Source organism: Nocardioides sp. Z38_18, assembly GCF_058215695.1.
Genome location: NZ_JBZAJE010000001.1, coordinates 1,964,406 through 2,019,960, shown reverse-complemented (window position 1 = coordinate 2,019,960; position 55,555 = coordinate 1,964,406). Strand labels below are relative to the sequence as shown.

General features: G+C 70.5%; 58 protein-coding genes and 1 riboswitch (2 of these 59 only partly in view). Of the genes, 33 read left to right on the top strand and 25 right to left on the bottom strand.

The genetic code is table 11. From position 1 onward, the window contains the following. Window positions 1-73, bottom strand: the start of a protein-coding gene (locus tag AC4BGC_RS09785; RefSeq protein WP_490555383.1) for an alpha/beta fold hydrolase. Its footprint begins 740 nt before the window's first position; the window shows 73 of its 813 coding nt (coding positions 1-73); the start codon lies at window positions 71-73; the stop codon falls past the left edge of the window. A 130-nt stretch (window positions 74-203) separates the two neighbouring features. Between AC4BGC_RS09785 and AC4BGC_RS09780 the strand changes: the two genes are divergently transcribed. From AC4BGC_RS09780 to AC4BGC_RS09770, 3 genes are read left to right on the top strand one after another with little or no spacing between them, the layout of a single operon-like run. Continuing rightward, a complete protein-coding gene (locus AC4BGC_RS09780) occupies window positions 204-1,058 on the top strand; it encodes a DUF222 domain-containing protein (RefSeq protein WP_490555381.1) in 855 nt (284 codons plus the stop codon). Continuing rightward, complete coding sequence (locus tag AC4BGC_RS09775) at window positions 1,034-1,534, top strand: hypothetical protein (protein WP_490555380.1); 501 nt, start codon at window positions 1,034-1,036, stop codon at window positions 1,532-1,534. The genes AC4BGC_RS09780 and AC4BGC_RS09775 overlap by 25 nt, the downstream gene beginning before the upstream one ends. 14 nt (window positions 1,535-1,548) lie before the next feature. Next, a complete protein-coding gene (locus AC4BGC_RS09770; protein WP_490555379.1) occupies window positions 1,549-2,403 on the top strand; it encodes an NAD(P)-dependent oxidoreductase in 855 nt (284 codons plus the stop codon). On the opposite strand, the gene AC4BGC_RS09765 is transcribed toward AC4BGC_RS09770, so the two are convergent. From AC4BGC_RS09765 to pcaH, 7 genes are read right to left on the bottom strand one after another with little or no spacing between them, the layout of a single operon-like run. Then, window positions 2,400-3,068, bottom strand: coding sequence for a 3-oxoacid CoA-transferase subunit B (locus AC4BGC_RS09765; RefSeq protein ID WP_490555378.1), 669 nt, complete (start codon window positions 3,066-3,068; stop codon window positions 2,400-2,402). The two genes, AC4BGC_RS09770 and AC4BGC_RS09765, sit on opposite strands and share 4 nt — an antisense overlap. Next, window positions 3,065-3,748 carry a 3-oxoacid CoA-transferase subunit A gene (locus tag AC4BGC_RS09760; protein WP_490555376.1) on the bottom strand — a complete coding sequence of 228 codons (684 nt, stop codon included), beginning with the start codon at window positions 3,746-3,748 and terminating at the stop codon, window positions 3,065-3,067. Before AC4BGC_RS09760 ends, AC4BGC_RS09765 begins: the two co-directional genes overlap by 4 nt. Further along, complete coding sequence (locus AC4BGC_RS09755; RefSeq protein ID WP_490555374.1) at window positions 3,745-4,947, bottom strand: thiolase family protein; 1,203 nt, start codon at window positions 4,945-4,947, stop codon at window positions 3,745-3,747. Before AC4BGC_RS09755 ends, AC4BGC_RS09760 begins: the two co-directional genes overlap by 4 nt. Then, window positions 4,947-6,149, bottom strand: a complete 1,203-nt coding sequence (gene pcaDC, locus AC4BGC_RS09750; RefSeq protein WP_490555373.1) for a bifunctional 3-oxoadipate enol-lactonase/4-carboxymuconolactone decarboxylase PcaDC — start codon at window positions 6,147-6,149, stop codon at window positions 4,947-4,949. The genes AC4BGC_RS09755 and pcaDC overlap by 1 nt, the downstream gene beginning before the upstream one ends. Then, the gene (locus tag AC4BGC_RS09745) at window positions 6,146-7,405 is read right to left on the bottom strand and encodes a lyase family protein (protein ID WP_490555372.1); all 1,260 of its coding nucleotides are present in this window, start codon (window positions 7,403-7,405) and stop codon (window positions 6,146-6,148) included. Before AC4BGC_RS09745 ends, pcaDC begins: the two co-directional genes overlap by 4 nt. Further along, on the bottom strand, window positions 7,405-7,959 hold the full coding sequence (gene pcaG / locus AC4BGC_RS09740; protein WP_490555370.1) for a protocatechuate 3,4-dioxygenase subunit alpha: 555 nt from the start codon (window positions 7,957-7,959) through the stop codon (window positions 7,405-7,407). Before pcaG ends, AC4BGC_RS09745 begins: the two co-directional genes overlap by 1 nt. Continuing rightward, a complete protein-coding gene (gene pcaH, locus AC4BGC_RS09735) occupies window positions 7,956-8,765 on the bottom strand; it encodes a protocatechuate 3,4-dioxygenase subunit beta (protein WP_490555369.1) in 810 nt (269 codons plus the stop codon). Before pcaH ends, pcaG begins: the two co-directional genes overlap by 4 nt. A 124-nt stretch (window positions 8,766-8,889) precedes the next feature. On the opposite strand from pcaH, the gene AC4BGC_RS09730 reads away from it, so the two are divergent. The 17 genes from AC4BGC_RS09730 to AC4BGC_RS09650 all read left to right on the top strand — a co-directional run bounded on the left by AC4BGC_RS09730 (window position 8,890) and on the right by AC4BGC_RS09650 (window position 26,534). Next, window positions 8,890-10,122, top strand: a complete 1,233-nt coding sequence (locus tag AC4BGC_RS09730; RefSeq protein WP_490555367.1) for an MFS transporter — start codon at window positions 8,890-8,892, stop codon at window positions 10,120-10,122. A gap of 52 nt (window positions 10,123-10,174) precedes the next feature. Then, window positions 10,175-11,851: a long-chain-fatty-acid--CoA ligase gene (locus AC4BGC_RS09725; protein ID WP_490555366.1), complete on the top strand. Its 1,677-nt coding sequence runs from the start codon at window positions 10,175-10,177 to the stop codon at window positions 11,849-11,851. A gap of 32 nt (window positions 11,852-11,883) precedes the next feature. Further along, window positions 11,884-12,660, top strand: coding sequence for an IclR family transcriptional regulator (locus tag AC4BGC_RS09720; protein WP_490555365.1), 777 nt, complete (start codon window positions 11,884-11,886; stop codon window positions 12,658-12,660). 49 nt (window positions 12,661-12,709) lie between these two features. Beyond that, entirely contained in the window at window positions 12,710-13,900 is a 1,191-nt protein-coding gene (locus AC4BGC_RS09715; protein WP_490555364.1) for a 4-hydroxybenzoate 3-monooxygenase, read from the top strand. Between the two features lie 362 nt (window positions 13,901-14,262). Beyond that, window positions 14,263-14,883 carry a cardiolipin synthase ClsA gene (gene clsA / locus AC4BGC_RS09710; protein WP_490544047.1) on the top strand — a complete coding sequence of 207 codons (621 nt, stop codon included), beginning with the start codon at window positions 14,263-14,265 and terminating at the stop codon, window positions 14,881-14,883. A 1-nt stretch (window position 14,884) separates the two neighbouring features. Further along, window positions 14,885-15,703, top strand: a complete 819-nt coding sequence (locus AC4BGC_RS09705) for a DUF881 domain-containing protein (protein ID WP_490544048.1) — start codon at window positions 14,885-14,887, stop codon at window positions 15,701-15,703. A gap of 9 nt (window positions 15,704-15,712) precedes the next feature. Continuing rightward, complete coding sequence (locus tag AC4BGC_RS09700) at window positions 15,713-16,045, top strand: small basic family protein (protein ID WP_490544049.1); 333 nt, start codon at window positions 15,713-15,715, stop codon at window positions 16,043-16,045. 5 nt (window positions 16,046-16,050) lie between these two features. After that, a complete protein-coding gene (locus AC4BGC_RS09695) occupies window positions 16,051-16,812 on the top strand; it encodes a DUF881 domain-containing protein (protein ID WP_490555739.1) in 762 nt (253 codons plus the stop codon). Window positions 16,813-16,841: 29 nt separating this feature from the next. Continuing rightward, window positions 16,842-17,225, top strand: coding sequence for a glycine cleavage system protein GcvH (gcvH, locus tag AC4BGC_RS09690; RefSeq protein WP_490544050.1), 384 nt, complete (start codon window positions 16,842-16,844; stop codon window positions 17,223-17,225). A gap of 19 nt (window positions 17,226-17,244) precedes the next feature. Next, on the top strand, window positions 17,245-17,838 hold the full coding sequence (locus AC4BGC_RS09685) for a double zinc ribbon and FHA domain-containing protein (protein WP_490544051.1): 594 nt from the start codon (window positions 17,245-17,247) through the stop codon (window positions 17,836-17,838). A gap of 2 nt (window positions 17,839-17,840) precedes the next feature. Beyond that, on the top strand, window positions 17,841-18,575 hold the full coding sequence (gene ftsR, locus AC4BGC_RS09680) for a transcriptional regulator FtsR (RefSeq protein ID WP_490544052.1): 735 nt from the start codon (window positions 17,841-17,843) through the stop codon (window positions 18,573-18,575). Between the two features lie 29 nt (window positions 18,576-18,604). Beyond that, on the top strand, window positions 18,605-19,090 hold the full coding sequence (locus AC4BGC_RS09675; RefSeq protein WP_490544053.1) for a bifunctional nuclease family protein: 486 nt from the start codon (window positions 18,605-18,607) through the stop codon (window positions 19,088-19,090). Between the two features lie 210 nt (window positions 19,091-19,300). Then, on the top strand, window positions 19,301-19,888 hold the full coding sequence (locus AC4BGC_RS09670) for a MerR family transcriptional regulator (protein WP_490546763.1): 588 nt from the start codon (window positions 19,301-19,303) through the stop codon (window positions 19,886-19,888). An 18-nt stretch (window positions 19,889-19,906) separates the two neighbouring features. Beyond that, window positions 19,907-20,012, top strand: a riboswitch (glycine riboswitch). Window positions 20,013-20,093: 81 nt separating this feature from the next. Next, window positions 20,094-22,997, top strand: coding sequence for an aminomethyl-transferring glycine dehydrogenase (gene gcvP / locus AC4BGC_RS09665; protein ID WP_490555363.1), 2,904 nt, complete (start codon window positions 20,094-20,096; stop codon window positions 22,995-22,997). Beyond that, the gene (locus AC4BGC_RS09660; RefSeq protein WP_490555362.1) at window positions 22,994-24,253 is read left to right on the top strand and encodes a serine hydrolase domain-containing protein; all 1,260 of its coding nucleotides are present in this window, start codon (window positions 22,994-22,996) and stop codon (window positions 24,251-24,253) included. The genes gcvP and AC4BGC_RS09660 overlap by 4 nt, the downstream gene beginning before the upstream one ends. Before the next feature lie 5 nt (window positions 24,254-24,258). Beyond that, window positions 24,259-24,714, top strand: coding sequence for a DUF3817 domain-containing protein (locus AC4BGC_RS09655; RefSeq protein ID WP_490555361.1), 456 nt, complete (start codon window positions 24,259-24,261; stop codon window positions 24,712-24,714). 179 nt (window positions 24,715-24,893) lie between these two features. Then, the gene (locus AC4BGC_RS09650) at window positions 24,894-26,534 is read left to right on the top strand and encodes a sensor histidine kinase (RefSeq protein WP_490555359.1); all 1,641 of its coding nucleotides are present in this window, start codon (window positions 24,894-24,896) and stop codon (window positions 26,532-26,534) included. Window positions 26,535-26,557: 23 nt separating this feature from the next. On the opposite strand, the gene AC4BGC_RS09645 is transcribed toward AC4BGC_RS09650, so the two are convergent. The 5 genes from AC4BGC_RS09645 to AC4BGC_RS09625 form a co-directional block, all read right to left on the bottom strand. Next, window positions 26,558-27,949: a metallopeptidase TldD-related protein gene (locus tag AC4BGC_RS09645; RefSeq protein ID WP_490544058.1), complete on the bottom strand. Its 1,392-nt coding sequence runs from the start codon at window positions 27,947-27,949 to the stop codon at window positions 26,558-26,560. Next, on the bottom strand, window positions 27,949-29,472 hold the full coding sequence (locus AC4BGC_RS09640; RefSeq protein WP_490555357.1) for a TldD/PmbA family protein: 1,524 nt from the start codon (window positions 29,470-29,472) through the stop codon (window positions 27,949-27,951). The genes AC4BGC_RS09645 and AC4BGC_RS09640 overlap by 1 nt, the downstream gene beginning before the upstream one ends. A gap of 10 nt (window positions 29,473-29,482) precedes the next feature. Then, the gene (locus tag AC4BGC_RS09635; RefSeq protein WP_490555356.1) at window positions 29,483-32,494 is read right to left on the bottom strand and encodes an AAA family ATPase; all 3,012 of its coding nucleotides are present in this window, start codon (window positions 32,492-32,494) and stop codon (window positions 29,483-29,485) included. Beyond that, window positions 32,494-33,663 carry an exonuclease SbcCD subunit D gene (locus tag AC4BGC_RS09630; protein WP_490555354.1) on the bottom strand — a complete coding sequence of 390 codons (1,170 nt, stop codon included), beginning with the start codon at window positions 33,661-33,663 and terminating at the stop codon, window positions 32,494-32,496. The genes AC4BGC_RS09635 and AC4BGC_RS09630 overlap by 1 nt, the downstream gene beginning before the upstream one ends. Before the next feature lie 76 nt (window positions 33,664-33,739). Then, on the bottom strand, window positions 33,740-33,919 hold the full coding sequence (locus AC4BGC_RS09625; RefSeq protein ID WP_490544062.1) for a hypothetical protein: 180 nt from the start codon (window positions 33,917-33,919) through the stop codon (window positions 33,740-33,742). A 67-nt stretch (window positions 33,920-33,986) separates the two neighbouring features. Here AC4BGC_RS09625 and AC4BGC_RS09620 point away from each other — a divergent pair, with 67 nt between their 5' ends. Next, window positions 33,987-35,498 carry an amidase gene (locus AC4BGC_RS09620; RefSeq protein WP_490555352.1) on the top strand — a complete coding sequence of 504 codons (1,512 nt, stop codon included), beginning with the start codon at window positions 33,987-33,989 and terminating at the stop codon, window positions 35,496-35,498. Between the two features lie 221 nt (window positions 35,499-35,719). Here AC4BGC_RS09620 and AC4BGC_RS09615 read toward each other — a convergent pair whose 3' ends face one another. The 3 genes from AC4BGC_RS09615 to AC4BGC_RS09605 all read right to left on the bottom strand — a co-directional run bounded on the left by AC4BGC_RS09615 (window position 35,720) and on the right by AC4BGC_RS09605 (window position 37,780). After that, window positions 35,720-36,523, bottom strand: coding sequence for an NYN domain-containing protein (locus tag AC4BGC_RS09615; protein WP_490555351.1), 804 nt, complete (start codon window positions 36,521-36,523; stop codon window positions 35,720-35,722). A 262-nt stretch (window positions 36,524-36,785) separates the two neighbouring features. Beyond that, the gene (locus AC4BGC_RS09610) at window positions 36,786-37,103 is read right to left on the bottom strand and encodes an AzlD domain-containing protein (RefSeq protein WP_490544065.1); all 318 of its coding nucleotides are present in this window, start codon (window positions 37,101-37,103) and stop codon (window positions 36,786-36,788) included. Beyond that, window positions 37,100-37,780, bottom strand: a complete 681-nt coding sequence (locus tag AC4BGC_RS09605) for an AzlC family ABC transporter permease (protein WP_490555349.1) — start codon at window positions 37,778-37,780, stop codon at window positions 37,100-37,102. Before AC4BGC_RS09605 ends, AC4BGC_RS09610 begins: the two co-directional genes overlap by 4 nt. Window positions 37,781-37,897: 117 nt before the next feature. Here AC4BGC_RS09605 and AC4BGC_RS09600 point away from each other — a divergent pair, with 117 nt between their 5' ends. Further along, window positions 37,898-38,182, top strand: a complete 285-nt coding sequence (locus AC4BGC_RS09600) for a DUF4287 domain-containing protein (protein ID WP_490544067.1) — start codon at window positions 37,898-37,900, stop codon at window positions 38,180-38,182. Window positions 38,183-38,619: 437 nt separating this feature from the next. Beyond that, a complete protein-coding gene (locus AC4BGC_RS09595) occupies window positions 38,620-39,282 on the top strand; it encodes a tyrosine-type recombinase/integrase (protein ID WP_490555348.1) in 663 nt (220 codons plus the stop codon). 106 nt (window positions 39,283-39,388) lie between these two features. Here the strand turns inward: AC4BGC_RS09595 and AC4BGC_RS09590 are convergent, their stop codons facing one another. Further along, a complete protein-coding gene (locus AC4BGC_RS09590; RefSeq protein ID WP_490555347.1) occupies window positions 39,389-40,486 on the bottom strand; it encodes a hypothetical protein in 1,098 nt (365 codons plus the stop codon). A gap of 957 nt (window positions 40,487-41,443) precedes the next feature. On the opposite strand from AC4BGC_RS09590, the gene AC4BGC_RS09585 reads away from it, so the two are divergent. Further along, a complete protein-coding gene (locus AC4BGC_RS09585) occupies window positions 41,444-42,403 on the top strand; it encodes a DUF4268 domain-containing protein (RefSeq protein ID WP_490555345.1) in 960 nt (319 codons plus the stop codon). Window positions 42,404-42,581: 178 nt separating this feature from the next. Here the strand turns inward: AC4BGC_RS09585 and AC4BGC_RS09580 are convergent, their stop codons facing one another. Continuing rightward, window positions 42,582-43,130: a tRNA (cytidine(34)-2'-O)-methyltransferase gene (locus AC4BGC_RS09580; RefSeq protein WP_490555344.1), complete on the bottom strand. Its 549-nt coding sequence runs from the start codon at window positions 43,128-43,130 to the stop codon at window positions 42,582-42,584. A gap of 105 nt (window positions 43,131-43,235) precedes the next feature. Here AC4BGC_RS09580 and AC4BGC_RS09575 point away from each other — a divergent pair, with 105 nt between their 5' ends. The 4 genes from AC4BGC_RS09575 to AC4BGC_RS09560 all read left to right on the top strand — a co-directional run bounded on the left by AC4BGC_RS09575 (window position 43,236) and on the right by AC4BGC_RS09560 (window position 45,640). Next, window positions 43,236-43,709: a hemerythrin domain-containing protein gene (locus AC4BGC_RS09575; protein WP_490555343.1), complete on the top strand. Its 474-nt coding sequence runs from the start codon at window positions 43,236-43,238 to the stop codon at window positions 43,707-43,709. Window positions 43,710-43,820: 111 nt separating this feature from the next. After that, a complete protein-coding gene (locus AC4BGC_RS09570; RefSeq protein ID WP_490555341.1) occupies window positions 43,821-44,465 on the top strand; it encodes a dihydrofolate reductase family protein in 645 nt (214 codons plus the stop codon). A gap of 60 nt (window positions 44,466-44,525) precedes the next feature. Next, the gene (locus tag AC4BGC_RS09565; protein ID WP_490544073.1) at window positions 44,526-44,999 is read left to right on the top strand and encodes a MarR family winged helix-turn-helix transcriptional regulator; all 474 of its coding nucleotides are present in this window, start codon (window positions 44,526-44,528) and stop codon (window positions 44,997-44,999) included. After that, window positions 44,996-45,640: a maleylpyruvate isomerase family mycothiol-dependent enzyme gene (locus AC4BGC_RS09560; RefSeq protein WP_490555339.1), complete on the top strand. Its 645-nt coding sequence runs from the start codon at window positions 44,996-44,998 to the stop codon at window positions 45,638-45,640. The genes AC4BGC_RS09565 and AC4BGC_RS09560 overlap by 4 nt, the downstream gene beginning before the upstream one ends. 8 nt (window positions 45,641-45,648) lie before the next feature. On the opposite strand, the gene AC4BGC_RS09555 is transcribed toward AC4BGC_RS09560, so the two are convergent. Beyond that, window positions 45,649-46,065, bottom strand: a complete 417-nt coding sequence (locus AC4BGC_RS09555; protein WP_490555337.1) for a VOC family protein — start codon at window positions 46,063-46,065, stop codon at window positions 45,649-45,651. A gap of 122 nt (window positions 46,066-46,187) precedes the next feature. Here AC4BGC_RS09555 and AC4BGC_RS09550 point away from each other — a divergent pair, with 122 nt between their 5' ends. Next, on the top strand, window positions 46,188-46,649 hold the full coding sequence (locus AC4BGC_RS09550) for a DUF8821 family protein (protein WP_490555336.1): 462 nt from the start codon (window positions 46,188-46,190) through the stop codon (window positions 46,647-46,649). Here AC4BGC_RS09550 and AC4BGC_RS09545 read toward each other — a convergent pair. Continuing rightward, window positions 46,646-47,113 (bottom strand): hypothetical protein, encoded by a 468-nt coding sequence (locus tag AC4BGC_RS09545; RefSeq protein WP_490555334.1) that lies wholly within the window; start codon window positions 47,111-47,113, stop codon window positions 46,646-46,648. The two genes, AC4BGC_RS09550 and AC4BGC_RS09545, sit on opposite strands and share 4 nt — an antisense overlap. A 152-nt stretch (window positions 47,114-47,265) precedes the next feature. On the opposite strand from AC4BGC_RS09545, the gene AC4BGC_RS09540 reads away from it, so the two are divergent. Beyond that, window positions 47,266-48,444: a glycosyltransferase gene (locus AC4BGC_RS09540; protein ID WP_490555333.1), complete on the top strand. Its 1,179-nt coding sequence runs from the start codon at window positions 47,266-47,268 to the stop codon at window positions 48,442-48,444. Then, on the top strand, window positions 48,441-49,160 hold the full coding sequence (locus tag AC4BGC_RS09535; protein WP_490555332.1) for a VOC family protein: 720 nt from the start codon (window positions 48,441-48,443) through the stop codon (window positions 49,158-49,160). Before AC4BGC_RS09540 ends, AC4BGC_RS09535 begins: the two co-directional genes overlap by 4 nt. Before the next feature lie 3 nt (window positions 49,161-49,163). Here the strand turns inward: AC4BGC_RS09535 and AC4BGC_RS09530 are convergent, their stop codons facing one another. The 4 genes from AC4BGC_RS09530 to AC4BGC_RS09515 form a co-directional block, all read right to left on the bottom strand. Then, on the bottom strand, window positions 49,164-50,810 hold the full coding sequence (locus AC4BGC_RS09530; RefSeq protein ID WP_490555331.1) for a bifunctional 3'-5' exonuclease/DNA polymerase: 1,647 nt from the start codon (window positions 50,808-50,810) through the stop codon (window positions 49,164-49,166). A gap of 33 nt (window positions 50,811-50,843) precedes the next feature. Then, window positions 50,844-51,317, bottom strand: coding sequence for an XdhC family protein (locus AC4BGC_RS09525; protein ID WP_490555330.1), 474 nt, complete (start codon window positions 51,315-51,317; stop codon window positions 50,844-50,846). 30 nt (window positions 51,318-51,347) lie between these two features. Then, window positions 51,348-52,256, bottom strand: coding sequence for a S1C family serine protease (locus AC4BGC_RS09520; RefSeq protein ID WP_490555329.1), 909 nt, complete (start codon window positions 52,254-52,256; stop codon window positions 51,348-51,350). 116 nt (window positions 52,257-52,372) lie between these two features. Then, window positions 52,373-52,717, bottom strand: a complete 345-nt coding sequence (locus AC4BGC_RS09515; protein WP_490544083.1) for a DUF2200 domain-containing protein — start codon at window positions 52,715-52,717, stop codon at window positions 52,373-52,375. Window positions 52,718-52,781: 64 nt separating this feature from the next. Between AC4BGC_RS09515 and AC4BGC_RS09510 the strand changes: the two genes are divergently transcribed. Further along, entirely contained in the window at window positions 52,782-53,828 is a 1,047-nt protein-coding gene (locus tag AC4BGC_RS09510) for an NAD(P)-dependent alcohol dehydrogenase (protein WP_490555738.1), read from the top strand. 69 nt (window positions 53,829-53,897) lie between these two features. Next, window positions 53,898-54,395, top strand: a complete 498-nt coding sequence (locus tag AC4BGC_RS09505) for a thioesterase family protein (RefSeq protein ID WP_490555327.1) — start codon at window positions 53,898-53,900, stop codon at window positions 54,393-54,395. A 7-nt stretch (window positions 54,396-54,402) separates the two neighbouring features. Here the strand turns inward: AC4BGC_RS09505 and AC4BGC_RS09500 are convergent, their stop codons facing one another. Then, on the bottom strand, window positions 54,403-55,555 hold the 3' portion of the coding sequence (locus AC4BGC_RS09500; RefSeq protein ID WP_490555326.1) for a hypothetical protein. 155 nt of this gene lie beyond the right edge of the window; 1,153 of the gene's 1,308 nt are visible here — the last part of the coding sequence; the start codon falls outside the window, past its right edge; its stop codon occupies window positions 54,403-54,405.

The following is a 55,555-nucleotide window of genomic DNA, read 5'->3' as shown; positions in this document are numbered from 1 at the left end:
CGTGGGCGAACATGATCGGCTGGCCGTCCACCGGGCCGGAGCTGGAGACATTGTGCCGAGAGAGGACATCCATGGCGGGAATTTAGTACAAACCGGACGCCGGAGGAATGGATTGCCGACAAAGGTCTGATTGCCCGCGTGGGGGAGTGGCGGGGCGGCTGGGCTCCCGACAAGAGTTCGTTGCCACAGCCGAGATCCATCGGGTGCTTGCGGGCCTGGAGACGAACCTGGCCGCGCTGCGGAGTGCGGAGTTCGAGCGGCTCACGCTGGCTCGTGAGTGGGCGCTGGCGCACGTGGTCACCGACCCGGACCAGCTGCGGGACTCACGTCGCCGGCCGACGCCGCTGGGGGCGGCCGGGCTGCCGGTGGACGAATACGCAGCCGCGGAGCTGGCGGCCGCGCTGGAGCTGCACCCGCTGGCCGGAAGGGCGCTGATGGCCGACGCCGTGGACCTCGAGGCACGGCTCCCGCAGGTGTGGGCTGCCTGTGGTGCGGGACGGATCGAGGTCTGGGTGGCGCGCAAGATCGCCTCGGCCACCAGCCGGCTGAGTCCCGAGCAGGCGGGCTGGGTCGACCGGTCCATCGCTGAGGTGGTGGGCACGCTCCCGGCCAGCAGGCTGCTGCGGCTCGTCGAGGCCCGCGTGGTCGAGGCGGACCAGGCACTGGCCGACCGGCTCGCCGAGGAACAGGCCTCGGCGCGGACGGTGTGGATGAGCCGGCACGACGAGCACGGCACCCGCACCCTGATGGTCCGCGGCGAGAGCTCCGGCGTACGCCGCTTCCACGGCACCGTGGACCACCTGGCCCATCTGCTGGCCGAGCACGGCACGCCCGAGCAGCGCAGCCTGACGATGGACCAGCTCCGGGCGGAGGCCGTGGCGCTGCTGGCGAACCCGCTGGCGGCGCTCAAGTTGATGGTCGGTGCCGACGACGGAAACGATCACCCGATCCACCACCCGGACGTCCCGAGGTGGTGGCCGAGGCGATCCGCGACGCCGGCGCCGCGAGGCTCCGGCCGAAGGCGGTGCTCTACGTGCACCTCGCCCCTCAGGCGTTGAGGGGCCGGGGCGTCGCCCGGGCGGAGGAGCTCGGCGCCCTGACCCGGCAGCAGCTCATCGGCCTGCTCAGTCACCACCAGGTCAGCCTGCGACCGGTGATCGACCTCAACCAGGGGATGGCCGCGGACTGCTACGAGGTGCCGGCCGCGATCGACGAGCGGTTGCAGCTGAGCAAGCCGGCCGACGTATTCCCGTTCGCGTCCTCGCTGAGCCGCAAGCTCGACCGCGACCACACGGTTCCCTACGACGAGGGCGGGCCGCCCGGGCAGACTGCGGAGCACAACCTGGGCAAGCTGGCCCGACATCACCACCGGATCAAGACCCATGCGGGCTGGAAGGTGACTCAGCAGGAGAACCGGTTCACCTGGACCACGCCCCACGGCCGGGTCTACGTGACCGACGGCCGCGGCACCAGACGACTGCCCGGCCGGCCGACGACACCGAGAGTCGATCTCCGTTGGCCGAGCGCTGCGTGAGTAACGTGACGCCCATGACCGATGACTGCACTGTCGCCCTGCTCGGCACCGGCACCATGGGAGCCGGGATGGCCCGCAACATCGCGGCTGCCGGCCTCACCCTCCGGGTGTGGAACCGGAGCCGGGAGAAGGCCGAGCCCCTCGCCGACGTCGCCCACGTGGCGGACTCGGTGGCCGAGGCAGTCGAGGGAGCCGACGTGGTGCTCACGATGCTGTACGACGTCGACAGCGTCGCCGAGACCATGGAGCAGGCCCGGGGACACCTCGGCGCCGATGCGGTGTGGCTGCAGCAGAGCACCGTCGGGGTCGAGGGCGCCGACCGGCTGGCGAGCCTCGCCGAGGACCTCGACGTGATCTTCGTGGACGCTCCTGTGCTCGGCACCCGCAAGCCCGCCGAGGACGGCACCCTGGTGGTGCTCGCCTCAGGACCGGACAGCGCCCGACCCCGGGTCGCCCCGGTCCTCGACGCCATCGGCAGCCGCACCATGTGGCTGGGCGAGGCCGGCGCGGGCAGCCGGTTGAAGCTCGCGGCGAACGCCTGGGTCGTCACCGTGCTCGAGGGAGTGGCCGACTCGCTGGCGCTCACCCGGGACCTCGGGCTGGACCCGGCGCTGTTCCTCGAGGCGGTCGGGGGCGGGCCGCTGGACTCGCCGTACGTCCAGCTGAAGGGCAAGGCGATGCTCAGCGGGACCTTCACCCCGGCGTTCGCGCTGGCCGGTGCGCTCAAGGACGTCGACCTGATCCTCGCCGCGGCGAAGGGTGCCGGGACGGACCTCGGCCCGTTGCCGGGGATCCGCGACCACCTCGCCAGGGCCGTCGACGCCGGGCACGGCGACCTCGACATGTCCGCGACCTGGCTGGAGCACTAGTCGAGCAGGTCGAGGCCCGTCCGCTCGCGGAGCTCGTCGAGCGTGGCGCCGTACGTCGCCCGGACCCGCACCCCCTCCGGGGTGATCTCGAAGACGCCGTGGTCGGTGTAGGCCCGGCTCACGCAGGCCACCCCGGTCAACGGGTAGGTGCAGTCGGCGACCAGCTTGGAGGTGCCGTCCTTGGCGAACAGCGTCATCATCACGAACACGTCCTTGGCGCCGATCGCGAGATCCATCGCGCCGCCCACGGCCGGGATCGCGTCCGGGGCGCCGGTGTGCCAGTTGGCGAGGTCGCCGCGGACCGAGACCTGGAACGCGCCGAGCACGCACACGTCGAGGTGCCCGCCGCGCATCATCGCGAACGAGTCCGCGTGGTGGAAGTACGACGCACCGGGCGTCTCCACGACGGGGATCTTGCCGGCGTTGATCAGGTCGAGGTCGATCTCGTCGCCGACGGCGGCCCGGCCCATGCCGAGCATGCCGTTCTCGGTGTGCAGCGTGACGCCGCTCTCGAGGTCGAGGTGGTCCGCGACCAGGGTGGGCTGGCCGATGCCGAGGTTCACGTAGGCGCCGGTGGGGATGTCCGCGGCGATCAGCTTCGCGATCCCCTCCTTGGACAGCGGAGTCTTGCCCAGTGGCTCGGATGAGAGCTGCTCGGCGCTCATGCCGCGGCTCCCTGCTCGATGCGGACCACCCGGTCGACGAAGATGCTCGGCGTCACGACGTTCTCCGGGTCCAGCGAGCCGGTGTCGACGACGTTGCTGACCTGGGCGACGGTCGTGGTCGCCGCGGTCGCCATCACCGGCCCGAAGTTGCGCGCGGTCTTGCGGTAGACGAGGTTGCCGGTCCGGTCCGCGGTGTGCGCCTTGATCAGCGCGTAGTCCCCGGGCAGGGGGTACTCCAGCACGTAGTCCCGGCCATTGATCGTGCGCTGCTCCTTGCCCTCGGCCAGCGGCGTGCCCACGCCGGTCGGGCCGAAGAAGGCTCCGATGCCGGCTCCGGCGGCGCGCATCCGCTCGGCGAGGTTGCCCTGGGGCACGACCTCGAGCTCGATCTTCCCCGCGCGGTAGAGGTCGTCGAAGACCCACGAGTCGCTCTGCCGGGGGAAGGAGCAGATGATCTTGCGGACGTTGCCGGTCTTGAGCAGTGCGGCGAGCCCGACGTCCCCGTTGCCGGCGTTGTTGTTCACCACGGTGAGGTCGGTGGCGCCGTGGCGGCGCAGTGCGTCGATCAGCTCCATCGGCTGGCCCGCGGGACCGAAGCCGCCGATCAGGACAGTGGCCCCGTCGGGGATGTCGGCGACGGCCCGGTCGGCCGCGTCGGCCTGCTCCAGCACCTCGGTCACCGGTCGTCCCCCTGGTTCACGTTCTCCAGCACCACGGCGAGGCCCTGGCCGACGCCGATGCAGATGGCGGCGACACCCCAGCGGTGGTTGCCCTCGCGCAGGATCTTCGAGAGCGCGCCGAGGATCCGGCCCCCGGAGGCGCCGAGTGGGTGCCCCAGCGCGATCGCGCCGCCGCTGATGTTGACCAGCTCGGTGTCGAGTCCCTCCTTGGCCCAGGCGTCCATGCACACCAGCGACTGCACCGCGAACGCCTCGTTGAGCTCCACCGCGCTGACGTCGGACCAGCTGATCCCGGCACGCGCGAGCGCCTGGTTCGCGGCCTCGACGGGGGCGTAGCCGAAGTCCTGGGGGGCCACGGCGTGGGCGCCACGTCCGGCGATCCGGGCCACGGGTGCAGCGCCGATCAGGCCGGCCGCCCGCTCCGAGCCCAGCAGTACGGCGGAGGCGCCGTCGGTCAGCGGGGAGGCGTTGCCCGCGGTGATCGTCCCGTCCTTGCGGAACGACGGCCGCAGCTTCGCCAGGGACTCCACGGTGGAACCGGCGCGCACGTTCTCGTCCCGGGTGGCGTCGGTGCCGGGCACCGGCACGACGTGGTCGTCGTAGAAGCCGCGCTCCCAGGCCGCGTGCGCGAGGTTGTGGGAGCGGACGGCGAACTCGTCCTGCCGCTCGCGGGAGACGTCGTACCGCTCGCGCAGCTGCTCGTTGGCCTCACCCAGGGAGACCGTCCACTCGGCCGGCATCTGCGGGTTGACCAGTCGCCAGCCGAGCGTGGTCGAGACGGCCTCGACGTTGCCGGCGGGGAACGCGCGGCTCGGCTTGGGCAGCACCCAGGGCGAGCGGGTCATCGACTCGACGCCGCCGGTGAGCACGATCTCGGCATCGCCGGTCTCGATCATCCGGGAGCTGTTCATGGCCGCGTCCAGGGAGGAGCCACACAGCCGGTTCATCGTGGTGCCGGGCACGCTGACGGGGTAGCCCGCGAGCAGGCTCGCCATCCGGGCGACGTTGCGGTTGTCCTCCCCGGCGCCGTTGGCGTTGCCGAGCACGACCTCGTCGACGGCGGCCGGGTCGAGGCCCGGGTTGCGCTCGCGTACGGCGGTGAGCACGGCCGCGGCCAGGTCGTCGGGGCGTACGCCGGACAGGCCCCCGTTGAACTTGCCGAACGGCGTGCGCACGGCGTCGTAGACATAGGCGGACATCAGGCTTCCTCTCCCTCTTCGTCGAGCTCGGCCAGCACCCGCTGGGCGATCCGGAAGGCGGTGTTCGCGTCCGGGACGCCGCAGTAGATCGCGGTCTGCAAGATGAGCTCCTTGATCTCGTCGTTGGTCAGCCCGTTGGTCCGCGCCGCCCGCAGGTGCATCGCGAGCTCCTCGTGGTGGCCCCGGGCGATCAGCGCGGTCAGCGTGATCAGCGACCGGCTGCGGCGGTCGAGGCCGGGGCGGGTCCACACCCCGCCCCAGGCGTACTCGGTGATGAACTGCTGGAACTCCCGGGTGAGGTCGTTGGCGCCGGCCAGCGCGCGGTCGACGTGAGCGTCACCGAGGACCTCGCGGCGCACCACCAGCCCCGCGTCGTACGCCGAGACGGGACCCGGCTCCTCACCGAGGAAATGCTGTCGCAGCAGGGCGGCGACCGCGTGCGGGCGTTCGGCCGGGGCGAGGTGGGCGACGCCCTCGAGCTCGACGAACCGGCCGTCGCCGACCCCGTCCGCGAGGGCCCTCAGGCTCGCCGGGGGAGTGGCCACGTCGTCGGACCCAGCGACGGCGAGGACCGGCGCCGTGATCTCGCCGAGCCGGGAGCGCACGTCGAACTCGGCGAGGGCCTGGCAGGTCTGCACGTAGCCGCGGTCGTCTGCCTCGGACAGGGCGTGCAGCAGCGCCGAGCCCACGTCGGGGGAGCGGTCCAGGAAGCCGGGGCCGAACCAGCGTTCCGCGGACCCGGCCACCATCACCGGGGTGCCCGAGGCCTCCACCTGCTCGATCCGGCTGGTCCAGGAGTCGTGGTCGCCGACCTTGGCGCCCGTGCACAGCAGCGCGGCCCCGGCCACGCGGTCGGGATGGTCGAGCAGGAGCTGCAGGCCCACGCAGCCACCGACCGAGACGCCGGCGTAGTGGAACCTGCCCCGGAACTCGTCGCGCTGGTCGAGGATCTCCTCCACGACCCGCAGCACGCCCGCGGCGAGCTCGGCCATCGTGAACGGCTCCTCCCCGACGCTGTGGTTGTAGCCGTGACCGGGCAGGTCCCAGGCGACCACGTCGAAGGCGTCGGTGAGGCCGGCCGCGCACTGGGTCCACAAGGTGGCGGCCGAGGTGCCCAGGGAAGGGCCCAGGACGAGCAGCGGCAGCTCGGCACGGTGGGCGGCGCCGGTGAGGCGCACCGCGGTGATGGTCGGGACGGTCACGTCTTCTCCTGGTGCTGCTCGTCACGGGCGCGGTCGAGGATCTCGTCGATGATCCTGCCGGTCGCGCCCAGGTACTGGCTGGGGTCGAAGTCGGGCTGCTGACGTGCGCCGTCGCCGAAAAGGTCGCGGATGCTGCGCTGCTCGGCCAGCAGGGCAGAGCTGCGCTGCCGGACCAGGGACGCCATCTGGCCGGTGTCGACGTGCAGGCTCGCGAGCAGCTCGGCGGTCTGGGAGCCGGCGGTCACGGTGCGCCGCGACAGCGTGGCCAGCGCCGACCACTCCGTGTGCCAGCCGCCGTCGGGTCGTTCGTCGACGCTGGTGGCGGCAGCGAGGTGCACTTGGGCTGCGCTCGCCGGCGCGGCGAGGGCGGCGCGACGGATCAGCACCGAGAGCACGGGGTTCGCCTTCTGCGGCATCGTCGAGGAGCCACCCCGCCCCTCCACCGGGTCCTCGGACAGCTCGCCGAGCTCAGGCCGGGCGAGCAGGAGGACGTCGTTGGCGATCCGGCCCCACGCATCGGTGGCCCCGACCAGCGCGTCGGCGTACGACGTGAACGGGGCGCGGTTGGTGTGCCACGGGACGCCGGGCTCGAGGCCCAGAGCCCGTGCTGCTCCGGCGGCCACGGCCGAGGCGTCGGTGCTCGCCCCGGAGAGCGCGACCAGCTCGTGGGTCGCGGCGAGGGTACCGGCGGCGCCGCCGAACTGGGCCGGGAGCCGAGCTGCTGCCCGGCGTACCTCTGCACGTGCGTCGAGGACGCCGTGCAGCCACTGCGCCGCCTTGAGGCCGAAGGTGACGGGCACGGCGTGCTGGGTCAGGGTGCGCCCGGCCATCAGGTGCTCGCGGTGCCGCTCGGTGAGCAGCACCAGGCTGTCCACCTGGGAGTCGAGGTCCGCGACCACCCGGCGGGCGCAGTCGCGGGCACAGAGCACCAGGGCGGTGTCGAGGACGTCCTGGCTGGTCAGCCCGCGGTGCACCCACGTCGCCGCCGCCGGGTTGCGCTCCTGGAGGCGGCTGCGGAGCAGGGCCAGCATCGGCAGCACCGGGTTGCCGGAAGCCTCCGCGCCCAGCGCGACCGCGTCGGTGTCGCGCGCGGTCACCAGGCCGGCGAGATCGTCGCGGGCCTCGGCCGGTACGACGCCCGAGGTCACCAGCGACTGCAGCCAGGCTGCCTCCACCCGGACCATCGCGGCGAGCACCGAGGCCGGGGTGAACACACGCTGGGCCCGCTCGTCGCCGGGCCAGAGCAGGTCCGGCATCAGGCCCCCGGGAACTGCAGGAAGACGGTCTCGCGCTCGCCCTGGAGGCGGATGTCGAAGCGGTGGCCGTGCTCGTCGGGCTCGGTGACCAGGGTGCTGCGGCGGTCCTCGGGGAGCGAGGCCAGCAGCGGGTCGTCCGCGGTCGCGGGTCCCGGGAGGTAGGCGCGGGTGAACAGCCGGTTCAGCAGGCCGCGGGCGAGGACGGTCACCGCGAAGAACGGCGCCGCCCCGGCCTCGGTGGGTCCCGGCAGCAGGGTGGTGAACGAGTAGTGGCCGTTGTCGTCCACGGCCGCGCGGCCCCAGCCGGTGAACGTCCAGCCGTCACGGCGCAGCGAGCCCTCCACCTGGGGAACGGCGCCGTCGACGTCGGCCTGCCAGATCTCGATCAGCGCGTCGGGGACCGGCTGCCCCGCGCCGTCGGTGACGGTCCCGTGCAGGCGGACCGCGTCCCGGTGCCCCGGTGGGACGAGCTCGCTGTCACCGGGGAAGGGCAGCGCATAGCCGTAGAAGGGGCCGACGGTCTGGCCCGGAGTTGGGGGAAGCGTCTGGGTCATCGCTGGGCCTCGTCTTCCATCGGGGTGCGGTGGGTGCCGGTGAGCACGATGTCCCACCGGTAGCCGGTGGACCACTCGTGGCGGGTCACGTCGTGGTCATAGGTGGCGACCAGGCGGGCCTGGGCGTCGGGGTCGACGATGGACTGGTAGATCGGGTCCAGGGCGAACAGGGGATCACCGGGGAAGTACATCTGGGTGACCATCCGCTGGGTGAACTCGGTGCCGAAGAGCGAGAAGTGCACGTGCGCGGGCCGCCACGCGTTGTGGTGGTTCTTCCACGGGTACGGCCCGGGCTTGATCGTGCTGAAGGTGTAGCGGCCCTCGCCGTCGGTCAGCGTCCGGCCCGCGCCGGTGAAGTTCGGGTCGAGCGGGGCCGGGTGCTGGTCGCGCTTGTGCACGTAGCGGCCCGCGGCGTTGGCCTGCCAGATCTCCACCAGCTGGTGGCGCACCGGGCGACCCTCGCCGTCCACGACCAGGCCGGTGATGGTGATCCGCTCACCGATGGGCTCACCGGTGTGCTGGATGGTGAGGTCGGACTCGGCGCCGGCGACGTCGCGGTGCCCGAAGCACGGCGCCCAGAGCTCGATCGTCTCCGGGTCGGCGTGGTGCAGGTCCTTGGTCGGGTGCCGCAGCAGGCTGCTGCGGTACGGCGCGTAGTCCAGCCGGGGCTGGGTCTCCACTCCGGCTGCCGGGTCGTAGGCGGCGGCGATGCCGGCCATCTCGTGGTTCATCTCGGCCTGCGAGGACACGGCGGAGTCGGAGTCGGTGGCGGGCGCGTGCGGCGCGGTCTCCTGGGGCTGGGTCACCAGACGAACCTACGACGAACGGCCTTCCGCCGTCGTTGCCGGTTTTCGCTGAGTGGAAGACATCGCTGGAGGTCTGCGAACGCCCGCTGCGACGGTGGTGGAACCCCCGACAAGGAGCTCACCCATGGCAGCACCCTCCAGCACACCCGTCCGCTCGGAGACCGGCATCTGGCCGGTCCTGCTCTGCTGGGTCGCGGTGGCCCTCGACGGCTTCGACCTCGTGGTCCTCGGGGCGGTGATCCCGACGCTGTCCAAGAGCGGCGACCTCGGCTTCACCGACTCGACGCTGACGATGACCTCCACCGTCGGTCTCGTCGGGGTCGGCATCGGGGCGGTGGCCGTGGGGCCGCTGACCGACAGGTTCGGCCGCCGTACCACCCTGATCAGCAGCATCGCCGCGTTCTCGGTGCTCACGCTCCTGATCGCGGTGGCCCAGGACGTCACCCAGTTCACGGTCCTGCGGTTCCTCGCCGGGCTCGGCCTCGGTGCCTGCCTGCCCACCGCGCTGGCGTTCATGACCGAGCACGCCCGCGAGGGCCGCGGGGGGAGCGCGGTCACCCGGATGATGACCGGCTACCACGTGGGTGCGGTGCTGACCGCCGTGCTGGCGCTGTGGCTGATCGACGACTACGGCTGGGAGTCGATGTTCGTGGTGGGCGGTGTCGTCGGCCTGCTCACGCTGCCCGTGCTGTGGTTCAAGCTGCCGGAGTCCACGACGTTTCTCGAGGCGGTGGCCGCCCGCGAGCGCGGCGAGGTGACCGTGGCGGTCCGGAGCCGCGACGTCATCAAGGGCCGGTACCTCGCGGTGAGCGCCGGTCTCTGGGTCGCGTCGTTCATGGGCCTGCTGCTCGTCTACGGGCTGAACACCTGGCTGCCGAAGATCATGGGGGAGGCCGGCTACTCCATCAAGGCCGGCACGGGACTGCTGCTCGTGCTGAACGTGGGCGCGGTGATCGGCCTGCTCGTGGCCGGACTGATCTCGGACTCGCGCGGCAACAAGCCGACCGTGCTGCTCTGGTTCGGTCTCGCGGCGGTCTTCCTGGCGGCGCTGTCGATCAAGATCGAGAGCTCTTTCCTCGTCTACGCCGCGGTGCTGCTCACCGGCATCTTCGTGTTCAGTGCGCAGGTGCTCGTCTACGCGTTCGTCGGGCACCTGTACCCGCCGCAGATCCGCGGCACCGCGCTCGGGATGGCGGCGGGGATCGGCCGGGTGGGGGCGATCGTGGGACCGTTCCTCGGGGGCGCGCTGGTCACCGCGGGGATCGCCTACCCGTGGGGCTTCTACGCCTTCGCGGTGGCCGCACTGCTCGCCGTGCTCGCCCTGGCGACGGTGCCGGCGCACGTGCGGGAGAGCTAGCGGCCCCTGAGAGGATTGGGGTGTTCCCCCTCCCCGAGAAGAAGGACCCTCGATGCCGCTTGACCCCGTCTGGCTCAGCTCCTACCCCGAAGGGGTTCCGCACACCCTGGAGTACGCCGACACCACCGTCCTGGACCAGTTCGAGGCGACGGTGCAGCGATTCGGCGACCGGCCGGCGATGGACTTCCTGGGACGCACCACCACCTACGACCAGCTCGACGAGCGCGTACGCCGTACCGCCGAGGGGCTGCGTCGGCTGGGGGTCGAGGCCGGGGACCGGGTGGCGCTGCTGCTGCCCAACTGCCCGCAGAACGTGATCGCCTTCTACGCGGTTCTGCGGCTGGGTGCGGTCGTGGTCGAGCACAACCCGCTCTACACCGCCAGCGAGCTGCGGCACCCGTTCGCCGACCACGGGGCCGAGGTCGCGATCGTCTGGGACAAGGCCGTCCCGGTGGTCGAGCAGCTGCAGGAGGACTCCGCGGTGAAGACCATCGTCGCGGTCGACCTGACCCTCGAGCTGCCGCTGCTCAAGCGACTTGCCCTGCGGATCCCGGTGACCAGGGCGCGGGAGTCACGCGCCCAGCTCACCGGTCCGGCGCCGCACGCGATGCCGTTCGCCGAGCTGGAGTCCGCCCCGCCGATCGCCGACGACCACCCGCGGCCGGTGGCCGAGGACGTCGCGCTCCTGCTCTACACCTCGGGGACCACAGGCGTGCCCAAGGGTGTCCCGCTGCGGCACCGCAACCTGGTGGCGAACGTCGTCCAGGGCCGCGCCTGGGTGCCCGGCCTGGTGGAGGGTCGCGAGAGCTTCCTGTGCGCGCTGCCGATGTTCCACGCCTACGGCATCACCATCAGCGTCCTGTTCGGGGTCAGCCTCGGCGCGAAGCTGGTGCTGTTGCCCAAGCCCGAGATCGGGCTGCTGATGGACGCGTTCAAGCGCGAGGTCCCCACCTTCGTCCCCGCCGTGCCGCCGCTCTACGCGCGGATCGCCGAGGCGGCCGAGGAGCGCGGGATCTCGATCAAGGGCGTGCGCTACGCGCTCTCGGGTGCGATGCCGCTGCCGGCCGACCTCGTGGAGCGCTGGGAGGCGGCCACGGGCGGGCTGCTCGTCGAGGGCTACGGGCTCACCGAGACCTCCCCGGTGATCGTCGGCAACCCGATGAGCTCCGCGCGCCGGCCGGGGTCGATCGGGGTGCCGTTCCCCGACGTCGAGGTCCGCATCGCCGACCCCGAGGACCTCTCGGTGGACGTGCCGCCGGGGGAGCGGGGCGAGCTGCTCGTCCGGGGGCCGCAGGTCTTCGAGGGCTACCGCGGCCTGCCCGAGGAGACCGCCGCCGCGCACCACGAGGGCTGGTTCCGCACCGGGGACGTGGTGGTGATGTCGCCGGACGGGTTCATCACGATCGTGGACCGGATCAAGGAGATCATCATCACCGGCGGCTTCAACGTCTATCCCAGCGAGGTGGAGCGCGTCCTGCGCGAGCACGCCTCGGTGGAGGACGCGGCCGTGGTCGGGATGCCGTCGACCAGTGGCAGCGAGCAGGTCGTCGCGGCCGTGGTCCTGGTGCAGGGTGCCGACCTCGACGTCGAGGAGATCGGCACACACCTGCGCGAGGCGCTCTCGGCGTACAAGGTGCCGCGCCGGATCATCGCCGTGACCGAGCTGCCGGTGAACCAGATGGGCAAGGTGCTGCGCCGCGAGGTCTCCTCGATGCTCCTGGACGAGTGACCTGACCTCCACCCAGTGGAAGGATGGGGTGCATGGCGGGCAACCTGTCCCAACCGGGCACCTCGGTCACCAGCAGGGCTCTGGCCCTGCTGGGCGCCTTCGACGGACGTCACCGCCAGCTCTCGCTGACCGAGCTGGCCGCGCGGGCTCACCTCCCGCTGCCCACCGCGCACCGGCTGGTCGCCGAGCTCGTCGAGTGGGGCGCCCTGGCGCGCACAGCCACGGGTGAGTACGTCGTGGGGCGGCGCCTGTGGAGCGTGGGGCTGCTCGCCCCGGTGAACACCGGCCTGCGTCAGCTCGCCTCGCCGTACCTGCACGACCTGTACGGCGCGACCCTGGCCACCGTCCACCTCGCGGTCCGCGAGGGCAACCACGTGCTCTACCTCGACCGGCTCTCCGGCAACGCCTCGGTGCCGGTGGTGAGCACGGTCGGGTCCCGGCTGCCGATGCACGCCACCGGGGTCGGCAAGGTGCTGTTGGCCCACGCGCCCGCCGAGGTGCAGGCCGAGGTCCTCGCGCACCTGGACCGGGTCACGCCGTACACCGTGAGCCAGCCGGGCGCGCTGCGGCGCCAGCTCGTCCGGGTGCACAAGGACGACTACGCCACGACGCAGGAGGAGATGAGCCTGGGCGCCTGTTCCGTGGCAGTGCCGGTGCGCGCGCGCCGGCAGGTGGTCGCCGCCCTGGGTGTGGTGGTCCCGGACCTGCGGCGCACCCGCGCCCAGCTGGTCTCGGCGTTGCGGGTCGCCTCCGGCGGTATCGGCCGCGCCCTGAACGAGCAGGTGGATCCGGACGAGGGGTTCCACTGAGCGAAAGGCCGGGGTGGGACCTCGCCGCTGCGCGCCGGATGATCGAGGAATGCCGCCTGTCCAGGAACGCACCACGGTCGCCATCGTCGGAGGCGGCCCCGCAGGGCTGATGCTCTCCCACCTGCTCGCCCGCTCCGGGATCGAGTCCGTGGTGGTCGAGCTGCGCTCGCGCGCCGAGATCGAGCAGACCCACCGGGCCGGCATCCTGGAGCAGGACAGCGTCCGGATGCTCGTCGAGACCGGTGTCTCGGACCGGGTGCTCCGGGAGGGGTACCGGCACGAGGGCATCGAGCTGGCGTTCGGAGGCGGCGGTCACCGGATCGACTTCGAGGGTCTCGTCGGCGCCTCGGCGCAGCTCTACCCGCAGACCGATGTGTTCACCGACCTCGCCGATGCCCGCGAGCGCGACGGCGGCGACGTCCGGTTCGGGGTCAGCGAGGTCTCCGTCGCCGACGTCACAGGCGAGGCTCCCGTGGTCCGGTTCACCGACTCCGGTGGCCAGGCGCACGAGCTGCGCTGCGACTACCTCGTCGGGTCCGACGGCTCCCGCAGCGTCTGCCGGCAGGCCTTCCCCGAGGCCAAGCGGCGGCAGTACTTCCGCGAGTACCCCTACGCCTGGTTCGGGATCCTCTGCGAGGCCCCGCCGAGCGCGCCCGAGCTGATCTACAACCACTCCGAGCGCGGCTTCGCGCTGATCAGCCAGCGCACCGAGTCCCTGCAGCGGATGTACTTCCAGTGCGACCCCGCCGAGAACCCCGCCGACTGGTCCGACGACCGCATCTGGGAGGAGCTCCAGGCCCGGGTCGGGGCCAACGGGTACACCCTGCGGGAGGGCCCGATCACGTCGCGGACGGTGCTGCCGTTCCGCAGCTTCGTCCAGGAGCCGATGCGGCACGGGAACCTGCTGCTCGCCGGGGACGCGGCGCACACGGTCCCACCCACCGGCGCCAAGGGGCTCAACCTCGCCCTCGCCGACGTGCGGGTGCTCGCCGAGGTGCTGGAGCAGGTCGTCTCCCGCCGGGATCCGGACCTGCTCGACGACTACACCGAGCGCGCGCTGGACCGGGTGTGGAAGGCCCAGCACTTCTCCTACTGGATGACCACGATGCTGCACCTCGCACCGGAGGCCAGCCCGTTCGACGTACGCCGACAGACCGGCGAGCTCGCGATGCTCACGTCGTCCCGGGCCGGGGCGACCTACCTGGCGGAGGGTTACACCGGCTGGCCGGCGCCACGCTGAGGGAATGCACACTTCGCGAGAAAAGCCCATAAGGGACATAACCGGTCCAGACCGGTGCCGACGAGCCATAGCCATTCTGGGTCAAAACCCATAGTCACTTCGGGCTATTTCCGCGTGTTGCTCTTAATGACAAATCGGACTTGCCGTTCTCTGGAGGGAAGGCAAGGGAGTTCCAAGATGATTGCAACAGAAGCGGCCCTGTACGGGTCGTCGAGTGCCAGCGGATCTGGCGCAACGGTGGTGCTGGTGTGCAGCTGTGGCCAGGAGATCGGCGGGAGCAAGCGGGTGCACTGCCCGCGGTGCGGCTGCTGCCTGAACTGACGATCGCCGTAGGGTGACCTCCGACCAGTCAGGAGGGACCCTTGGCCCAGCAGCCGAACCGTGCAGGCGCTTCCGCGACCTCCGCGGTGTGGACGCTGCCCAACATCGTCTCCATGGTGAGGTTGGCCGGCGTGCCGCTGTTCCTGTGGCTGGTGATGGGCCCCGAGGCCGACGTCTGGGCGCTGGTCGTGCTGATGGTCTCGGGCTTCACCGACTGGCTCGACGGCTACTTGGCGCGACGGCTGAACCAGACCTCGAAGCTGGGGGAGATCCTCGACCCGGTCGCCGACCGGCTCTACATCCTGGCCGCGGTCATCGGACTGCTCTACCGCGACATCATCCCGTGGTGGGTGGCGATCCTGCTGCCCCTGCGCGACGCGTTCCTGTGGTGCCTGGTCCCGTTCCTGCGGACCCGTGGGTACTCCGCGCTGCCGGTGCACTATCTCGGCAAGGCGGCCACCGCTGCCCTGCTCTACTCCTTCCCGATGCTCTTCCTCGGTGACGGCGACGGCCCCGTCGCGGTCCTCGCGGAGGTCTTCGGATGGGCCTTCGCCATCTGGGGGATCGGGCTCTACTGGTGGGCCGGCCTCCTTTACGCTTGGCAGGTGCGCAAGCTGATGGCCGACAGGGATCGGCGCGCCCCGGACTTCTCGGACACCTGAGGTGGCCACCCCCGACCGGCTCCCGCCACAGGCGGCGATGGGCCTGCTCGACTACCTCACCACCCACACGCTCGACGAGGACTACGCCTTCGCCTCCGAGCAGAAGCAGTCGGCGGACACGCGGCCACCGCCGCGTCGTCCGGGCCTGGTTGCCGCCGCGGTGATGGTGGTCTTCGCGTTCCTCGTCGTCACCGCCGCCGTCCAGACGGCGCGCAACTCCTCGCGCGACGAGGGCGAGCGCCGCCAGCTCGCCGAGCAGGTCAGCTCCGCGCGGGCGCAGCTGGAGGACGAGCGTGCCCAGCTGGTGAAGCTCCGGGTGGAGGCCGCGACCCTGGAGTCGCGGCAGCTGCGCAGCGACACCTCGGCGCGCGGGCTCCTGGCGAACATCAACCTGCTGGGGATCAAGGCGGGGACCGTGGCGGTGCGCGGCCCCGGCGTACGGCTGGTGGCCGACAACGCCCCGAACGCGGACAGCCCGCGCAACGAGGTGCTCGACACGGACCTGCAGCGGCTGGTCAACGGGCTCTGGGAGGCCGGCGCGGAGGCGATCGCCGTCAACGGGCAGCGGCTGACCAACCTGAGCACGATCCGGCTCGCCGGCGGGGCGATCACGATCAACGCCCGCTCGCTGCGACGTCCCTACGTCGTCAACGCGATCGGCAACCCGGACACGCTGCCCGCACGTTTCGCAGAAACCTCCAGCGGTCAGGCATGGTTGGACCTGCAACGCGAGGTCGGCCTGCAGCTGAGCATCACGCCGCTGTCCTCTGTGCGACTTCCCGGAACCGAGGTCTCGTTGCGCTATGCCAACAGTAAGTAGGAGAGCGTCATGATCGCGATCATCGGGCTGATCGTCGGCGTCGGGCTCGGGCTGTTCCTGACACCCGACGTGCCGCTGTACCTCGAGCCCTACCTGCCGATCGCTGTCGTGGCCGCGCTCGACGCCGTCCTCGGAGCCTTCCGCGCCTTCCTCGACGGGATCTTCGACGACAAGGTGTTCGTGATCTCGTTCATCAGCAACGTGCTCATCGCCGGCATGATCGTCTTCCTCGGCGACAAGCTCGGCGTCGACGCGCAGCTGTCCACCGGCGTCGTGGTCGTGCTCGGCATCCGGATCTTCTCCAACGTGGCCGCGATCCGGCGCCACATCTTCCACGCGTGAGCCCGATGAGCGAACCCGAGACCCCGGAGCAACAGGAGACCCGTCCGGCCACTGGCATCGACCGGTTGCGCCGCGCCTTCTTCCGGCCCTCGCGCGGGCAGGCCGTGGTCGCGGTCCTGGTGGGGGTGCTGGCCTTCGCGGCGGTCACCCAGGCGCGGCTGACCGGCGACGACGACACCTACGAGGGGCTGCGCCAGGACCAGCTGATCCAGGCGCTCAACGGGCTCCAGTCGGCCTCCCGCAAGGCCGAGCGCGACATCGCCGAGCTCGAGGCGACCCGCGACCAGCTGCGCAGCGGCAGCCAGCGGCGTACCACGGCCCTCGAGCAGGCGCGCCGCGAGCTGCAGACCCTGGGCGTGCTGGCCGGGACGCTGCCGGCGACCGGGCCCGGGGTGCGCGTCACCGTGGAGGACCCCAAGCGGGAGCTCAGCCTGAACAACCTGCTCGACGGCATCGAGGAGCTGCGCAACGCAGGCGTGGAGGCGATCGAGATCAACGACCGCGTCCGCGTGATCGCCCAGACCTCGTTCGAGGACGACCCCGACGGCATCAGGGTCGACCGGGTGGTGCTCCAGGCGCCCTACGTCATCGACGCCATCGGAGACCCCGACACCCTCGCCGGCGCCTTGAAGTTCCAGGGCGGGTTCACCGACGACGTCGAGGCCGAGTCCGGCACGGTCTCGGTCGAGAAATCGGACCGGATCGACGTCAGCGTGACCCGGACCCCGGCGAAACCCCGCTACGCCGAAGCGGTCCCCGGGCAGTAGCCTCGGAGTCCCGACAACCGAGGAGCAGCGTGATTCCCGAAGAGCTGAAGTACACCTCCGAGCACGAGTGGCTGCGCGAGCCCGGTCAGGCCGAGGGATCGGTCCGCGTCGGCATCACCGACTTCGCCCAGGACGCGCTCGGCGACATCGTCTTCGTGCAGCTTCCCGAGGTCGGCGACACGGTCACCTCCGGCGCCGTCGTGGGGGAGCTGGAGTCGACGAAGTCCGTCAGCGAGGTCTACGCGCCCCTGGGTGGCGAGATCGTCGCCCGCAACGAGGCGCTCGACGCCACTCCCGAGCTGGTGAACACTGATCCCTACGGCGACGGGTGGCTATTCGAGATCGTCGCGGACAACTCCGGTTCCGCCGACCTGCTCGACGCCGCGGCGTACCAGGCGACACTCGAAGCCTGAAGCCCACGACGCTGGTAGGTTGACGCCCAGAACCCTGACCCTTCACTGCGGCTTCAAGGTTCAGCGCACGGATTCCGACGAGGACGGGAAGATCGAGATGGCCTATTGCTCGCAGTGCGGGAGCCAGAACCCCGACACCTCCAGGTTCTGCTCGCAGTGCGGCACTCCGCTGGCTCCAGCCGCCAGCGAGACCCCGCCGGTCGACGCCACCACCACGATCACCTTCGGTACGCCGACCAAGGGCGAGACCGACGACCGGACCTCGCTCAACGCCGCGGACGCGGCAGCGGTGGATGCGCTTCCCGCGCACAGCGCCCTGCTCGTGGTGCAGCGAGGGCCCGGCGCCGGCAGCCGCTACCTGCTCGACTCAGACCTCTCCACCGTGGGCCGGCACCCCGAGAGTGACATCTTCCTCGACGACATCACCGTCTCGCGTCGCCACGTGGAGTTCCGCCGTACGGGCGGGATCTTCCGCGTCCACGACGTCGGCAGCCTGAACGGCACCTACCTCAACGGCGATCGCGTCGACGACGCGGAGCTGCAGAACGGTGACGAGGTGCGCATCGGCAAGTTCCGGCTGATCTTCTTCGCCAGCGACGCGAAGGACAGCTGAACGTGCGCCAGACGGCCCAGAAGATAGGCCGGATCACCATCGGGCAGGCAGTCGCCGACCTGAAGGCGGAGTTCCCCGACGTCGACATCAAGGAGTCGAAGATCCGGCACCTCGAGAACGAGGGCCTGGTCGAGCCGGAGCGGACCCCCTCGGGGTACCGGAAGTACTCCGTGGAGGACATGGAGAAGCTGCGCTACATCATCCGGGCGCAGCGGGAGCACTACCTGCCGCTCAAGGTCATCCGCGAGCACCTCGACGCCCTCGACCGCGGCCTCGAGCCGCCGCCCTTGAGCGGCTCGCCCAGCATCCCGGGCGCGCTGATGGCCAACCCGTTCCCCGGGGTGGAATCGCTGCTCTCCGGGCACTCCGAGGTGCGGATCTCGCGGCGCGAGCTGGTCAAGACCGCCGAGATCACCGAGGAGCTGCTGGACGCGCTGGAGAACTACGGCCTGGTGCGCCCGCGGCCCGGTTCCAAGCACTACGACGCCGACGCCTTGGTGATCGCCAAGGTCGCCGGTGAGCTGGCGGCGTACGGCATCGAGCCCCGGCACCTGCGCTCGTTCAAGACCGCAGCCGACCGCGAGGTGGGACTGATGGAGCAGGTCGTCTCCCCGATCCGGCGCAGCCGCGAGGAGGGCGCAGAGGGGCGAGCGGCCCAGACCATGGACGAGATGGCCGTGCTCTCGGTGCGGTTGCACGCCGTACTGGTGAAATCGGGCCTGCGATCCCTGCGCTGACTCCATCGCCGGACCAGTAGGCTGAACTCGTGCGCGAGGTAGAGGTTGTCGGAGTAAGGGTCGAGCTGCCCTCGAACCAGCCGATCGTGCTCCTGCGGGAGCTGGCAGGGGAGCGGTACCTCCCCATCTGGATCGGCGCGGTGGAGGCGACCGCGATCGCCTTCGCCCAGCAGGGCGTGGTGCCACCGAGGCCGCTGACCCACGACCTGCTGCGAGACGTCCTCGAGGCGACCGGCAACGAGGTCACCGAGATCCGGATCACCGAGATGCGCGACAACGTCTTCTACGCCACCGTGGTGCTGTCCTCGGGGGTCGAGGTGAGCGCCCGTCCCTCCGACTCCATCGCCCTGGCGATGCGGACCGGGTCCAAGATCGTCTGCTCCGAGGAGCTGCTCGACGACGCCGGGATCCTGGTGCCCGACGAGCAGGAGGACGAGGTGGAGAAGTTCCGTGAGTTCCTCGACCACGTCTCGCCCGAGGACTTCGAGAAGGATCAGGGGCAGCCGCCCGCCTGAGGGGACCTTCACCCTCAAGTTGAACTTGAAGGTTTGGCCGACACGCCGCGCGCCTCTTTGACCAACCCTCAAGCGAAGGTTTACCTTCACAATGTCTTCGCTGTAACTCCAAGGCTGCGATTCTCCTGACCCAGGTCAGCAGGAACCCTCGTCCGGCCACCCTTTCGGGGGTTACGCTCAGTGAAGTTGACTTCGGAGGTAACAGTGGGCATCAAGTACGAATCGCAGTCGGACAAGGTGGCGCTGGAGGCAGCGCTGCACGCCGACGAGCAGGGTCTGCTCTTCGACGACGACGTCTCGACGCTGCCCCAGGACCTCGGCTACCGCGGCCCCACCGCCTGCGCCGCAGCCGGCATCACCTACCGCCAGCTCGACTACTGGGCCCGCACCGGCCTGGTGGACCCCACCGTGCGCGGCGCCGCCGGCTCCGGCACCCAGCGCCTCTACGGCTTCCGCGACATCTTGCTCCTCAAGGTGATCAAGCGCCTCCTCGACGCCGGCATCTCGCTCCAGCAGATCCGCACCGCAGTGGCCCACCTGCGTGCCCGCGGCACCGACGACCTGACCCGCGTCACCTTGATGAGCGACGGCGCCACCGTCTACGAGTGCACCAGCAACGACGAGGTCATCGACCTGCTCCAGGGTGGGCAGGGCGTCTTCGGCATCGCGATCGGGGGAGTGTGGCGCGAGATCGAGGGGTCCCTGGCCGAGCTGCCCTCCGAGCGCACCGCCGAGTCCGCGGTCGAGTCCGCCGACGACGAGCTCGCGACGCGGCGCAAGGCCCGACTCACAGGCTGATAGATTCGGTCCTGCTGACAAACCCGCATGGGAGAGCTCCCGGACCGGCTCGCAGAGCCACCCGGGGCGCCGAAGGGGCAACTCCTCCCGACAACCTCTCAGGCTCAAGGACCGTGCGGGCTGGCACTCAGGAGCAGCATCTGTTGTGACTGAGGGGAGGCGTACTCACCCGTTGCCGGTAGATCGCCTCACGCTCAGGAGCCACATGTCACAGCGAACCCTCGCCGCAGCCCTGGACCAGCGCCCGTTCAGCGAACGCCACATCGGCCCGGGCGAGCATCAGGTCGCCGAGATGCTCAAGGCGCTGGGGCTCAGCAGCCTCGAGGCGCTGATGGACGACGCGGTCCCGGGGCGGATCCGCTCCTCGGGCCTCGACCTGCCCCCAGCCGCGACCGAACGCGCGACCGCCGCCGAGCTGCGCGAGATCGCCGACCTGAACAACCCGCTGGTGCCGATGATCGGCCTGGGCTACCACGGCACGATCACCCCGCCCGTCGTACGGCGCAACGTGCTGGAGGACCCCTCCTGGTACACCGCGTACACGCCCTACCAGCCCGAGATCAGCCAGGGCCGGCTCGAGGCGCTGATCAACTTCCAGACGATGGTGGCCGACCTCACCGGGCTGGAGACCTCCAACGCGTCCCTGCTCGACGAGGGCACCGCGGCCGCCGAGGCGATGACACTGGTGCGGCGGGCGAACAAGAAGGCCACCGGGCCGTTCGTGGTCGACGCCGACGCGCTCCCTCAGACGATCGAGGTGGTCCGCACCCGCGCCCGGGCGATGGGCATCGAGGTCGTCGTGGCCGACCTCTCCGACGGGGCGCAGGGCCTGCCTGACGGTGAGCTCAGCGGCGTGCTGGTGCAGTACCCCGGCGCCTCGGGACGGGTCCTGGACCCACGGGCGGTGATCGAGGAGACCCATGCCCGCGGCGGCCTCGCCGTGGTCGCGGCCGACCTGCTCGCCCTGACCCTGCTGGAGTCCCCGGGCACCCTGGGTGCGGACGTGGCGGTGGGCTCCTCCCAGCGGTTCGGCGTCCCGCTGTTCTACGGCGGCCCGCACGCCGGCTTCATGTCCGTGCGCAAGGGCCTCGAGCGGCACCTCCCCGGCCGGCTGGTCGGCGTCTCCGTGGACTCGGCCGGACGCCCGGCGTACCGGCTCTCGCTGCAGACCCGCGAGCAGCACATCCGGCGCGACCGGGCCACCTCCAACATCTGCACCGCCCAGGTGCTGCTCGCGGTGGTGGCCTCGATGTACGCCGTCCACCACGGCCCCGACGGCCTCACCCGGATCGCCCGCGGGGTGCATGCCCAGGCGGCGGTGCTGGCCGAGCGGCTGCGCCAGGGAGGCGTCGAGGTGGTGCACGACGCGTTCTTCGACACCGTGCTCGCCCGGGTCCCGGGCCGGGCGTCCGAGGTGGTCGAGGCGGCCCGCGCCGCCGGGGTGCACCTGCGGCTGGCCGACGAGGACCACGTCGGGATGAGCACCTCCGAGGTCACCGACGCCGACGTCCTCGACGTGGTGCTGGGGGCCTTCGGGGTCGGCTCGACCAACGGGGACGGCTCGACCAACGGGGACGGCTCGATCGGTGGGGACACCGTCGTCGAAGCCCTCCCCGCCGCGCTGCGTCGTACCACCGACTTCCTGACCCACGAGGTGTTCAACACCCACCGCAGCGAGACCTCGATGCTGCGCTACCTGCGTCGGCTCTCCGCGCGCGACTACGCGCTGGACCGCGGGATGATCCCGCTGGGCTCGTGCACGATGAAGCTGAACGCGACCACCGAGATGGAGCCGGTCAGCCTGCCCGGGTTCGCCGACCTGCACCCGTTCGCGCCGGCCGAGGACGCGCTGGGCTACCGCCGGCTGATCGACCAGCTGGAGTCGTGGCTGGCCACGGTGACCGGCTACGCCCGTGTCTCGATCCAGCCCAACGCCGGGTCCCAGGGCGAGCTCGCCGGTCTCCTGGCGATCCGCGCCTACCACGACGCCAACGGCGAGGGGGAGCGCCGCGTGTGCCTGATCCCGGCCTCGGCGCACGGCACCAACGCGGCCTCGGCGGTGATGGCCGGGATGAAGGTCGTGGTGGTCAAGTCCGCCGACGACGGGTCGGTCGACATGGACGACCTGCGCAAGCAGTGCGAGGAGCACCGCGACGACCTCGCAGCGATCATGGTCACCTACCCCTCGACCCACGGCGCCTACGAGGACACCATCGTCGACCTGTGCGAGCTGGTGCACGCGGCCGGCGGGCAGGTCTACGTCGACGGCGCGAACCTGAACGCGCTGCTCGGGTATGCGCGTCCCGGCGAGTTCGGTGGCGACGTCTCCCACCTGAATCTGCACAAGACGTTCTGCATCCCGCACGGCGGCGGCGGGCCGGGCGTGGGCCCGGTCGGCGTACGCGAGCACCTGGCGCCGTACCTGCCCTCGCACCCGATGCACCCCGAGCCGGAGAAGCGCACCGGGATCGGGCCGATCAGCGCCGCGCCGTACGGCTCCGCGGGCATCTTGCCGATCTCCTGGGCCTACGTCCGGATGATGGGGGCCGAGGGGCTGACCCAGGCCACGGCGGTCGCCGTGCTCTCCGCGAACTACGTCGCGCACCGCCTCGGCGAGCACTTCCCGGTGCTCTACCGCGGGCACCACGACCGGGTGGCGCACGAGTGCATCCTCGACGTCCGCGGGCTGACCAAGAGCAGCGGCGTCAGCGTGGACGACGTCGCCAAGCGGCTGATCGACTACGGCTTCCACGCCCCGACGATGAGCTTCCCGGTCGCCGGCTCGCTGATGGTGGAGCCGACCGAGAGCGAGGACCTCGGGGAGCTCGACCGGTTCTGCGAGGCCATGATCGCGATCCGGGGCGAGATCGCCCGGGTCGAGGCAGGGGAGTGGACCCCGGAGACCTCGCCGCTGCGCGGTGCCCCGCACACGGCGGCCTCGGTGCTGGTCGGCGAGCAGGAGCGGGCCTACCCCGTCGAGCTCGCGGTGTTCCCCGCCGGCCCGGACCCGGACAAGTACTGGCCGCCGGTGGGCCGGATCGACCAGGCCTACGGCGACCGCAACCTGGTCTGCGCCTGCCCGCCACCCGAGGCGTTCGCCGTCGAATGAGGGAGCACCACTACCAGGCGGTCCTCGACCGCTACCAGGCCGAACGCAGGCTGCCCTCGATCGTCGCGGGCGTGCTCGAAGGTCCCGAGCTTGCGTGGAGCGGTACGGCGGGCGCGGAGACGACCGTGGACACGCAGTACCGGATCGGGTCGATCACCAAGACGATCACCGCCGTGCTCGTGATGCAGTGCCGCGACGACGGGCTGCTCGACCTCGACGACCCGGTCGCTCGCTTCCTGCCCGAGTCGGGCTACGGCGCCGCCACGGTGCGGCAGCTGCTGGCGCACACCTCGGGGATGCAGAGCGAACCGGCCGGCCCGTGGTGGGAGCGCTCGCCGGGCGTCCCCGTCGAGGAGCTGCTCGCGGCCAACGACGGGTCCGACGCGGTCTTCGGGCCAGACGAGCACCACCACTACAGCAACCTGGGCTACGGACTGCTCGGCGAGGTGGTCGCGCGGCTGCGCGGGCGCCCCTGGGCCGAGCTGGTGCAGGAGCGGGTGCTCGATCCGCTCGGCATGACGCGGACGTCGTACCTCCCGCAGGAGCCGTACGCCCGCGGCTTCAGCGTCCACCACCTCGCCTCCACCCTGACCGAGGAGCCGCTGCACGACACCGGCGCGATGGCTCCCGCGGGCCAGCTCTGGAGCACGCTGTCGGACCTCGTCAGCTTCGCCGCGTTCCTGATGGCCGGCGAGCCCGACGTGCTGTCGGTGCGCACGCTGGCGCAGATGCGGCAGCCGGTGCCGCCCGCGATCGACTACGGGCTCGGCGTCCGGCTGGTGCCGTACGCCGCCGGGGTGCTCGCCGGCCACACCGGCTCCATGCCGGGGTTCCAGTCCGCTGTCTTCGCCGACCCGCTGAACCGGGTCGGGGTGGTCGCGCTCACCAACGGCACCACGGGGTTCTCCGGTCCTGAGCTGGCGCTCGCGCTGCTGGGCGACCACACCCCCGCGGCGATGCCGACGTGGCGCCCGGCCGACTCGGTGCCCGAGTGGGCCGCCGAGCTCCTGGGCTACTGGCACTGGGGGAACTCCGCCTACGAGGTCCGCTGGAACCGCGACCGGCTGGAGTGGCGCGATCTCGCCCGCGGCGCCGTGGCCGAGCAGTTCGGCCTCACCGGCGACCGGATCATCGGCCTGGCCGGCTACCACCACGGTGAGACCCTTCACGTCGTACGCCGCGACGACGGATCGGTGGACCACCTCGAGTGCGCCACCTTCGTCTACACCCGCACGCCCTACCCGGAAGGACCCTGACACCTGTGACCCCGAGGAAGCTCTACCGCACGCTCGCCCTGGCCGAGGCGGTGACGTGGACGCTGCTGCTGCTCGGCATGTTCCTGAAGTACGTCACCGAGACCACCGAGGTGCTCGTCCGGATCGGCGGGGGAGTGCACGGTTTCGTGTTCCTGGCCTACTGCGCCACCACGGTCCTGGTCGCGGTCGACCGTCGCTGGAGCGTGGGCCGGCTCGCGACGGGACTCGCCTCGGCGGTCGTGCCCTACCTGACGATCCCGTTCGAGCGCTCGGTCGAGCGGGCCGGGCTCCTCGGCGAGAGCTGGCGGCTGCTCGAGGAGGAGCCGCGTGGGCTCACGGAGCGCCCTGTGGCCGGTGCGCTGCGCAGTCCTGTGCTCGCAGCCGTGGTCACGGTCGCGGTGCTCGCGGTCGTGTTCAGCGGCCTGCTCATGGCGGGTCCGCCCACCGAGTGGGGTCAGTGACCCGCACCTGAACGCGGGGTTCGCCCCGGATCGCTGCGGCCGTTTCCCCGGCCGCGACCCACGCGCGCCGTACGGCGCTAGGGTTTGGGCGAAACGGGGCATATCCCCGGGTTGGTCCCTTGAATTCGCATTGCCAGGGACCACGTCAGACCGGAGGTGACATGCACAAGGGCGACCGTATGCACCCGATCGACGTCGTCCGGGTGCTCGTCCCGACCGGAGAGCCCGACCCCCGGGCGCTCCAGGTCGCCTTCGCGGTCTTCGTGTCGGCGGACTTCGCCATCCGCGGGGCCGGTGGACGAGACATCCAGCTCCTGGACTGGCCCGGCGTCGGCCTGCTGCTGGCCGCGGTGACGACGGTGCTGGCCTTCGCTGTGCCCTGGCGCAGGCTGGGCCGACCGCAGCTGGTGACGGTCCTGCCCGTGCTCGACATCGCAGCGATAGGTGCGGTCCGGATCAGCGAGGACGGCAGCGCTGCCGGCATCCTCATCGTGGTGCCTGCCCTGTGGCTGGGTCGCCAGCTCGGCCGGCGGGGCGCGCTCGTCGCGGTCCTCGCCGTGGCCGCACTGGCCGCCGCCCCGAGCCTGGCCGTGCTCGGCGCCGATCCGGTCGCGGTCGCGCGGGCGGTGCTGATCACGGTCGTCGCCGGATGGAGCGCGCTGGCAATCGCCTACAGCATCGAGCTGATCCGCGACGAGCGCGACCAGGCCGAGCTCCGCGGGACCGAGCTGGCTCGGGCGATGGAGACCATCGAGCAGCACCAGCGGGCCTCCCAGGCCATCTTCGACACGGTGGACGTCGGGCTGTTGCTGCTGGACCGCGACGGGCGCTTTCAGGGACAGAACCAGCGGGTCGCCGACTTCTTCGCTCAGGCCTACCCCGACGGGCACCACGGTCGCGCCGGGCAGGTCGGCTTCGTGTACGGCGAGGACGGCGTGATGCCCCTGGCTAAGGAGGAGACGCCGACCTATCGCGCCGCCCAGGGCGAGGAGTTCGAGGACCGGCGTACGTGGGTGGGACCCGACCCGGCCGACCGGCGGGCGCTGTCTGTCTCCGCCCGCTCGCTGCGTGGCCCGGACGGTGCGTTCGAGGGGGCCGCCCTGTCGTTCAAGGACGTCACCGACCTGATGCGGGCGATGGCGGTCAAGGAGGACTTCGTCGCCATGGTCTCGCACGAGCTGCGTACCCCGCTCACCTCGATATCGGGGTACGTCGAGATCCTCAAGGACCGCCCCGACCTGCCGGCCGGAGTGGTCGAGCAGCTGGAGGTGATCGACCGCAACGCCGAGCGGCTGCTGCGCCTGATCGGCAACCTCCTGCACACTGCCCAACTGACGTCGGGTCGTACGCTGCCGATCGTGCGGCGCAGGTGCGACCTGGTGCAGATCGTGCGCGACTCCGTGGAGGCGATCGCACCTGCCAGCGCTGCCGCGGGGGTCAGGCTGGAGGTGGACCTGCCCGAGCAGCTGTGGCTGCTGCTCGACCGTGTGCGCATCGGTCAGCTCGTCGACAACCTGTTGGCCAACGCCGTGAAGTACACCCCGGCCGGTGGGGACGTGACCGTCTGCCTGCGTGTGGACGGCTCGCGGGCCCGGCTGGGCGTGCGGGACACCGGCATCGGCATCCCCGCTGCCGACCTGGAGCAGCTGTTCACCCGGTTCTTCCGGGGCGAGGCGGCCGAGCAGCTGGCCATCCAGGGCGTGGGACTGGGGCTGAGCATCAGCCGGAGCATCGTGGAGAGCCACGGCGGCGTGATCGAGGTCGACAGCGAGGCCGGGGTGGGCAGCACCTTCTCCGTCTCCCTGCCCCTGGCCGACTGAGCCCCCACTGGGGGCGCGGCAGCCTAGAGAGCCTGGGAGACCGAGCTCATGTTGAAGTCGGGGACCCGGAGCGCCGGCATCGCCGTACGGGAGAAGTAGTCCTCGCCCCACTCGCGGGAGAAGGCGGGGACGGTCCCGGAGGCATGGGTGAACCTGTTCAACAGGTCGATCGGGCTCTCGTTGAAGCGGAAGTTGTTCACCGCCCCGACGACCTCGCCACCCTGCACGCGGTAGACGCCGTCGCGGGTGAGGCCGGTGAGCAGCATCGTCTGCGGCTCCACCTCGCGGATGTACCACAGGCAGGTGAGCAGGAGCCCGTCGTCCATGCTGCCCACGAGGTCTGCCTCGGTGCCCGAGGCGCCCTCGACGTCCAGCACCAGGTTGTCGACCCCGGGGGTGGTGGGCTGCCCGGTCAGCTCGGCGGTGTGCCGGGTCTGGATCAGGGAGGTCAGCCGACCGTCGCGGATCCAGTCGACCGGCTGCAGCGGCAGTCCGTTGTCGTAGACGCTGCTGCGGTCCGAGGACGCGCCGGCGACCACGAAGGGCTCGCACTCCAGCGCCGGGTGTGCGGGATCGCTGTGCAGCCGCACCGAGGCACTGACCAGCTGCTCGCCGATGCGGGTGCCTCCGCCGGGCTTGGAGAAGAGCGTCTGGCCGTCGGCGGCGTTGCGTGCACCGGCGCTCCAGTAGGCGTCGATCATCAGGTCCGCGACTGCCGAGGGCGGCAGGATGGTGTCGTAGCGACCGGCGGCAAGATCCGTGCGCCGTTCTCCCCAGGAGAGCCGGCGCGCGAGGTCGGCCGACATCCGGAGCCCGTCGACGTCGGCGAAGTCGCGGGTGGCGCCCCCGACCCACGCGCTGTTGGTGAGCTCGGCGTTCTTGCCGGTGCAGCCGTAGTGGCCGGTGGGCTGCTCGTGCCGCAGCCGCAGGCCGGTGGAGGAACCGAGGTAGGTGGTGGTGACCTCGTGGAAGACGAAGCCGTAGAGGATCCGGCGCTCGGCCTCGGCCTGGCCGAAGGCCTCGCCCAGCTGCGCGGCGAACTGCTCGAAGACGCCGATCGAGGTCTCACCGGGGGCGTCGTCCCAGTCGCGGGCCGCCGTGCCCGCGACCAGCTCGGCCCGGTCCTCGGCCTGGTCGGCGACGGCCGCGGCCCGGTCGGCGCCGGCCACGAGGGCTGCGACCTGGTCGAGCGACGCGGCGGTGCCGCTCACCGAGGCGTTCCCGGCACCCTGGAAGGCGATCACGGTCACGTCGACCGAGTGCATCACCCCGTTGGTGGTCAGGGTGTTGTTGGCCCACCGGAGGTTGGCGCTGGTGCTGTCGTTGACGATCACGACGCAGTTCTCGGAGGTGGAGGACTCCAGCGCGTGCTCGACGAGGCGCTGCGGGCCGCCTCCATGCCTGGACAGAGCCATCACAGCGTCCCCTCCTCGCTCGTGTTCAGGATGCGGATGTCCCGGAACAGCGCCGAGGGACACCCGTGGCTGACCGCGGCCACCTGGCCCGGCTGGGCCTTGCCACAGTTCGCGGCACCGCCCAGGACGTACGTCGAGGGCCCGCCGACCGCCTCCATCGAACCCCAGAAGTCGGTGGTGGTGGCCTGGTAGGCGACGTCGCGAAGCTGGCCGCGGAGCTGCCCGTCCTCGATCCGGTAGAACCTCTGGCCGGTGAACTGGAAGTTGTAGCGCTGCATGTCGATCGACCACGACTTGTCGCCAACGACGTAGATCCCGCGTTCCACCTTGCTGATCAGCCCGTCGGTGTCGGGACCGTCGGCGGCCGGTTGCAGCGAGACGTTGGCCATCCGCTGGATCGGGACATGGCCGGGGGAGTCGGCGTACGCGCACCCGTTGGAGCGGCCGTTGTTGAGATCGGCGCCGTAGGTGTGCGCCATCTCGCGGTCGAGCTGGTAGCCCACGAAGAGCCCGTCGCGGACGAGGTCCCAGGACTGCCCCTCGACGCCGTCGTCGTCGTAGCCGACGGTGGACAGGCCGTGGTCGGTGACCCGGTCGGCGGTCACGTTCATCACAGGGGACCCGTAGACCAGGTTGCCGAGCTTGTCGGGGGTCGCGAACGAGGTGCCGGCGTAGTTGGCCTCGTAGCCCAGGGCCCGGTCGAGCTCGGTGGCGTGCCCGATCGACTCGTGGATGGTCAGCCACAGGTTGGACGGGTGGATCACCAGGTCGTAGATGCCGGCGTGCACGCTGGGGGCGGCGAGCTTCTCGCGCAGCAGCTCGGGCAGCTGGGCGCGCTCGAAGTCGAAGTCGAAGCCGCCGTCGGTGAGGTACTCCCAGCCGCGGCCCACCGGCGGGGCGATCGTGCGCATCGAGTCGAAGGTGCCCGAGGCCGCGTCGGCGCCGTGCACCTCGATGTCGGGCTCGAGCCGGACCCGCTGCTGGGTGATGGAGGAGCCGGCGAGGTCGGCGTAGTACTTGTTCTCCTGGACCTGCTGCAGACCGCCGGTCGCGTGGTCGACGCCCTCGGCCGCGATCAGCTCACGGGTCCAGCCGGCGAAGAGTGCGGTCTTCTCCGCAAGGGGAACCTCGAGCGGGTTCACGTCGTACGCCGAGACCCAGGTGACGCCCTTGTGCACCGGCTCAGGAGCCAGCTCGACGGGCCTGCGCGTCATCGACGCCGCCACCTTGGCGACGGTGACCGCGGTCTCCGCGACGGTGACGGCCTCCGACTCGGTGAGCGCGACGCCGGAGGCGAAGCCCCAGGCGCCGTCAAGGACTACCCGGACCGCGAAGCCGAGGTCCTCGGCGTCCTGGGCGCCCTCGAGGATGCCGTCGCGCACCGAGAAGTGCTGGTAGCGGTTGCGCTCGAACCGGAAGTCCGCGTGGGTCACGCCGAAGTCCTGGGCCCGGGCGAGAGCAATCTGGCCGAGTCGTTCGTAGGGCAGCGCCAGGAACGTCGGATCGATCTCGTTCGATGCCATGTGATCGACCCTAGCCAGTTGCCAGCGAGAGCCGGAGGGTGGAGCCCCGGCGCGCCTTGAGCACCTCCAGCTGTGCGGGCACCCGGTTGCGCAGCTCGGCGACGTGGCTGACCAGTCCGACGACCCGGCCACCGTCGCGCAGCGAGTCCAGGGTGTCCATCACCGCGTCCAGGGTGGTGGCGTCCAGCGCGCCGAAGCCCTCGTCGATGAACAGGGTGTCCAGCTGGGTGCCGCCGGCCTCGTGGGAGACGGTGTCGGCCAGGCCGAGGGCCAGGGCCAGGGAGACCAGGAACGTCTCCCCGCCGGAGAGCGTGGCCGGGTCGCGACGCTTGCCGCTCCACTCGTCGCGGACCCGCAGGCTCAGGCCGCCGCGCTGCTCACCGGCGCCCTTCTCGTCCACCTGCTCCAGCAGGTAGCGCTCGCCGGTCATGTCGCCGAGGCGCTCGTTGGCCGCGGCGACCACCTGCCGCAGCCGCTCGGAGAGAACGTAGGCGGAGAGCCGCATCTTGAGCTGGTTGTCTGCGCTGCGTCCCTCGACCAGGGAGGCGAGCCCGGCGGTGACGGCGTGCTCCTGCCTGACGGGCAGCCACGCGGTGACCTCGCGGTCGAGCTCGACGCTGAGAGCGGTCAGCCGGGTGCATCGCTGCGTCGCCTGACGGGCAGCCGCGTGCGCGTGGTCGCGGACGTCATCGGCCTCACGGACCGCGTCCGCGAGGACCTCCAGGTCGGGGGCGGGAGCCGCGAGCGCCTCGACGACGACTTCCTCGGCCAGGACGCCCTCGGCGGCGGTGCGGGCGGCACGCCTTGCGTCCAGCCGTGCCGTGCGGGCCGAGGCCTCTCCTCCCGGGAGCACGGCCGCCAGTGCCTGAGCCAGGGAGGCGAAGCCGGCTGCGACGGCCGCGGATTCGGCCGCCTCGGCGGCTCGCTGCAGCTCACGACCGGCCCGGTCGTGAGCGGTCAGCGCCTCGCGGGCCTCCTCCAGGACGCGGGCCGTCCCGGTGTGCTGCTCGACCAGCGCGGTGACGGAGTGGGTCCCGGGGTGCGCGGCGATGAGCTCGCTGAGCTGCTCGGCGAGTGGCTCGCAGCGCTCGGTGGCCTCGAGGTGGCGCGCCCGGGTGGCCTCGAGGGTGGCGCGGGAGGCCGCCAGCGTCGACGTGAGCTCGCGGTCGCGCCGCTCCAGGGCGGTCGCCTCCTGCTCGAGCCGGGCGAGACGCCGCGCCGTCTGACGGCACTCGTGCAGCGCGGTGTTGGCCTCGGACAGCGCCTGCTCCCAGTGAGTGAGGTCGTGCCCCTGGCTGCGGGCCTGGGCCGCAGCCAGCTGGGAGGCCAGCGCGGAGACGGCCTCCTGGCGGGCGAGACGCTCGAAGTCGGCGGTCTCGTGACGCTCCCGGGCCGTTTCCTCGTCGGCGCGGCTCGCCGTCGTGGTGGCGGTGGCGGGGGAGGGGTGTTCCGCGCTGCCGCAGACAGGGCACGAGCACCCGGCCGCCAGCCCCACGGCCAGCTCGGCAGCCATCCCGGAGATGCGGCGTTCGCGGACGTCGAGGTAGTGGTCGCGCAGGTCCTGGGCCCGGTGCACGCTCTCCTCGAGGAGGGTCTTGGCCTCGCCCAGCCGGGCGGATACCTGCAGAACCAGGCCGGCTGCTTCCACGCCTGCCTCGGCGGTGGCCACCGCCTGCTCGTGGTGCGCGGCACCCGATGCTGCCTCGCGGGCCTCCTCGAGCGCGGGCAGGAGGGACTCGCGTCGTACCTCGAGCTCGGAGTGCTCCTGCTCGGCGGTGGCGATCTTCTCCTCGGTGCCCGCGACCTGCGCCGCCAGCATCCGCAGCCGGTTGCGCTCGTCATGGAGCTCGGCCTCCCGCGGCAGCCAGGTCTCGGCCACCGCCCTGGCCTCGTTGGCCAGGGACGCGGCCCTGGCCAGTGCCTCGGAACGGACCTGCTCGGCTGTGGTGCCCAGCAGCGGCGCCACGGCGACGAGGTGACGACCGGCCGCGACGTCGGCGGTGAGGGCGGCCTCCGCGGCGGTCTCGGCCTGGAGCGCGAGGGGCAGCACGGAGCCGGCGCGACGGTGTGCGTCGACGGACTCGGTCAGCTCGGCCTCGACGTCGGCGGTCTCCGCCAGCTCGACGAGGTTGCGCCGGGCGCGCTCGCCACGGGTGCGGCCCTCGTGCACGCGCTGCCCCTGCTCGCAGTCCTGACGTGCCTGCTGGAGACGCAGGTCGGCGCCGCTGAGCAGCAGCTCGGCCTCGCGTGCGTGGTCAGCGGCGTCCCGGGCGAGGTCGTGGGCCCAGCCCACCAGCACCCCGTCGTCGACCAGCGGGTCGAGGTCGTGCAGGTCCCAGCCCTCGGGTACGCCGACCGCGGCCGCCTCCTGCAGCCGGTTGACCACCCCGGCCGTGCGGTCGTGGCAGACCTGGCAGCGGCGCCGCAGTCCGGTGCGCCGGTCGGCCAGCCAGGTCTCGACGTCCGCGAACCGCTTGGTCCGGAACAGTCGCTGGAGGACGGCGTGGCGTTCGGTCGAGCTCGCGCGCAGGAACGACTGGAACCGCCCCTGGGGGAGCATCGCGACCTGGGTGAACTGGGTGCAGGTCATCCCGAGCAGGGAGGAGACCAGCTGGCCGGCCTCGTCGAGCCTGTTGGTGTGGGTCGTCCAACCGTCTGCTTGCTGTTCCTCCACCAGCACCCGGGCCTGTTCCTTCGTGGTGCCGGTGCCGCGCCGCTTGGGCCGGTCCCAGGCGGGGGAGCGGGTGAACCGGAAGGTGCGCTCGCCGATGCTCAGCCGCAGCACGACGCGGGCCTCGGCGGTCGGGTCGGCGTGGTCGCTGCGCAGGTGGCGGGCCTGGTGCCGGTCGCCGGGGACCTCGCCGTACAGCGCGAAGCAGACCGCGTCCAGGACGCTCGTCTTCCCCGCGCCGGTGTCGCCGGTGAGCAGGAACAGGCCTCCGGCAGCGAGCTCGTCGAAGTCGACGTGGACCGTCTCGACGAAGGGACCGAAGGCGGTGATCGACAGGTCGTGCAGGCGCATCAGCTGCTCACCACGCTGTCCAGGTTCGCGACGAGGTCGGGGTCCTCGGAGCAGCACTCCAGGGCGGTGCGCAGCAGGTCGGACTCCTCCTGGGTGGCGGGGGCGCCGCGCACGTGGCGTACGAAGTCCAGGGACACGTCGTGGGCCGACCTGCCCTGGGTGGAGGTCTGTCCCGGAGCCGCCTGACCGCCCGTGGGCGCGAACCGGAGGGAGAGGGTGTGCGGGAACCGGCTGCGGACCCGGTCCATCGTGGCGGTGGGGCGCACGGGATCGGTGAGCGTCGCCTGGACCCAGGACTGCTCGTGCGCGGTGAACCGGGCGTCGGTGAGGAGCTCCTCGAGCGTGCCGGTCAGGCAGGCGAGCGGCCGCGGGACGGGAGCGTCCACGAACGTGGCCTGGACGGAGCCTTCGGCGTCGAGGTCCACCAGCCAGGAGCCCTTGCGGTGGTTGACCTCGGAGAAGGAGTAGGCGATCGGGGAGCCGCTGTAGCGAACCGAGTCGGTGAGCACCGAGCGCCCGTGCAGGTGGCCCAGCGCGGTGTAGTCGATGCCGTCGAAGAGCTCGGTCGGCACCACGGAGATGCCGCCGACCGCGATGTCGCGCTCGCTCTCGCTGGGGACACCGCCGGCGACGAAGGCGTGCGCCAGCACCACCGAGCGCGTGCCCGCGGGGCGGGTGGCGAGGTCCTCACGGATCCGCCGCATCGCCTCGGCGAGCGCCGCGTGGTGGGAGCGCTTGGGCAGCTCCCACGCATGCTTGAGCACGTCGGGCTCCAGGTAGGGGATGCCGTAGACCGCGACGGGTCCGTGCTCGTCGGCGAGCAGCACCGGCTCGGCGACCCGGCCGGCGTCGGTGCGCAGGTGCACCCCCGCGGCGTCGACCAGCCGGGAGCTGAACCCGAGTCGGCGCGCGGAGTCGTGGTTGCCGCTGGTGACCACGACGCGTGCCCGGGAGGCGGCCAGCCGGGTGAAGGCGTCGTCGGCGAGGGCCACCGCGTCCACGGGAGGCAGCGCGCGGTCGTAGACGTCGCCGGCGACGACGACGAGGTCGACCTGCTCGGCCTCGACGGTCTCGATCAGGTGGTCGACGTACGCCGCCTGCGCAGCAAGGAGGTCCTCGCCGTGGAACGACCGGCCCAGGTGCCAGTCGGAGGTGTGCAGGATGCGCATGCGGCAACGCTAGGAGAGGCCACCGACAGAACCGGGTTCCCCACGCCGTAGGTGGGGAACCACACGCTGGCGCGGGTCAGCGCGAGCGGCGCGACTTGGCCTTGGCCTTGCGGCGGGCCCGCGACTCCTTGCTCTTGTCGGTGCCCCGCAGGGCGTCGACGGCGTTCTTGATCCGGACCTGGTTCTCGGGCTTGCGGGCCTGGTCGAACACGGTCTTGGCCACGCCGATGGCGGAGGCTGTGCGCAGAATCTTCATGGATGACGGGGTACCCCGTCTGGCCCGGCGTCACTCCTGATTGTGAGATCGGTCCTAGGCTCCGCGCATGAACATGGACGAGTACCTCACCTCCGACGCCACCACGCTGGCCGAGCACGTCGCCGCCAAGGAGGTCACGCCCGCCGAGCTGCTCGCGCTGGCCCGGGAGCGGCAGCAGGCCGTGAACCCCGCGATCAACGCCGTCGTGGCGCCGCTGGCCGGGGTCGCGGACGCGCAGGCGGCCGACCCCAACCTGTCCGGGACGTTCGCCGGGGTGCCGTTCCTGATCAAGGACCTCGCCCAGGAGTACGCCGGGTTCCCGACCTCGAACGGGTCGCGCTCGCTGCGGGCCGACGTAGCCGACCGGCACGCCCTGGTGACGCAGCGATTCCTGGACGCCGGGTTGGTCGTGTTCGGAAAGACGAACACCCCGGAGTTCGGCGCCAAGGGAGTCACCGAGTCGGAGCTGTTCGGGCCCGCGCGCAATCCGTGGAACCTCGACCACACTCCCGGCGGCTCCTCGGGTGGCTCCGGCGCGGCGGTGGCGGCCGGGATCGTGCCGGCTGCCGGCGCGAACGACGGCGGGGGATCGGTGCGGATCCCCGCCGCGTGCAACGGCCTGGTGGGGCTGAAGACCAGCCGCGGGCTGACGCCGTACGGGCCGCAGAGCGGCGAGGTGATGTTCGGGATGGTGACCCAGGGCGTGGTCTCCCGCACGGTGCGCGACAGCGCCGGGATGCTCGACGCGATCACCGGCCCCGACCCGCGGACCGGCTACGAGGGCAAGCTGCCCGCCATCTCCTTCACCGACGCGATCCGGCAGGCGCCGAGGAAGCTGCGGATCGGCTACTGCGCCACCTCGGCGATCAACGCGAACCCGGACCCCGAGGCCGTCGCCGCCGTGGAGAGCGCCGCCCGGTTGCTCACCGAGCTCGGCCACGAGGTCGAGGAGGTCACGCCGCCGCACGACGACGAGGCGCTGGCCCGGGACTTCCTGACGATCTGGTTCGCCCAGCTCCACGGCCAGGTCGCCGACATCAAGAAGCGCCTCGGCGCCCCCGATTCCGCCTTCGAGGCCGACACCCTGGGGTGCGCCGAGCTGGGCCGCTCAGCAGGAGTCGGCGCGCTGCTGGCCTCGCTGGCGAACGTGAACTCCTACATCCACGCGCTCGCGGCCTTCCACGAGACCTACGACCTGTTCCTCACCCCGACGCTCGCGCAGGCCCCGCTGAAGATCGGCGCCCTGGACACCCCAGACCGCCTGAAGAAGGCAGCCCGCGTCGTGGCCAAGGTGCGCGGAGGCAAGGCACTCGCGGCCTCCGGCATGCTCGACCAGATCGTCCAGGAGAACATCGGCTGGGTCCCCTACACCCAGCTCGCCAACCTCACCGGTCGCCCCGCGATCAGCGTCCCCCTCCACTGGACGGCCGACAACCTCCCCCTCGGCGTACAGCTCGTAGGACGCCTCGGCGCCGACAGCCTCCTCCTCCAGCTCGCCGCACAGATGGAAGAGGCCCAGCCCTGGTTCCACCGGTACGCCGACCTGGACCCGCGGCTGGTGGACGGGGGAGTGGGCTGAGGTTTTCGGGGTGGGGTGGAGGTTCCTGGGTGTAGCTCACTCCACTGCGAAACGCGGCAACATTCCTCCGTTCCCAAATTTCAACGGTCGGGGCAGAGCGAACTCGCGTGCGCATGAGGCGATGTTGCCAACCAACTCTGACGAAGCCCTACGTGGGGCTACGGCATCGAAGTAATTATCGCGGAGTCGAGATGTGTCAAAGGTGCCTTCGGACGAGCCACTCAATCACCAAGGAGTCGCACATGGAGGAACTTGTTGCCGCTGGGGCCCGGAACCTCCTTCACCTCAACAAAGGGCTGGTCGCGCACGAGCAGACCAAGTCGGGGATATCCGTAGTTGCGAGAGTCGAAAGTCGGATGGTTCGCAACGAGTTGGTGTCCGACTGTGGACAACAGCGCCCAGCCGTCATCTTCGAGTCGTGACGACACTGCGGCTCGCAGCATCTCCGCAAGAGTGGGAACGTCGCCAGCTGCAGGTGCCGCAGGTTCCATCGTTGATTCCTCGGCCGCTTCGCTGAGGTGGGTGCCAGGCTGCTCTTCTGCCGTCTGCATCTCCATTTCGATGTCATCGGCGCCGGCGAGCACGTCCAAGAAGGTGAAGCGATCACATGCGCTACTGAACGATGCGGCCGCGCTCTTGGACCCGATCCCCACGACGCGCTTTCCAGCCTCTCGAAGCCGCATGGCCAAGCGCGTGTAGTCGCTGTCGTTCGCGACCAGGCAGAAGGTGTCGACTTGTCCGGCGTGCAGTAAATCCATCGCATCAATTACGAGCGCGATGTCGGTGGCTCCCTTGCCTGGCACGTACGCGATCTGCTGCATCGGTTGGATCGCCAGCCTCACCAGGACTGAGCGCCATCCCTTTAAGTAAGGGCTTCCCCAGTCGCCATATCCGCGCTTGACGCCGACGAGTCCATGTGTGGCGGCCTCAGCCGCGATGGCTGCAGCCTTCTGCCACGAGACGTTGTCGCAATCGACGAGGACCGCCACCCGTGCTTGTGGCACCTGCACGCCGCCTATGCTCATGAGCGCTTCACTTTACGGATGGTGGTTAGAGACAACAACTGTCCCAATGTGCTCCCTACTTGTCGAGGTGCGTTTTACCACCGCCTACGACTGACAACTGTCTTGCCTTCCGACGCTCTGGTCCATTCCATCCCGCAAGCGGAACGTCCTTCGAACGTGGCCGCTCAGCCCCGGACCGCCGGTAACCCAAGAGGATCTGGCGGGCGTTCTCTGCACACGGTTCTTACCCAGGCGTCGCCGGACCTCGCCTAGCGCTGGGACCTCAAATCGCCCGCAGCCCCGCGGTGATGAGGACTGCGACGACGACGCAGAGCACCAGCGAGTGGCGTCGCCAGAGCATCAGCCCGGCCACGGCAACGCCGACCGTGTGGGCACCTACGGACCATGAGCGTCCGCTGGCGAACACCGCGGTCACGACGAGTGCGCACAGAAGAGTCGGCGCCATCAGCACGATCACGCGGGTGAACCATGGCGGCAGCTTTCGGCCGCCGAGGAGTACCGGGCCGAAGGCCTTGATCAGTGCTGTCAGGGCGGCGCACCCGAGGATGAGGACCCAGACCTGGGTGTAGGTCAGCGTCACGCCGGCCTCCGCGCCAGACCGATGAGCGCCGCGGTGCTCGCGGCCAGGATGGGGATGCCCGGGGGACTGATCGGCACCAGGGCAAGGGCGATGAGCCCCCCGCCCATGGCCGCCCAGCGAGATGTCGGATCCCGGAGCTCCGCGATCAGCAGCGAGAGGAAGAAGACGGGGTAGATCGCGTCGAGGCCGAGACGGTGCGTGTCGCCAAGCGCGTCCCCGAAAACCGCGCCCACGACCGAGCCGAGCGCCCAGGTGACGTACTGCGGGACGGTCGTGCCGAAGAGCAGCCACCGGTCGAAGGTGCCGTCGCCGCGATTGGCGAGCGCCCACGAGGAGTCGACGACAGTCTGTCCCTGCGCAGCCCGTTTCAACGGACCACCCGGCAACGATGGCGCCAGTGCAACACCCATGGCCAGGAACCGCGCATTCATCAAGCTCGCCGCGGTCAGTGCGGCGGGAATACCTCCTCCGACAGCGACCACGGACAGCATGGCGAATTGCGCCGAACCGGCGAAGACGATCACCGAGGTGGTGACGGCCTGCGCGACGCTGAATCCTGCCTGTCGGGCCAGAACGCCGAAGGAGAGGCTGAGCAGGAAGCCGACCACCGCGAACGGGACACCCAACTTCATGCCGCGGCGAAACGCTGCACGCGCCCCCTCGTCGCTCGCTGCCACCGCTGCAGTCTAGGAACACTGTTTTCCGATGCGCTTTTCGATGAACCGCGGTGCCGGCGCAGGTCTACCTTTACGAAGATCCGAGCGGGCATGTCGCCCGACGACGAGAGGAGCGGCATGTCATTCCAGGCGTACTTGGACAACGTCGAGGAGAAGACCGGCCTCACGCCGCGTCAGATCATGGACCAGGCACATGACCATGGACTTCGCGAGGACACCAAGGCCGGCGAGATCGCGGCCTGGCTCAAGTCCGAGTATGGGCTTGGCCACGGGCATGCGATGGCGATGGTGCGCGTGATCAAGAGTGGGCCGAAGATCGGCAACAAGCACGTCAATTCATCCGGCAGCCACCGCGATGAGTCCGACACACTCTGGCTTGACGGCCGCGCCACGAAGCCCTGATCGCCTTTCCGGCAGTTGCGAAACTCTTGGCCGACCGCATCCACCCGATCTGGGCATCCGCGAAGGTGCGTCCTTCCACCGCCTACGGCCGTGCTCAGCCCGGGTTAGCGTCGAAGCTTCGAGCGTCTGGTCGTGCCTGCGGCGAGCGCGGCCTGGCCTCGCGCTGAGTCGTTGCATGAGGTGCTCCATGTCCAACCCAACGCGGCTCTTGCCGTTCCAGCCGATGTCGATGACCACCGCGCAGTTGGCTGCGGTGTCATTCCTCGCCAGGTATGCGGGACACACCCACGAGCTCTACTCCTACCAACTGCGCCGCTGGTTCGAGTGGTGCGAAGCCAATGGCCTGGACCCGCTGGTGGGAATCCAACGCGCTCACGTTGAGCTTACATCCGGAGTCTGGGCGAGGCCGGTCTTATGGCGTCCTCGACGAATACCTGATGCACGGCGTCCGCGGGTTCTTCCGGTTCGCCCACATCGACGGCCTGATCCCCGCCGACCCTGCCGTCTACGCCCGGCTACCGAAGATCCACAGCGACGAGTCCCGAACCCAGGGGCTGGACCGACTCGAGCTCATCCGGTTCCTTCAGATCGCCCAGACCATCACCGTTCACCATGGTGCCCTGGCCTATCTGTTGGGCATCAACGCCCTCCGGGCCTCAGAGGCTGCCGCGGTTCAGATTGAGGACTACGCCGAGACCCTCAGAGGCCACCGCGTTCTGCATCTGGTCGGGAAGGGCGACAAGCCCGCCACCATGCCGCTGACCGTCCCAGTCCTGCGGGTTCTGGAAGCCTGTCGCGGCGAACGAACCAACGGGCGACTTGTCCTCCGACCGCTCTCAGGTAGGCCGATCGACCGCCGGGACGTCTACCGGATGGTGCTGCGAGTCGCGAAGGCGGCGGGCATTCCCCGTCACATCAGCCCGCACTCGCAGCGGCATGCAGCGATCACCAACGCCCTGGACGCTGGCGTCCCTCTTCGCGATGCCCAGATCCTCGCTCGACATGCCGACCCGCGAACGACCGAGCACTACGACCGCGCCCGGGGCAACCTCGATCGGCACGGCGTCCACTTCCTCACCGCCTACGTCGCCGGCGTCTAACCAGACAGAGCGCGGGCGCTGCGTCGACTCCACCGCGAAGCGGCGCAAGAGCCGGAGCCCACCACGGCTCGTCTGGCTCATTGCGCCGGCTGCTATGGGGCCGGCCCTAGGCGGGCGGGCTTGCTTGCAGATCGCGGTATAGGCGGAGGGCTTCCAACCACCCGGACTCCGCGGCCTCCACCGCCTTTTCGACAGCCTGCAACTTATCGCGTGCTTGATCCAGTAGCAATGCCGCGTTTAGGGCACGCTCTCGCTTCTGCTTGATCTCCATGGAACTGATGCCCAGCCCTCCCATCGACCCCCATGGATCTTTCGCGAAGGACTCAGCGTCCCAGACCTCGTCTTGGACTTGCTCCTCGGATTCTCGAAGGTCGTCAAGCTTGCGTTCCGCTGCCTGCATCAGCGACTCCGCCTCATCGATGGCCGAGCGGTATTTGACGCGAATCAAGTCAGCCGAACCGACGGCGTTGAGCCTTGTAGCACGGTGCTGTGCCAGCGTTCTCGCGAGTGACGTTCGCGACTTGCTGGTGGCCCATAGTTCTTCGCCTGAAGCCCGACGGTCGACACCAGAAACCTGATCGACGAGGTCGCACCAGGCCTTTGCTTGCGTTCGGGCACCGACCTTCGGCAAGGAGACGTCATTCGCCGTCCAGCCCAGGTAGTAGTTCGACCCCCGAGGGTAGGAGGTCGACGACCTGAACTTGCCTCTCGGCAGCACCGTCACTTCGGCGTCATTGGGGACGGCTCCAAACCGCACCCGACTGTTGATTCCAGCAGGGCTCTCCCACCACTCTGAGCGCTCATTGAACGCCACCACCGCTTGATGCATCGTGATACCCGGGAAGACCCCCTTGAGGTACGACCCGTAGGCACTCTTGACCAACTCCTCCTTGAATCCCGTGAAGTATTTGAAGGGCTCACCCCGGATCCCGTCGATCACAGCGAGCCGCGCACTACTCCCGACGAGTAGCAGCGCAGGCACGTCGTAGACATAGAACACGTTGCCGGGTGCTCGCAGCGGCTCGGCGCCCAGTTGGGCTGAACGATGGTCGGAGAATAGGTGGCTGTTCTGGAACCAGTGTCGAACCCAAGTGCTATGCCACGCGTTGCGACCGCGGATGAGAACGGAGAGACTGCACGCTTCGACGCCGAGAAGAAGGTCTTCCTCTCCCAGGTCCAGCAGATTGACGTCTTCGAACTTCATGCGGTCAGAAAACCTCCATTCTGGGTGAGGACGCCTGGCTTCCCAAGTAGACGAGGATATCGACATCGATCGGGATGCTGTCGACCGTCATCGGTTCGCGCCGCAGAGGAGATGTCGGTGCGCAACCGAGACGCGTCTTCCCGCCGTCAGTGCACGGCGAGCTGTAAGTGGCTGATTCGGAGATCTCAGCCGGACCTGCCATTGGCGAGCTGTCACGCTCCAGGACGGCCCGAGTTCTCTGACGCGGTGCAGGAACAGATGGCGCCGGTGGGTAAGACGCTGCCGCACCGTGTACAACGGCTGACCGTGGGCCCGCGATAGATGGGGCGGGCGCCTTCTATCCTGCGCCGATGGATATCGGTCGCGGCCTGAAGCCATGCGTCGAGATCAAGCGACGAGGTCCTGTCCAGCGTCTTCTGGGCGCTGGTAACAAGTACTTCCCGCGGCAGCCTACAAAGCTCAGTGGGAGCCGAACTCCGCTTGAATCGCCCTACCTCGACCATCAATAGACCTCGCCCTAGGGTCTCCTCCGCGAGGGCTCGGAGATCCTCGGACGCGGTCCGACTGGGCTTGTCTCGCCTCAAACTCACCATGCACTTCCCTTCAGCGAGTGCCAGTTTGTTCGAGAGAGCAGACCTGCGCCGGCGATTACCGCATTCCGATGATTCCTTCTGGGTTCACCAGCACGAGGTCAGAGTCGAAGCACCACCCTTGGCGTGCGTCATACCACCGTCTTCGGGCCCACTTACCGGAGTTTGCTCGTGCGCTCAGCGCAACAATGCCAAGCATGGCAATCGAGACCCCATTTGCACCCAGGTGCCGCACGTCCGAGCTTTGAATCGGCGCGCCATTCGCCGAGAGCCGGCGCGCGTGATGAGCTCTTGGTCGCGATCCGGCTGGGCATGAATCTGGCTGCGCCCCCTTCGTGTGCCAACGACGCATGAGATGGTCTGCACCATGACAGTCGCGTCTTCACTTGGTCGGCTCGAGATCGTCAAACCCAGGGACGTGTGGCCCCACGAAGCACTGGACTTCACACCGTGGCTACTCGCGAACGTCGATGTACTGTCCGACCTCCTCGGGATGGACCTCCTACTTGAACGGGCCGAACACCCGGTGGGCGACTTCAGCCTCGACCTGATCGGCTACGACCAGTCGACGAACGATGTGGTGATTGTCGAGAACCAGCTGGAGGTTTCGGATCACACTCATCTCGGTCAGATTCTGACCTACGCCGCGGGTACGGATCCGACCACGATCGTGTGGATCGCGACGGACTTTCGGCCCGAGCACCGTGCGGCAATCGATTGGCTAAACGAACGGACCGATGACCACACCCGTTTCTTCGGTGTTCAGATCGAAGTCGTCAGGATCGGCAACTCCGAACCCGCGCCTGCATTCCGACTGGTAGCCCAGCCGAACGACTGGGAAAAGACGATTCGAAAGACGACTGCGGCCGCAGGCGAGGTGTCGACTCGTACCACCACCTACCGTCGGTTCTGGGAGTCCATGCTCGACCGCATCCGTGTGGAGTATCCCGGTTGGACCCGGGGTCGAACATCCGACCAGAGCTGGGTCAACACCATCTCGGGTATCCCTGGCGCCTCGCTATCAATGGCATTTCGGCGGGACGGACTCGTTATGCAGCTCTACTTCGAAGACCGAGACGCGTCTGCCAACTCCGAGCGATTCGAGGGACTACGGGCGCGAAGGGCCGATTTCGAAGCTGCTCTCGGGACAACGCCGATCTGGGACCCCATGCCCGGACGGAAGGCCGCCCGTATCGTGGTCGTCTCAGAGGAGTTCAAAGACGTCGCAGATGAGGATCACTGGCCCGCGATGGTCGAGTGGTTGATCGAGTGGCAGCTCTCCTTCCGCGCTGCGATCGATGCCGTCACAAGTGGCCCGCAAGCTTGACGACACGGGCGAACCTGCGAAGCTCCCTTCTCGTGTCTCGCTAACGGCGTTCACGACCTCGATCCCGTCTAAGCGATCTCCAGGTCGGTCCCTGTCGCAGTGGCATCTCGTGGCGAGGGATCGTTGACGTACGTCTTATCACCGCGACGGACGCACCGAGGCGGCCCAGAACGCTTCCCTACTGCGCGCCAGGGAACCCGTGCTGGCGCCAGGCCTCGTAGGTCACCACAGCTGCGGAGTTCGACAGGTTCAGCGATCGGCGGCCAGGGACCATCGGGATCCGGAGGCGGTCCGTGACTCGGGCATGGCTGAGCACCTCGTCGGAGAGGCCGGTCGGTTCCGGGCCGAAGAGCAGCACGTCGCCCGGCTGGAACTCGATGTCGGTGTGCCAGCGGGTCGCGTGGGCGGTGAAGGCGAACACTCGCGAGGAGGCCAGCGCGGGGCTGTTCAGGGCAGCGTCGAGATCGGGGTGCACCACTACTGAAGCGAGGTCGTGGTAGTCCAGGCCGGCGCGCTTCAGCTTGGGTTCCGACAGGTCGAAGCCGAGAGGTTCGACCAGGTGCAGGGTTGCTCCTGTCCCGCTCACCATCCGAATCGCGTTGCCGGTATTGGGCGGGATGCGGGGCTCGAGGAACATCACGTGGAACACGCTGCAAAGTATCCCGACGGCGGGCAGCGGCCCGGGGGCCGGCAGTGCAGCCGCCTTCCACACAGACGCGGGCTGCACTACGCTCCCCGGCAGCGTCGCGTGTCGGTGGCAGGTCGTGTCAGGCATGGAGGCGCCGGATCACAAGGAGCGCGCGCATGGCGTTGCCCCCTTTCCTCTCTCCTCGTGACTGAGGCCGAGAACAGCCGGCTGCTCGCATGGAGCCGCGAGCTGCGCCAGGTCCACGAGCGCCTGCGCTCGGCCCTGCGCGTCGTGCAGGAGTCACTGGACGACGACGAGGCGGTACGACGAGCACCGACGCGTGAGCTGCTGCTCTACTGTCGCGGGTTCTGTACCGCCCTGGACCGACATCACCGGGGGGAGGACAGGCACTTGTTCCCCGCGATCGCCGAGCAGCACCCGGAGCTGCGCGACAGCCTGCGCAACCTGTCCCAGGACCACTCGATGATCTCGCACCTGCTCGGCGGCCTCGAGGACGCCGTGGACCGCGCAGCGGGCACCGCCGAGCTGCACCGGCACCTCGAAGGCCTCGCGGCGGTGATGGAGTCCCACTTCCGCTACGAGGAACGCACGCTCCTGCTCGTCCTGGAGACGCTGCACCTCGAAGCCGATCCCCAGGTCGTATTAGGGCCGCTGTGACCCCGGCGTACAACTCGATGGCCACCCACGCCCGGGTCGGGCACGATGAGTTCAGTGCCGGTCGCTGGTCGGAGAAGTCAGTGAGCCGACGTTCGGCGAGGGGAGACGCAGATGACGCAGATGGTCCGGGTGCACAACCTCACGGTGTCCAGCGACGGGTACGCCGCGGGGGAGGGGCAGAGCCTCGAGCGGCCCTTCGGCCACGCCGATCCGGCCCAGCTGATGAGCTGGGCCGGAGCGACGGCGAGCTGGCCCAACCGGACCGACCCCGGGGGGAGCCGCGGGCTGGACGACTACTTCGTGCGCGAGTTCCACCGCAACATCGGCGCCGAGATCATGGGCCGCAACAAGTTCGGGCCCGTGCGGGGACCGTGGCCCGACCACGAGTGGCAGGGCTGGTGGGGGGAGGAACCGCCGTTCCACACACCGGTCTTCGTGATGACGCACCACGAGCGGCCGTCGTTCTCGCTCGGGGACACCACCTTCCACTTCGTCGGGGGCGAGCCCGAGGCGGTGCTGCAGCTCGCGCTGGACGCCGCTGACGGCAAGGACGTGCGGCTCGGTGGTGGCGCCACCACCGTGCGCCAGTTCCTGGACGCGGGGCTGATCGACACGCTCCACGTCGCGGTCGCCCCGGTCGAGCTCGGCGCCGGCGTCCGGCTGTGGGAGACCCCCGAGGAGCTCCTCGAGCAGTACCACCGTGACGTCGTGCCCAGCAGCAGCGGGATGGTCCACCACCTGTTCTGGCGCGACTGAGCCCTGCCCGGCGTACGACGGCACTTGCCGGAGTCCGGCCAAGATGACAACAATGTTGTCATGTTGGATCGAGGTGTCGCGCTCTACGACGTGCTCCGCGAGGTCCGTCCGCTCGTCCTGAACTCGGCCCGGGTCGTGGAAGCGTCCCTGCGTCCCCAGGGGCTGAGTGTCGGCATGCGGGCCGTGCTCGAGGTGCTGCGCGAGCACGGCCCCGCGACGGTCCCGGCGATCGCGCTCCGGCTGGACCTGGCCCGGCAGGGGGTGCAACGGCACGTCAACGACCTGGTCGCCCTCGGTCTCGTCGAGACCCGGCCCAACCCGGCCCATCGCCGATCGGTGCTGGTGGCCCTCACCAGCCATGGACGCTCGGCGATCGACCGGGTCACCGACGAGGAGCGTCGCCAGCTCGCGGCGATGGCCCCGGAGTGCACCGAGCGTGAGATCGCCACGGCCGCCAAGGTCCTGCACGCACTCGGCCGCGACGTACGCCGTCGCGCGGTCGAGGCGCCCCCTGGAACGGGGGCCGCGTCGTGACCGCTGACCCCGAGATCCACGCGCTGACCACTGCCAACCGGCTGATGATCGCCGACCTGCTCGACTCGCTCGACGAGCACCAGTGGCGGGCTCCAACGCTGTGCCCGGGCTGGACGGTGCACGTGATGGCTGCCCACCTCCTCCAGCCGATGCTGGTCGGCTTCGGTCGCTTCGTCCTGACCTCGCTGCGCCACCGCGGCGACACCGACAGGACGGTCGACCACGTCACCCGCCGGCTGGCGCGGCGCGACCGCGGCGAGATCCTCACCCTGCTCCGGCAGCACGCGGGCGACGAGGTCTCGCCGGCCCGGGTCGGGCCGATGGGGCCGTTCGCCGAGACCTGCATCCATCTGCGCGACATCGCCCGCCCCCTGGGGCTGGAGGCGGACGTGCCCGTGGACCAGTGGGTGCGGATGCTCGACTACCTCACCTCCACGGGGGCGGCCCCGGCGCTGGCCGGCACCGGCCGGGCGGAGGGGGTGAGCCTGGTCGCGACCGAGGTGGACCGCGCCTGGGGCGAGGGCCCGGCCGTCCGAGGCAGCGCCGAGGCGCTGGGGATGGCGCTCGCCGGCAGGCCGGCCGCGCTCGAGGACCTTGCCGGTCCCGGCCTGGACCGACTGGCCCGGCAGGTCCTCGCCTAGACAGGAGGTCAGTCCGACGGCCCGGAGAACCCGATCAGGACGCCGCCCGGTGCCCGGACCAGCGCGATCCGCACTCCCGGCATGATCGTCTCCGGCGGTGCCACCGGCTCGGCACCGGCCGCGAGGGCCGCGGCGTACGACGCATCGGTGTCCTCCACATGGACCGACGGGGTCGCGCCGGGGGCCTCGCCCTCCGTCGTACGGCGGATGCCGCCCCCGCCGCTGTCGGAGTAGGCGAACAGGGAGTAGTCGCCCGCCGGCGTGGGGAACGAGGGCTGGAAGACCCAGCCCAGCACGTCCGCGGCCCAGGCGCGGGTCGCCTCGGGGTCGTCGCTGGCGAACTCGGTGTGGGTGATCCACCCGTAGAGGCCGCGGGTGAACTCGTGGCCGGGGGAGCCGGGCGAGGTGTCGTCTTCAGTAGTCACGCGATGTGGACCGTCCGCAACGTGGAGATTCATCGGTCACAACGGTCACACTCCCGCGTTCCCGATCGTCAACTCCACAACGGTGCAGCGCACCTCCACCCACGAGATCCTCAGGAGTGCTCATGTCGTCACTGGTCGACTTCCAACACGTCTCGACGGCCGGCCTGGAGCCGTCGCCCGTCGCCGACTCCCTCGCGGGGCTCAGGGCCAACGAGGCGAGGTACTTCAAGAACAAGTACTCCCACGACTTCGCCGTCACGCCCGCAGCCGAGGCCGCCGACGTCGTCGACTGGGTGCACACCGTCCTGGACAAGGAGCGCGGCCTAGTGATCGCGTCGAAGCCGCTCGAGGCGACCGCCTTCGAGGTCGACGGGACCCGGATGGCCTACGTGTTCTACGAGTCCGGCCTCTCGATCAACGTGATGTACGCGATCGAGGACGGCGGCAAGCGTGCTGTCGGGTTCAAGCTGGCCGAGGAGATGGAGGTGCCCGAGGAGCTGAGCGGGTTCAAGTTCGCCCGGCAGAAGTCCAAGCTCGCCGGCACGATCCGCGGCTCCTACTTCGTGATCAAGGGGACCCACTAGGTCGTGGGCACGCCCCGCTCGGTGCGCACCGCCGCCACGGTCAGCGCGACGGCCACCAGGAAGAGCCCCGTCGCGACCAGGACGTCGGTCGCGGTGGAGAAGTCCGCGGACACCGAGTTCTCGTCCTTGTGCATCGCGCTGACGATGCTGCCCGCGCCGACCACGGCCGCGTTCAGGGCCAGGGAGGCCAGTACGCCGAACGCGGCCCTCCTCCCGAACGGTCGCCCGGGCCGTGCCGCCGTCACGGCCGCGGCGATCAGCCCCGTCACCGTCGCGAAGATCGCGATCTGCACGATGAACATCATGTGCTCCGCGGCACCCACCTGGTCGCGGAAGCCGTAGGCGAACAGGAACGCGATGAAGTACGCCGGCAGGCCGAGAACGAGGTTGGCCAGTACGACGGGCACCAGCCCGGCGACGTACTTCCTCGGACGACTCGCCACCGGCGGGACTTGCTGGGTCATGGGATCTCCTGGGGAATGAGGGGCCGCGTCGTCGCGGCGTACCGTCAGGTTGCCCGGTGCGCCGGCGCACCACCATCGCGCAGGTACTCAGGTCACTGCGCGCCGGTACTCAGCTCTGGGCTGGGACGCAGGTCGCGTGGGATGATCGCGGGGTGCGCGTGCTGGTCTCCACGACGGCGGGGGCGGGTCACTTCGGCCCGCTGGTCCCGGTCGCCCGGGCCTGCGTCGAGGCCGGGCACGAGGTGGTGGTGGCGGCGCCGGAATCCTTCGCCGGCGCGGTGGGCGCCGCAGGGTTCGAGCACCGCGCATTCGCCGACGCCCCCGCCGACCTGATGGGGGCGACCTTCGCGCGGGTGCCCTCGATGTCGTTCGAGGAGGCCAACGACCTGGTGGTCAGCGAGGTGTTCGGCCGGCTCGACGCCCAGTCCGCGCTGCCCGGTCTCGTCGAGCTCACCGGCTCGTGGCGTCCCGACGCGGTGCTCCGCGAGCCGTGCGAGTTCGGGTCCCTCGCCGCCGCGACCGCAGCGGGGGTCCCCCAGGTGACGGTGGCGATCGGGATGGCCGAGACGACCGAGTTCATGCTGAGCGCGGTGGGGGAGTCCCTCGCCGAGCTCGACGCCCTGGCCGGGCTGCCCGCCGGAGCGGGCGCCGGTGCGATGCTCGCGGCGCCGACACTCACCAACGTCCCCGCATCCCTCGACGAGGCGCACGGCACCGGCAGCACGCCGGGGCCGCCGGTGCTGCGGTTCCACGATGCGTCACTGAGCTCCGCCCACGCCTCGTTGCCCGAGTCCTGGGGCGATCCGTCGGCCCCGCTGGTCTACGTCACCTTCGGCTCCGTCACTGCCACGCTCGGACCCTTCGCCACGGTGTACGCCGACGTGCTGGACGCCCTCGCCGGCAGCGCGGTGCGGGTGCTGCTCACCACGGGTGCGGGGATCGATCCCGGAGACCTCGACCCGCTGCCTGCGAACGCCAGGGTGGAGCGCTGGTGGAGCCAGCCCGAGGTGATGCACGACTGCGCTGCGGTCGTGGGGCACGGCGGGTTCGGCACCACCATGGCCGCGCTGGCCGCGGGTGTTCCCCAGGCTGTGGTGCCGCTGTTCGCCAGCGACCAGGTGATCAACGCCCAGCACGTGCAGGCCGCCCGCGCCGGGCTCCACGTCGCGGGCGGGCCGCAGGGGATCGGCGCGGTGGCCGAGGCCGTGGCGAGTCTCGTGTCCGAGCCCTCCTATGGGCAGGCGGCGGCCGCGATCGCGCAGGAGATGGCCGCGCTCCCACCCGTCGCCGAGGCGGTCGCCCTCGTGGAACGTGTCGCGGCCGGCCAGTGACGTCCCGGATCGAGGCGCTCTGCATCGACGCCCAGGATCCCGTCGCTGTCTGCGGGTTCTGGTCGGGGCTGCTGGGGTGGGAGCTGCGCGAGGATCCCCGAGTCGGGCTCACGCTGCTGCCGGCCGACGACACCGGCTTCCAGATCAGGTTCGTGCCCACCGATGAGCCGAAGTCCGTCCCGAACCAGATGCACTTCGACCTGACCAGCATCTCGCTCGCGGACCAGCAGCGCACCGTGGACAGGGCGATCGCCCTGGGAGCGCGGCACATCGACATCGGTCAGCGGCCCGAGGAGGGACACGTGGTGCTCGCAGACCCCGAGGGCAACGAGTTCTGCGTGATCGGGCCCGGCAACCAGTTCCTGGCCGACTGTGGGTTCCTCGGCGCACTCGCCTGCGACGGGTCGCAGGCCACTGGGTACTTCTGGAGCGCGGCGCTGGGGTGGCCGCTGGTGTGGGACCAGGACCAGGAGACCGCGATCCGCTCCCCGCACGGCGGCCCCAAGCTCACCTGGGGCGGCCCGCCGCTGCCACCGAAGACCGGTAAGTACCGGCTCCACCTCGACCTCGTCCCGGCGGACGACGCGGACCAGCAGGACGAGGTCGCGCGACTACTCGCCCTCGGCGCGACCCGCGTCGAGATCGGTCAGGTCGACGCCCCTTGGGTGGTGCTGGCCGACCCCGACGGTCACGAGTTCTGCGTGTCGGCGTCCTGAGGATCAGGTGGGAGTCGCGCCCGGCTTGCCGGCCTCGGCGTACGACCGCACGATCGAGACGTTGAGCGGGAAGTCGACGGCGACGTCGCGGAACAGCAGGCTCGCGGCCGTCGCCGCCGCCTGGTGGGTCTGCTCGGCCACCGCGTCCGCGAGCGCTGCCGGGGTGTGTACGACGACCTCGTCGTGCAGGAAGAACACCAGGTGCGGCCGCGACACCAGGGAGCCGTCCGCGCCCAGGCGCCAGAGCCGGTTGCGCAGGTCGGCGATCCAGCACAGCGCCCACTCCGCGCCGGTGCCCTGCACCACGAAGTTGCGGGTGAACCGCCCGTGCGTGCGTCGCCGGTTGGCTCTCAGGTCCGGGTCGACCGAGGGGTCCTCGACGAGGTGCGCCCACGCCTCGCCCGGGCTCGGCGACCCCCGGCCCAGCAGCGTGCGCACCACCTCGCCCCGCTCGCCGTCGCGGGCCGCCTCCTCGACCAGGCCGAAGGCGTCGGGGTACCGCTTGGTCAGCCCGGCGACCAGGCGCCCGCTCTCGCCGCGGGTGGCGCCGTACATCGCCCCGAGCAGGCCCAGCTTGGCGGCGTTCCGGCTGGCCACGGCGCCGTCCTCGACCATGCCCTCGTAGAGGTCGGTGCCCCGGGCCGAGCGGAGCAGCGCCCGGTCGCCGCTCATCCCGGCCAGCACGCGCGGCTCCAGCTGAGCGACGTCGGCGACCACGAAAACCCACCCGTCGTCGGCCACGGCAGCGGGCCGGACCTGCACCGGGATGGAGAGCGCGCCGCCGCCGTTCGAGGACCAGCGACCCGTGGCCGAGCCGGCGGGCTGGTACGACGGACGGAACCGGCCGTCGCTGACCCACTCGTCGATCCAGGCCCACCCGTTGGTCGAGAACAGGTGCGCCAGCTGCTTGTAACGCAGCAGCGCGGTGATGCCCGGGTGCTCCAGGTGGCGCAGCGACGAGGCGCGGGTGTCCGCGACGTCCAGCCCGGCCCGACGCAGCGCCGCCAGCAGCTCCGGCCTGGAGTCGGGGTTGAGCCTCGGCGCCTCGAACGCGGCACGCACCTCCACGGCCAGCGCCTCCAGCCCCGCCGGCCGGGCGCCGCGCGGCGGTCGCGACCCGAGCAGGTCGGTGAGCAGCTGCTCGTGGACCTCCACCCGCCACGGCACACCCGCGTGGGTCATCTCGGCCGCTGCGAGGGCACCCGAGGACTCCGCCGCCAGCAGCAGGCCGAGCCGAGCGGGCTCGCTCGACACCGCCACCGCTGCGAGCTGACGGGCGTCCTCGAGGTCGGCCCGCAGGTGCTCGGTGACGTCGTCAGAGGCGAACAGGGCCGGATCGGAAGGCGTCGCCGGCCCGAGCCGGTCCCAGTGCTCAGACTGCGGGCCCTCCAGCAACCCCGCGTCCACGGCGGGTGCCCCCAGCAGCAGCTGGTGACACAGCCGCAGGTCGTGGCAGCGCTCGACCCGCACCCCGGCCGCCAGCAGGGGCGGGTACCACCGGGCGGTGTCGTCCCAGACCCAGCGCGGCCGGTCCGCCTCGTGCTCGCGCACGTACGCCGGCAGCTCGGCCGTCGTCAGCTCGCGCTCAACCCCGTCGGCGACGACGAGGACCCTGTCTCCCGGGAGTCGCGAGAGGGAGATCCGGGCCATGGGGACACCCTGACACCGGCGGCGGACACGGGGTCAGCCGGCCATCGGCCCGCCGCTGCGGCCGTAGGAGCACGCCACGATCTCCGCGACCACCGACAGCGCGATCTCGCCGGGGGCCTTGCCCCCGGTGTCGAGACCGGCGGGGACGTGCAGCTTCTCCAGGCCCGCCACGCCCTCGGTCGCCAGGTCCTCCTGCAACCCCGCGGCGCGGCGGCGGCTGGCCATCATCGCGACGTACGACGCGGGGGAGGCGAGTGCGTCCCGCAGGACCTGCGGTGCGTCCGGGGCGTCGTGGTCACACAGCACAACCGCGTCGCCCGCACGCAGCCCGAGTCCGGCCAGTGCTGCAACGCCACGACCGTCGGTGTCCTCATCGATCACGGTGACGTCGCGACCGGCGGTGGTCGCGATCGTGGCGATGGCCTCGGAGATCGGGTTGCGGGTGAGCAGCACGACCCGGGCGGGCGCGGGGTTCTCGTCGGACCAGGGCTGCTCGCGCGTCGGCATCGCCCAAGCGTGCCACGCACCGGGCCGACGTCAAGGTGTCCCGCACGTCAGCACGGCGCTGCAGGCCACACCCATCCGGACCGCCCAGGAGATGCCCTCGATCGAGGTCATCAGGTCGGTGTCGGCCGCCGTCATCGTGTTGACGCCCAAGACCTTGCCGTGCCGGTCGAGCAGCGGTCCACCGGAGTTGCCGGGGTTGATGCCCGCGTCGGTCTGGAAGAACTCCTTGGACATGTTGGAGACGACGCCGACGGTGACGCTGTCCTCCAGACCCAGCGGTGCTCCGATCGCCACCACCGAGTCCCCCTTCTCCGGCGTGTCGGCGACCTCGAGCGGGGGGAGGTCGGCATCGAGCTCGAGGAGAGCCAGGTCGTGCTCCTCGTCCCAGGAGACGAGCCTCGTCTGGTACGTCGTGGACGCCCTTCTCGAGCCGACCTCGAACTCGTCGCCGATGCAGTCGGAGACCACGTGATGGTTGGTCAGGACAGATGTCGTGCTCTCGGTGCTCTGGGCCCCGCTCACGGCGAACCCCGAACCCTGGCTGCCGCCACACTCGACGACGACCACGGAGGGCAGCGCCGCCTTGGAGACCTTGGCGATGTCGATGGTGCGCTCGGCCTGGTCCCGCACGGTGGAGTCGAGCTCCCCGACGGAGTCGAGCAACGCCCCCACGTCGTCCTTCATCTGGCTGACCTCGCCCTGGAGCCGCGACGACGACCCGGCCATCTCCGAGAGGGCCTTCCGGGTCGCCTCCTGCTCCTGGGTCAGCCGGAGGACGCGCTGGTCGAGCTCCCTGGTCCGCGCGCGGGACTGCTTGTCCTGGTCGTGGAGCGCGTACAGCCCGGCCAGGACGGCCAGCAGCCCGATCATCAGCACCAGCACGATCAGGGGGAGCGCTCTCGTGGTTCTCGAACCGGCAGGTTGCCACTGTCCCGACATGTTCCGTCACCCCTGACCCGATCGGCGTGCAGCAAAGACTTGGGCACGGAGGGCGCAGCCAGGAATCCCCAGAACAGGGGAGGAGTGGTACGCCGCGGGGGTTCTCGCCGGCCAGGCTAGGCCGTGCGCAGCACCTTCTCCAGTGCCTTGCCCTTGGCGAGCTCGTCGACGAGCTTGTCCAGGTAGCGGATCTTCTGCATCAACGGGTCCTCGATGTCCTGCACCCGAACGCCGCACACGACACCGGTGATCGAGGACGCCAGCGGGTTGAGCCGGGCCTCGGCGAAGAAGTCCTCGAAGGTGGTCTCGGCTTCGAGGTGCGCATGCAGGGCCGCCTCGTCGAAACCGGTGAGCCACTCGAAAACCTGGTCGAGCTCGGCCCGGGTGCGTCCCTTCCGCTCCACCTTGTTGACGTAGTGCGGGTAGACCGAGGCGACGCTGACGCGGAAGATGCGGCTCACCTTCGCTAGCGTAGGCGCGCGCTCGGACAACCGCGAGCCCCGACTTCCACCGCGAGGACCTCACATCACCATGCTCGTGAACGCGTACGCCGCCCCCGCCGCTGGTGCACCGCTGGCCCCGACCACCATCGAACGCCGGGACGTGGGTGCCAACGACGTCCTGATCGAGATCGAGTACGCCGGGATCTGCCACTCCGACATCCACACCGTCAACGGCGACTGGGGTCGCCAGCCGTTCCCGGTCGTGCCCGGCCACGAGATCGTCGGCACCGTCACCGAGGTCGGGTCCGGGGTCACCCGGCACGCAGTCGGCGACCGGGTCGGAGTCGGCTGCATGGTCAACTCGTGCGGCGAGTGCGACAACTGCAGCAACGGCGACGAGCAGTACTGCGCGGACGGCATGGTCGCGACGTACGCCGGAACCGACCGCGACGGCACCACCACGCAGGGCGGCTACTCGACCCACGTCGTCGTGGACGCCGACTACGTCCTCTCCGTGCCCGCCGGCATCGGCTCGGCCGAGGCTGCGCCGCTGCTGTGCGCGGGGATCACGACGTACGCGCCGCTGCGCAAGTGGGGAGCCGGCCCGGGCAGGAAGGTCGCAGTGGTGGGGCTCGGTGGCCTGGGCCACCTGGCGGTCAAGATCGCGCACGCCCTCGGTGCCGAGGTCACGGTGCTCTCGCAGTCGCTGAAGAAGCAGGAGGACGGGCTGCGCCTCGGCGCGGACCACTATTACGCCACCTCGGACCCGGGCACCTTCAAGCAGCTGCGCGGGCACTTCGACCTGATCCTCAACACCGTCAGCGCCGCGATCGACCTCGACCGCCACCTCGGCATGCTCGCCGTCGACGGCACCCTGGTCAACGTCGGCGTCCCGCCCGAGGCGCTCAGCCTGCGCGTGGGATTGCTCATCGGCGCCCGTCGGTCCTTCGCCGGATCGCTGATCGGCGGCATCGCCCTGACCCAGGAGATGCTGGACTTCTGCGCCGAGCACCACATCGGGGCCGAGGTCGAGGTGATCTCGGTGGACCAGGTGAACGAGGCCTACGAGCGGGTGCTCGCCTCCGACGTCCGATACCGCTTCGTCATCGACGTGGCCACGCTCGGCTGAGTCACTCGGGGGCCGGCGACGGGGGTCTGGGGGAAGGCCGCTCCCGGCCTCCCGGTAATCTCACATTTTGTGCGCCCATCCCATCCCACGTACGAGCAGCTCGCTGCCCTTCCCGCCTACACCGTCCAGCCGGTGCCGGTGCCGTTCGAGGACGCCAACGGGCACCTCAACGTCAGGCACTACACCGGCATCGCCAGCGAGGGGCTCGATGAGTCCCTGGTCGCGCTGGGGATCCCGCAGAACTGGCCCGCGGAGGGGCACGCCTGCTTCTCCGCCGAGCACCACCTGGTCTACCTCGCCGAGCTCCTGACCGGCGCCAGCATCTCCTCGCGGGTGCGGCTGCTCGGACGATCCGAGCGGGCCGCGCACGCGCTGGTCTATCTCCTCGACGACACCAACGAGCGGCTCAGCTTCGTGATGGAGGAGATCTTCCTGCACATCGACATGGAGTCCCGTCTCACCGCTCCCTGGCCCGAGCACGTGGCCGCGGCGCTCGACGCCGAGATCGCCAAGCAGTCCGAGCTGCCCTGGGAGCCGGACGTGTGCGGGGCGCTCGCCCTGCGCTGAGCGCTGGTCAGCGCCGGGTGACCCGGAACTTGGTGCTGGCAGTTCGACCGCTGAATGCCCCGGTGGTGCTGACGGGCCTCATCCCGGGGCGCTTTCCGACCCGGAACTTGACCTGGTAGCGGCCGTTGACGTTGGCGCGAGCGTTCTTGGGGGAGACGCGCTTGCCGCGGTAGGTCACCGTGACTGGCTCGCCGCTGGCGAGGCCGGTCACGGTGACTCGCTGTCGGTGGCGGATCTCGGCGGGTCGCTTGGTGAGCTTGAGGCCGAGGGTCTTGCTGATCACGACGCGGGCAGTGGTCGCGCCGGTGCGGTCCGGGTTCGATCCGGTGACCGTGATCGCGGCGATGCCGTCACGTGCCTGGGTTGGAATGCGCACCGGGGTGAGGACGCGGCTGCTGGTGGCGGTACCCGTTGCGACGCGGAGACCCCCGACCCGCACGGTGTACTGCTCACCGGACTCGAGTCCGGCGGTGCCGACTGTGAGTGGGGTGCCGGCCAAGTGCAGTCCGGTGGGGGCGGTGACCTTCAGGACCGTTGCGGGCCGGGTCACCGAGATCGCCACCTGGGTGGTGGTGGTGCCGTTCTCGTTGCTCGCCTTGAGGGCGAAGGTGCTCTGGCCGAGCGCGATCGGCTTGACCGAGGTGGAACCGGTGGCGTTCTTGGTCCCTGTCCAGGCGCCGGAGGCGGTCACGGTGACGGCGTCCACGGTGGTCCAGGTCAGCGTCGTGGACTCTCCTCGACGCAAGGACCGGTCCGCGGCCTCGAGCTTGACGTCCGGGGCGAGGTCGGTGGCGACCCGGGCGGTCGGGGCCGAGAGGTCCGAGGCGGTCTGGTAGCCGGGCCTCGTTGCGGTCACGTTTACGGTGATGGCGGTGTTTCGCTGGGCGGGGGTCAGCTTCAACTTGTCCCCCGTGGCGCCCGTGATGGCGGCCCCGTCGGCGTACCACTGGTACGAGAGTGCCTCGGGGGTAGGCGTGATCGTGCCGCTGGCCGCGGTCAGGGTCGCCCCGACCTTCAGAGTCCCGGAGATGCTCGGCGTCCCGGTCACGGTGAAGGTGCCCGCCCCGACCAGCGCGGTCGCCGGTGATGTGGAGGTGGAGGTGGTATAGCCGGCCTTGACCGCGCTGACCTCGACGCTGATCGCCTTACCCTGCTCGGCT

Coding starts and splice junctions, on each gene's coding strand:
- AC4BGC_RS09525 (WP_490555330.1), bottom strand. CDS start 51,317: ATGCCGACGCGCGAGCAGCCCTGGTCCGACGAGAACCCCGCGCCCGCC.
- AC4BGC_RS09755 (WP_490555374.1), bottom strand. CDS start 4,947: ATGTCCGCCTATGTCTACGACGCCGTGCGCACGCCGTTCGGCAAGTTC.
- AC4BGC_RS09545 (WP_490555334.1), bottom strand. CDS start 47,113: ATGACCCAGCAAGTCCCGCCGGTGGCGAGTCGTCCGAGGAAGTACGTC.
- AC4BGC_RS09715 (WP_490555364.1), top strand. CDS start 12,710: ATGCCGCCTGTCCAGGAACGCACCACGGTCGCCATCGTCGGAGGCGGC.
- AC4BGC_RS09650 (WP_490555359.1), top strand. CDS start 24,894: ATGCACCCGATCGACGTCGTCCGGGTGCTCGTCCCGACCGGAGAGCCC.
- AC4BGC_RS09615 (WP_490555351.1), bottom strand. CDS start 36,523: ATGAGCATAGGCGGCGTGCAGGTGCCACAAGCACGGGTGGCGGTCCTC.
- AC4BGC_RS09695 (WP_490555739.1), top strand. CDS start 16,051: ATGAGCGAACCCGAGACCCCGGAGCAACAGGAGACCCGTCCGGCCACT.
- AC4BGC_RS09700 (WP_490544049.1), top strand. CDS start 15,713: ATGATCGCGATCATCGGGCTGATCGTCGGCGTCGGGCTCGGGCTGTTC.
- AC4BGC_RS09770 (WP_490555379.1), top strand. CDS start 1,549: ATGACCGATGACTGCACTGTCGCCCTGCTCGGCACCGGCACCATGGGA.
- AC4BGC_RS09635 (WP_490555356.1), bottom strand. CDS start 32,494: ATGCGCCTGCACGACCTGTCGATCACCGCCTTCGGTCCCTTCGTCGAG.
- gcvP (WP_490555363.1), top strand. CDS start 20,094: ATGTCACAGCGAACCCTCGCCGCAGCCCTGGACCAGCGCCCGTTCAGC.
- AC4BGC_RS09730 (WP_490555367.1), top strand. CDS start 8,890: ATGGCAGCACCCTCCAGCACACCCGTCCGCTCGGAGACCGGCATCTGG.
- AC4BGC_RS09570 (WP_490555341.1), top strand. CDS start 43,821: ATGACGCAGATGGTCCGGGTGCACAACCTCACGGTGTCCAGCGACGGG.
- AC4BGC_RS09600 (WP_490544067.1), top strand. CDS start 37,898: ATGTCATTCCAGGCGTACTTGGACAACGTCGAGGAGAAGACCGGCCTC.
- AC4BGC_RS09745 (WP_490555372.1), bottom strand. CDS start 7,405: ATGCCGGACCTGCTCTGGCCCGGCGACGAGCGGGCCCAGCGTGTGTTC.
- AC4BGC_RS09590 (WP_490555347.1), bottom strand. CDS start 40,486: ATGAAGTTCGAAGACGTCAATCTGCTGGACCTGGGAGAGGAAGACCTT.
- AC4BGC_RS09765 (WP_490555378.1), bottom strand. CDS start 3,068: ATGAGCGCCGAGCAGCTCTCATCCGAGCCACTGGGCAAGACTCCGCTG.
- AC4BGC_RS09530 (WP_490555331.1), bottom strand. CDS start 50,810: ATGGCCCGGATCTCCCTCTCGCGACTCCCGGGAGACAGGGTCCTCGTC.
- AC4BGC_RS09720 (WP_490555365.1), top strand. CDS start 11,884: ATGGCGGGCAACCTGTCCCAACCGGGCACCTCGGTCACCAGCAGGGCT.
- AC4BGC_RS09630 (WP_490555354.1), bottom strand. CDS start 33,663: ATGCGCATCCTGCACACCTCCGACTGGCACCTGGGCCGGTCGTTCCAC.
- AC4BGC_RS09620 (WP_490555352.1), top strand. CDS start 33,987: ATGAACATGGACGAGTACCTCACCTCCGACGCCACCACGCTGGCCGAG.
- AC4BGC_RS09520 (WP_490555329.1), bottom strand. CDS start 52,256: ATGTCGGGACAGTGGCAACCTGCCGGTTCGAGAACCACGAGAGCGCTC.
- AC4BGC_RS09640 (WP_490555357.1), bottom strand. CDS start 29,472: ATGGCATCGAACGAGATCGATCCGACGTTCCTGGCGCTGCCCTACGAA.
- AC4BGC_RS09625 (WP_490544062.1), bottom strand. CDS start 33,919: ATGAAGATTCTGCGCACAGCCTCCGCCATCGGCGTGGCCAAGACCGTG.
- AC4BGC_RS09595 (WP_490555348.1), top strand. CDS start 38,620: ATGCACGGCGTCCGCGGGTTCTTCCGGTTCGCCCACATCGACGGCCTG.
- AC4BGC_RS09645 (WP_490544058.1), bottom strand. CDS start 27,949: ATGGCTCTGTCCAGGCATGGAGGCGGCCCGCAGCGCCTCGTCGAGCAC.
- AC4BGC_RS09660 (WP_490555362.1), top strand. CDS start 22,994: ATGAGGGAGCACCACTACCAGGCGGTCCTCGACCGCTACCAGGCCGAA.
- AC4BGC_RS09585 (WP_490555345.1), top strand. CDS start 41,444: ATGACAGTCGCGTCTTCACTTGGTCGGCTCGAGATCGTCAAACCCAGG.
- AC4BGC_RS09725 (WP_490555366.1), top strand. CDS start 10,175: ATGCCGCTTGACCCCGTCTGGCTCAGCTCCTACCCCGAAGGGGTTCCG.
- pcaG (WP_490555370.1), bottom strand. CDS start 7,959: ATGACCCAGACGCTTCCCCCAACTCCGGGCCAGACCGTCGGCCCCTTC.
- AC4BGC_RS09550 (WP_490555336.1), top strand. CDS start 46,188: ATGTCGTCACTGGTCGACTTCCAACACGTCTCGACGGCCGGCCTGGAG.
- AC4BGC_RS09565 (WP_490544073.1), top strand. CDS start 44,526: ATGTTGGATCGAGGTGTCGCGCTCTACGACGTGCTCCGCGAGGTCCGT.